The sequence below is a fragment of the Alkalimonas delamerensis genome, assembly GCF_030717955.1.
In the GTDB taxonomy this organism is placed as follows: domain Bacteria; phylum Pseudomonadota; class Gammaproteobacteria; order Enterobacterales; family Alteromonadaceae; genus Alkalimonas; species Alkalimonas delamerensis.
In genome coordinates this window covers 57,672-115,342 of record NZ_JAUZVY010000002.1, presented here as the reverse complement: position 1 = coordinate 115,342, position 57,671 = coordinate 57,672, and the positions used below count along the sequence as shown (strand labels likewise).

The following is a 57,671-nucleotide window of genomic DNA, read 5'->3' as shown; positions in this document are numbered from 1 at the left end:
GGCTTAAAAGTCGCTGTGCAGGGTCTGGGCAGTGTGGGTTTCTATCTGTGTGAGCACCTGCACAGTGAAGGGGCCGAGCTGTTTGTCACCGACATCAATGCACAAGCTATTGAGCGTGCCGTGAATCAGTTCGGAGCCACTGCAGTAGCCTTGGATGACATCTATGCTCAGGATGTCGACATTTATGCGCCTTGCGCCTTAGGCGCAACCCTGAATGACGACACCATCCCGCAGCTGAAAGCCAAAGTGGTCGCAGGTTGTGCCAACAACCAGCTGCAGCAATCCCGCCATGGTGAGCAGCTGCGTGAGCGCGGTATTCTGTACGCCCCCGACTACGTGATCAATGCCGGTGGTATTATCAATGTCTACATGGAAATGCGGCCGGAAGGTTACAACGCCGATGACGCCACCGCCAAGGTCAATCGGATCTACGACACCTTGCTGCAGATTTTCCAGCGCGCAGAAACCGAGCAACAATCCACCCATCTGGTGGCCGATCTGATGGCTCAGGAAATTATTGCCACAGGCCGTTAAGCTTTATACTGTCGCATTAAAAAAGGACCTTGCGGTCCTTTTTTAATGGCTGGATGTTACAACTCACCAGGTTTAAAACTGTCCACACTGATGGCTTCAAAACGCAGCTTGTTCATATGATGCAGTTGCTCGGCCTGCTCTGCTGTCACTATGCCTGCCGCTTCTGCTTCGGTAATAGCTTGCTCCATCGGCACCTTACGGCTGATTTTGCCTTCGCGCTGAGCCAGCATAATGGCTTTCAGTTGTGGCTGCGCCTGCACCATCTCCACAAAGGCTTGCTCCATCAACCCGGTCGGATCGTTTTCACCCTCGCCAATGTAGCACAAGTGAGTCAAGCGATCGCGGATCACCCCTGGCTTCGATAAAGCCTCACAGATATCGATACAGATGTCATCGGCTGGCATCTTGTAACCAATGCCGAAAGGAAAGATCAACCGTTTTAACAACACCGCCACCACCCGGGCCGGGAAGTTGGCAAAGAAGCCATCAAAGGCGCGCCCTATTTCAGCCAAAGAACGTTGCAGGTTGTAGTGCACGAAAGGCAGATCAGCCTGTTGACGACCGTTGTCTTCGTAAAACTTCAACACCGCAGATGCCAGATACAAATGACTTAAGACGTCTCCCAGGCGGGCAGACAACATCTCTTTGCGCTTTAAGTCCCCGCCCATCATCAACATGGAAACATCCGCCGTTAAGGCCAACGCCCGGCTCATTCGGCTTAACTGCTTGTAATAGCGTGCAGTTTCTCCAGCCATTGGGCTCTTGTTAAAACCAGCTGCCGTCAGCCCCTGCCACAAGCAACTGAAGGTATTACCAAGTGCAAAGCCAACATGACGTAACAGCAAACCATCAAATTGTTTTAAACCTTCGTCAGCATCGGGGTTGGCAGCCGCTTGCAGCTCAGCCAATACGTATGGATGACAACGGGTCGCCCCCTGACCAAAAATCATCAGATTGCGGGTCAGGATGTTGGCACCTTCCACCGTAATAGAGATGGGTACCCCCATGTAGCCATGCGCCAGGTAATTCTTTGGCCCCAATTGAATGGCTCGGCCAGCATGAATATCAAAGGCATCGTTTAAAATGGTGCGGGACATCTCTGTCATGTGGTATTTGGCAATGGCCGTAACCACACCCGGGCTTAGTTTTAAGTCGATGGCACCGGCTGTCATCACCCGCATCGCTTCAAGACCATAGGTCAAACCGCCAATCCGGGCAAAAGACTCCTGCACTCCTTCAAACTTGCCAATCGACAAGCCAAACTGCTGTCGTACATAACTGTAAGCCCCGGTCATCCGGCTGGCCAGGTGCCCTGTCGCTGTAGCCAGGGCTGGCAGCGAAATGCCACGGCCAGCAGATAAACACTCAACCAGCATGCGCCAGCCTCGGCCAGCATAGTCTGGACCACCGATGATCCACTCCAGCGGAATAAACACATCCTTGCCATAGGTGGTGCCATTCATAAAGGCCATCCCCATCGGGAAGTGACGATCACCGATTTCAACGCCCGGGTGCGAGGTTGGGATCAAAGCACAGGTGATGCCAATGTCTTTTTTATCCCCCAGAATGGCATCCGGATCCGTCAGCTTGAATGCCAAGCCCAGCACGGAAGCAACGGGAGCAAGGGTGATGTAACGCTTGTCCCAGTTAAGACGAATACCCACCACTTCCTTGCCTTCATGCTCTGCGCGGCAGATCACACCTGTATCTGGAATACCGCCGGCATCGGAGCCAGCCTCAGGCCCGGTCAGGGCAAAACAAGGCACATCGCGGCCATCGGCCAGCCTTGGCAACCAGTAATCTTTTTGTTCGTCGGTCCCATAGTGCATCAACAGCTCACCTGGCCCCAAAGAGTTTGGTACCATCACGGTGACTGCAGCCGTCAGGCTTCGGCTGGCAATCCGCGATACAATCGTTGAGTTGGCAATCGCCGAAAAACCACGACCACCGTAACTTTTCGGGATAATCATGGCAAAAAAGCCTTCTTGCTTCAGATAGTCCCATACCTGCTGCGGCAAATCACGCTTGTGCTGCACAATGTCGTAATCGTCCAGCATCGTAAGCAGCGTTTCGACCTGTTCATCCAAAAACGCCTGCTCTTCCTGGTTCAGCTGTGGCTTTGGAAACTGATGCAATTGCTGCCAGTCCGGTTTGCCTTTAAACAACTCACCGTCCCACCAGACATCCCCCGCCTCCATTGCTTGCTGCTCGGTTTCCGATAAGGGCGGCAAAATACGTTTAAATACTTTAAAAACCGGGGCAGAAATCAGCGCCCGTCGAATGGGCGTCACCCCAAGCAACAGAGCTAGGGTGACAACAAGGATGAGTAACAAGGTCATGGTGGTATCCTTAAAATGTGGCCTGGGCCATTAAGTCGAGTTGTTTAGAGTCGATGGTGGGTGCGGCAATGCCCGCAGCCAAATAAGGCAGCAGCCGGCGGATCACACTGGCGATATCCGCTTGCTCCTGGTAGTCGGCAGCCGCGATATCAAACAATGCCTCGCTGGATGCCATGGTAAAAACCACCGTACCCAACGAAAAATGCAAACGCCAGAAAATCTCTGCATTGCTCAAAGATGGGCAAGACTGCTGCACCAACAGCACAAACTTATTTAACACTGAGCCATAATGGTGGCTGATAAACTTGCGCAAGTGTCCCTGCACATCAGTATAGCCCCGTCCCAGCAGTTGCAAAAATAAGGTGGTGCCCTGCGGCTTTACCTGCTTTAATTCCAGCAAAGGCTGTACGAACACAGCCAGCACCTCAGACAAAGTCGATGGCTGCTGTCGTGCTAACAAGGCATCAAACTGCTGCTCCAGCCGCGGCATCACAATTTGCAAATAGCGCTGCAACACCGCCTGGATCAAGGCTTTTTTCGAACCAAAGTGATAGTTAACCGCGGCCAGGTTAACTTCGGCTTGGCTGGTGATTTGCCGCAAAGAGGTATCGTTAAAACCGGACTCGGCAAACAAGCCCTCGGCAGCATCCAGAATTTTTTGTTGTGTTTGTATTCGGCTCATGCTCACCCCATTTCAAACAACTGTTTGAAATGTACGTTTGAACCTGAAAACTGTCAAGTACTAATCCGATGAGTCAGGGTCTTGGATTTTAGTGTCAACAAAGGGGTTGACACTGCATGACTTTTCAGCGAGTTTATGGGGCCTGATTAGTTATCAACCAAAAGGAGATGCCCAATGCCTGCTTCGCCATCGCAAAGTCGCTGCTACTGCAACTCTCCTTTTGTATCCCCCTACTACTTATCCGAGTGGTTCAATAATTAGCCCAACCGCTGTGCCATACAGCGGTGCCGCATGTAGTTTTAATCAAGTCTTACTTAAGTAACGACGATTTCATTCGCCACCTCTCGTTTGCATCCGTTGCTGCATTTCAGCATCCGTTCATGCTTTGGCACAGCCATGGTTTCACCTAATTCACAATCAGATTGCCGCCTACGGCAACCCCTAAGCAAAGTGAGGAAGAAGCATGAAAACAATAAACAAAGGTGTTAGTAAAGTAGCTCTGGCAACCCTAACTGCCCTTTTCGGGGTCCAGGGCGCTTATGCCAGTGAAGACGAAACCGCCGCTAAGGATGTTGAGCGCATCGCCATTACCGGCTCCCGCCTGCGCGGTGTCGATATGGAAGGTGCCAACCCGGTACAGATCATCAGCAGGGATGAGTTAACCAACCGCGGTTATGACAGTGTCAGCGCTTTTCTGCGGGACTTACCTCAGGCAGCCAGCGCTGGTACTTTTAGCGAAAACGGGGCTACTGCAACAGCCGCAGGTGCGCCGGCAGGCTCATCTGGTGTTAGCTTACGCGGGTTAGGCAGCAGCTCTACCCTGGTGTTGGTCAATGGCCGTCGGGTTGCGGTCGACTCCTTTGCCAACGGCGCAGATTCTTTTGTCAACGTCAATACCATCCCGATGTCTGCGATTGAGCGCATTGAAGTGCTGACCGATGGCGCCTCTTCCGTCTATGGCTCTGACGCCATCGCCGGTGTCATTAACTTTATTTTGCGGGACGATGTCCAAGGCCATGAAATCTCGCTGATGTATGGCAACGATACCAAAAGCAGCGATTTCAGTCGCTACAACCTGACCTATGTCGGTGGTTTTAACACAGCCAACAGCAACACCACCCTGGTGGTCGATTACTTTGACCGCAATGCATTGTTTAATGCCGATCGTCCTATTGATGTGACTTTCGCCCTTCGCACCTCCCTTGGCATCGATGGGCAAAATTTCCCGGAAGCCTGGTGTGGGGATGATACGGTCCGCAGTGGTACCGAATGCCGTTACGACTACGTGATGGAGCGTGCGATCCAACCGGAGTCAGAGCGCCTGGGGGTCACCCTGAGTCACCTACAGCAGCTGGATAACAACATGGAGCTGTTTGCTGAAGGGATGTACCAGCGCAACAAAGGCTCAGCCTACGATTCAGCCACGGCTTACACCGTGACTATTGCACCAGACTCCAGCCTGGTGCCTGACGATGTTCGCGAGCTGAACCCCAATGACAGCAACATCATCGTCCGCACCCGTTTTCCCGAGCGCCGGCAACAAGCCTATGATACCGAGTCATTTCGCATTCTGACCGGTTTACGCGGGGAAGCCGGTGACTGGTTCTGGGAAGCAGCCGCAACTTATGGCGTCACTGAAAATGAAGTACGCCATATCCGTGGCTACTTTAATCGCGATGCCGTACTAAACGCCATCGCCGACGAGCGTTTTAATCCATTCAACCTGGGCCGCGATAACAGTGAAGCAACGCTGGCGAATCTTCGTAGTCTGGCACCGCGCAGAGGCCGTTCAGAAACCTACAGCCTGGACTTTAACATCTCTGGTGACTTGTTTGAGCTGCCAGCGGGCTTTGTCAGCTCAGTCTTTGGTGGCGAGTTCCGTTCCGAGGACATTAAAGATACGCCAGCCGCCATTGCTGCTGCCGATGGCGTTTACGGTTTAGGTGCCCGTGATGCACAGGCCGATCGAACACAGTATGCGCTTTACGGCGAGTTTAACCTGCCACTGACCGATGACATTGATGCGGTGGCCGCCATTCGTTACGATCACTACAGCGACTTTGGGGGCGATGTCAATCCGAAGCTTTCGCTGCGCTGGCGGGCCACCGATGCTCTCATCCTGCGCGCCTCCTGGAGCACCGGCTTCAGAGCCCCATCGCTGTCTCAATTGGGTGCGGGCCGGGCACTGGCAACAGGCTACATCAACTGCGGACCAGGCGAAGAGTTTGATGCGCTGTGTGGCAGCTTCGATGATGAAGTCAGCTTTGATCAAGAGACTCGTGGTAATCCAGAGCTGGGGGCCGAAAGCTCCGAAGCAATTAACATTGGTTTTTCCTGGAACCTGACGGACAACCTGCAATTCACAGCAGATTACTGGCGCTATGACCATAAAGACATTGTGGATGTCGACGCCAATACCACCTTGCGTAACTGCTTAAGTGGCAGCGCCCCAACCGTTACCAATGAAGCCGACTTGCCAGGCTTTGGCTGTGTCGTCAGTGGCGAGGGTGATCTGGTGTTCTTGCGTAACGGTTTCTTTAACGTTGGCCAACAAAAAACCGACGGCCTGGATGTCAAACTGAATTACCGGCTGGCAACTCAACAACATGGCCAGTTTAATTTCTTTGCCAATGCCACCAAAACCTTTAGCTATGAGCGTCAAATTACACCGGACACTCCACCACAAGACTTACTGGGGCGTTTAAGCGGTGCCAATGAAATTGCCCGCCCTAATCTGGTGGCTGATTTTGGTACCGATTGGCGCCATGGCAACTGGAATCTTGGCTTAACAGCCAATTACATCGCCAGTATGGGCGATGGCGATTTCCGCTGGGGTGGCAATGAAACCGTCTCCTCCTGGTTGGTGTTTAACGCCAGTGCAGGCTATGACTTTGGTGATTATGGCCGGGTGCAACTGGCCGTCCGTAATCTGACCGATAAGAACCCACCTTATGCGTCATCACCAACGGATGGTTATGCCAGCGCGGTGCATGACTGGCTGGGCGCTACCTACACCCTAAGATACACCTTCAACTTCTAAACGAAGACAACACTTCCTGGTAACTTTGGGGCCCTTGTGGCCCCTTTTTTTTAATCCATCGGCAGCATGGCCTGCGCCAAAACCGGCGCCAACCGTTCTTTGTACTGCCCGACCACCTGCAGTTCTTCATCGCGGAGCTGATTTTTCTCCAGCAAGGAAATCGTCCGAAGCGCCAACTCTTTTTGTCCGGCCGACAGGCCTCCCTCTTCAAAAATCAGCGTCAAGACCTTCAGCACGCTGATGGGCACTTTGTTATTTTTCGGCGTGAGCTCCATTGCCTGTTCCAGCGCTGACAAAGCGGCACCGTACTTTTTCTTCTTAAAAAACTCAATCGCCATACTTTGCAGTTGCTTCGGTGTAAAATGCACCCGATCTTGCTCGTCACACTCCTGCTCGACGTACTTTTTAACCACCAGGCCGGCCAGATTATCGGACGAAATTTGCTTTTTCACGGCATCCATGATCAACGCAGCCTCTTCCCGCCGCCCCAGTTCATGAAAGATTTTGGCCTTATCCAAATTATCGTCCAGCGACACTATAGGTCGAACCGACACATGCAAATCAACCAGGCTCTCGGCTTTCTTTCGTTCATCGGTAGCCAGGAATAACCGAGCTTTAGCAATGGTGATCTGCTCTTTGAATAAGGCCGCTTCTTTGTAGTCTTTCTCCAGCGCCTGAATCTGCTTGTCGGTTTGTTGCAGTATTTTTTTAGAGCGCTCATTGTTAAGCGTTTGAGCCAAGTCCAGGCCGGCGCGAATCACATTCAAAGCCAATACAGGCGAATCGTGCAAGGAGTTTTTCGCGTGTTTCGCCATGGCTTGTGTTGCCAGGTACTGGCCTTCAAAATCATGCGTCAGTCGGGCTAAGTCCCAGACCTTTTTATTGCGCTCAATGTTGCGTGGAGAAAGCGCGACCGCTTTTTTGATTTCTTCGTAGGCTTTATCAAAGTCTTGCTGCTCAATGTAATACTGCGCCAATAAATCATAGGTCGCGAAACGGGTGTCGACTCTGTCGGTCATCTCCGCCAATAGCTGTTCAATCTGCTGCATTTTGTCTTGTTTTAGCAGCGCAGTGACATAACCGAGGTACATCCAGGACATCTGATGTTTTTGCATCAGTTGCTGGTAAAAGCGCTCCGCCTCCTCAAACTCAAGCAACTTCAGCAAAGCTTCCCCTTTGATGCGCATAAGCTGCAAGTGAAAACGAGCAAGCTGAGGGTTCAGCAGATGCCGGTCGGCTAAGTAGATGGCTTTGCTGTAATTTTTTAAATCAATGGCTTCAAACACATCAAACAAAGTGCGCTTAATGTTGAGAACCTGAGGTAGGCGTTGTTTGACCCTTGCACTATCGAGAGGCTTGACCCAAAAATCATCGGGTTGCAATTCGACAATGCTATTCACCAGGCTTTCATCGGTCTCGGCGCTTAAAAAAATCAGCACCGTTCGTTTATTAACATGACCTTTAAACTTGAGCTCCTCCAGCAAATGAAAGCCGTCTTTGTCGCTTTTGACGTTAAAAGCGCAAATAACGATGTGAAAACGCTGCTGTTCACAAAGCCGCAGTGCGTAATACGCATTTTCAGCGTACTTGATATGACGAATCCCCAACTCGTCAAAAGAGGACTTCAGTAAGTTATGTACCAGGTATTGATCATCCACAATCAGAACTTTTAGAGACTCCAGATTGCTTAAATCGGCTTTTTCCATAGCTGGTCAATTCCTGAGGACGGTCTGACACACAAACAGGGGCCAGTCAAAGATAGTTATGAAGTGATTATAGTCCTCCGAGCCATGAAAGCCATGCAAAACATGAACAAAGTGAGCAAAATCAATCCATGACTCTGACTGGCGGTTCCGTCAGCTTTCAAGTAAAATACGCCCCCTTTTGTTTTGATGGTGTAAGTTCATGTCACAGCCCAAAGTCGGATTTGTCAGTTTAGGCTGCCCGAAAAACCTGGTGGATTCAGAGCGGATCCTGACGCAATTGAAAAGCGATGGTTATCAGATAGTCCCAACCTATCAGGATGCGGAGCTGGTGATTGTGAACACCTGTGGCTTTATCGACAGTGCGGTGCAGGAGTCGCTGGATACCATTGGCGAAGCTTTGGCTGAGAACGGCAAGGTCATAGTTACCGGCTGCTTAGGCGCGCGTGAAGATGAAATCCGCCAGGTTCACCCCAATGTGTTGGGGATCACCGGCCCTCATGCCTATGAAAACGTGCTGCAGCAGGTGCACAGCTTTATTCCTAAACCCAAATACGATCCCTTTACCATGCTGGTACCGGATCAGGGCGTAAAACTGACACCACGTCATTATGCCTACTTAAAAATTTCCGAAGGCTGCAATCATCGTTGCACCTTCTGCATCATTCCCTCAATGCGTGGCGATTTGGTTAGCCGCCCCATTGGCGAAGTGCTGGATGAAGCGCAGCGCTTAAAAAATGCCGGCGTGAAAGAGCTGCTGGTGATTTCACAAGATACCAGCGCCTATGGCGTTGACACCAAACACCGTACTGGCTTTTGGAATGGTCAGCCGGTTAAAACCGATATGCTGGCACTGTGTCAGGCTCTGACCGAGCTGGGGATCTGGGTCCGGTTGCATTACGTTTACCCTTACCCGCATGTGGACAAGGTGATCCCACTGATGGCTGAAGGCAAGTTGTTGCCTTATCTGGACATTCCTTTTCAACACGCCAGCCCGCGTATTTTGAAATTGATGAAACGACCTGGCCAGGCCGAGCGAACCCTGGAGCGGATCAAAGCATGGCGGGAAATCTGTCCGGATTTAACCATTCGCTCCACCTTTATTGTCGGTTTCCCTGGCGAAACTGAAGAAGACTTCCAGCTGCTGCTCGACTGGCTGCAAGAAGCACAGCTTGATCGAGTTGGTTGCTTCAAGTACAGCCCGGTAGAAGGTGCCAAGGCCAATGAGCTGCCCGATCCGGTTCCTGAAGATGTGAAAGAAGAACGTTTTCATCGTTTTATGCAAACGCAGCAGGCAATAAGTGCCGCGCGTTTAGAACGCAAGGTCGGCCAACAACTGACCATCCTGATTGATGAAGTGAGCGATCAGGGGGCAGTCGGTCGCAGCGCTGCTGATGCACCGGAAATCGATGGCGTGGTTTACCTGGATGATGCCAGCGATCTGCAACCGGGCATGCTGGTAGCAGTCGAAGTTACCCGCACCGATGCCTATGATCTCTGGGCAAAACGTCTGTAAGCTTCAAACTTATTGATGCGCCTGTTGCGGCAAGTGCTGCTGCAACAGGTCGGCTAACCGCTGATAGGCATCCGCCGATGCATCTTGCTGACGCCAGGCCAAATACATGGGCCGCCAGAGCCCGGCCTCACCCAGCGGCAAAGAAACCAATAAGCCTTGGCCGGCATAAGGCTCTGCCATCCAGGATGGCAAAACAGCAATTCCTTGCCCAGCAGCCACCTGTTGTACCATCTGACTGCCTTGCGCCACCGTTTTAAGTCGCCCTTGAAACGGCCGCTCAGCCAAGAAAAAGCGAAACACATCTTGCCGTTGAGCTGGCACCGGATAACTAAATAGCGTTTCTCCTACCAGGTCTTCCGGCTTTGCAAAGGCGGCACTGGCCAGTGGATGATCCGGGCTAACCAACAAGCGCAACTCCATCGGATACAAATAATGGTAGTGGACCTGAGGCAGCAAACGCTGATCGCTGGTCACCACCAGATCCAGCTCATTGCGAACCATGCCTTCGACAGCCTGGTGCTCAATGCTGGCAGTTAAGTCCAGTTCATAGCCATCTTCCAGAGCCTGAAATGCTTTCAGCGCAGGCAGCAACCAATGATAGCAGGCATGGCATTCCACGCAAAAGCGGATCGGTCGTTTGGTCACTGCGTTACCGTGCTTAAGGCCTTGCTCTACCAGCCGTACAGCCGGCAATACCTGTTCGGCTAGCTCCAGCAGCAACACACCCGCCGGTAAGAATTTTAAAGGCTCCGTTTTACGCTCAAACAAGCTGTCCCCAATCCGGTGCTCCAGCTCTTTGAGTTGATGCGATAAAGCCGATTGGGTAATACAGAGCAGCTTAGCAGCGCCCATCACCGAGCCGGAGTCTCTAAGCGCTTGCACCGCTTTTAAATGCTTTAACTCGATCATGATGGGCTGTTTGCACCTGTTTTCGTTATTTTTTACCATTGCCATCATAACCGGCAACGGAAGACGCATCAACGTCTAGACATCTAAGAAAACAAAAAGCAGACTTAACGACTGGGGAGATCGAAGGCGGCAAACATGGCGTCAACCTCCTCTTGATTGCGCAACTGATTGGCTTTCTCCACCACATCTTTGGTCAGGTGAGGCGCAAAGCGCTGGATAAAGTCGTACATGTAGCTGCGTAAAAAAGCACCTTTGCGAAAACCGATTTTGGTGGTGGAAGCATCAAACAGATGACTGGCATCCAGCGCCACCAGATCGTGGTCAAGCGTGGGATCCACCGCCATGGTTGCCAACACACCGACACCCAGCCCCAACCGAACATAAGTTTTCAACACATCGGCATCGGTGGCAGTAAAAACAATTTTCGGCTCAAGCCCACAGGCATTAAAGGCACGGTCCAACTCAGAGCGGCCGGTAAAACCAAACACATAAGTCACAATGGAAAACTGGGCAATGTCTTCGACAGTGAGCTTGCGCTTTAGCTGAGCCAATGGGTGGTCTTGGGTGACAATGACACTGCGGTTCCAGTGATAGCAGGGCAACATCACCAGATCGCCATACAAATGCATGGCCTCGGTGGCAATAGCAAAATCTGCATCGCCACGTGAAGCGGCTTCAGAAATTTGTTGTGGTGAGCCCTGATGCATATGCAGCGTTACTTTAGGGTACTTTTCAATAAAGCCCGAAATCACCGGAGGCAGCGCATAACGCGCCTGAGTATGGGTTGTGGCAATATTTAACTTACCCTGATCCGGCAAGGTATGCTCTTTAGCCACGGCTTTGATGCTTTCCACCTTGGCCAGGATTTGCTGCGCAATTTCAATCACTTCTTTCCCAGCAGGCGTGACATGCGTTAAGTGCTTACCGCTGCGACCAAACACCTGGATCCCCAGCTCGTCTTCCAGCATCCGCACTTGCTTGCTGATCCCAGGTTGGGAGGTATAGAGGCTTTCCGCCGTAGCCGACACATTCAAGTTATGGTTAAGCACCTCGACAATGTAACGCAACTGCTGAAGCTTCATGGGTCGGATCCCTGTCACAAGACTGAAAGGCAAGCGGCTGGATATTCCAGTTCACTTAGGATACTGTAGAGTTCTATAACCAATAGTAGCTAAAAAAAATGCGAAAGAGTAGGCATTGGCTATACGAAATGACTTTTTTCGATTACTTTAGTCACACTTGGTTGCCGGAACTGGAACCTTATGAGTAAAACACCCTTACCTATCGACTTTGCATCCGTATTGGCTTCGTCCGTGCATGATATGAAAAACTCATTGTGCATGTTGTTGCAGTCCATTGAACTGATGCATGATGATCTGGCCGAGCAGGCCCCCCAGTCGCAGCAAGAACTGGCTAAAATTCATTACGAAGCCAACCGGCTCAACACCAATCTGTTGCAATTACTTTCGTTGTACCGTCTGGAGCGCGATCAACTGCCGCTGCAGATCGATGACTATTACCTGATGGATCTGCTGGAAGAAATTCAGCTGAAAAATGAGCTTTACATAGCGCAAAAACAGATTGACTTGCGCATCGAGTGCCCGGATGAATTGCACTGGTTTTTAGATCGCGATCTAATCCTGAATTTGGTGAATGACATTGTGGTCAATGCCATACGCTATACTCAACAGAAGTTATTGATCCGAAGCTATCAACACGATGCAATGCTGGTGATCGAAGTGCATGATGATGGCGCCGGCTTTCCAGACTTTATGCTGGCCGATAGCAAGCAATTGCTGAATAAAGCTGAGCTGAGCCGCGGCCATACAGGTCTTGGCCTGTTTTTTGCTAATCTCATTGCACAAGCGCACCAGCATCATGGGCACCATGGTCAAATTGAGCTAAGCAATGGTGGTCAGTTTGGTGGTGGCATGTTCCGACTGCAGTTACCCTGATGGCAAGGTATCGGCTGAACAGACTTTGAGGTATCGATGTTACTAACTCTGATTGTTATTTTGGTCATCGCACTGGTGATCATTGCCGTGATCGTCAATGCGATACAGCAACATCGTAATCGGATGGCTGCTTTGAAACGTGCAGAATTCAGTAAGCTACGGACTATTTTGGAAGATACCGAAGATATCCTGATGAATTCGGCCAATGTGCCGCTAACGCCGGCGATTAGCCAGGTGTTACTGCGCCGCATCGCCTTTACCCTAAAAGCCATGGTAGAGCTAGAACCGGGCTCCAAAGACATCAAGAACCGGCTGAACGAAACGCAAAACCGGCTCAAAGAATTTGGAGCAAGCTCGGATGAACAACAGGTTTCCGAAGGCATTACTTTGCCCGATGATGACAAGGTATTGATCGCTCTGATTCAGGGTATTAAGAAATTACGGATTATTTTGCGCTCAGAGCACGCCAGGGGCAATGTAGATACTGAGGTAGTGATTCAGGAAGACCGCCGTCTGGAGGCTTTGCAATTGCGTATTAATGTTGAAAGCCAAATCAAACGGGGGATGAAAGCTCGCTCAACCCAAATGCTGGGCTCTGCGCGTCAATATTTTGAGAAAGCACTGGCCGCGCTTGATGGCTCGCCGCATCAGACGGAGTATGTCATTACCCGTAAATCGGAAGTGATGCAGTCACTGCAAGAAATCTCTGATGAGCTGAAAAACTCCAATCAGCGTGACAGGGATAAAAAAGCAGAGCAGGAAAATAAGGATTTGGACGAGCTGTTTGCCCCCAAACGCAAGTGGTAACAAAAAACCAGCCGAAGCTGGTTTTTTTCTGCAATGACTGCAAAGCTGCTATTTTTCTGTCACCTTCCAACGACCATTTTCGTACCAGGCAGACCAGCCAGTCGCTTTGCCATTTTGCTCGGTCATCACGTACTGCTGTTTGGTTTTCCGGCTCCAACGGACAATGGTTGGATTACCGGCATCGTCTTTGACCGGAGCTTCGGTTAAATACAGGAACTTCGGCGACAAGCGATCGCGAAAACGAACCAGCTCTTCAACCAAAGGCGCCCGGGTTTCCCGTGATTTCGGAAAAGTAGATGCCGCCAGGAAAATTCCTGCCGCGCCATCGCGAAGCACAAAGTAAGCATCGGACTTCTCGCAAGGCAGCTCAGGCAAATGCACCGGATCTTCTTTCGGTGGTGCTGCTTCGCCATTGCGCAACAATTTCCGGGTATTTTTGCAGTCGCTGTTGGTGCAGCCAAAGTACTTGCCAAAACGGCCGGATTTCAACTGCATGTCCGAACCACACTTGTCGCACTCAATCACAGGGCCATCGTAGCCTTTAATTTTAAAGCTGCCCTGCTCCACCTCAAAGCCATCGCAGCTAGGGTTGTTGCCACAGACATGCAATTTCCGGCTTTCGTCAATCAAGTAAGAATCCATCGCTGTCCCACACTTGGCACAACGGCGCTTCTGCCGCAAGGCTTCGGTTTCCTGCTCCTCGTCATCGACATCCGCCACAGCCTCATCACCGGACACCAGATTCAAGGTGGTAGTACAACGCTCTTTTGGTGGCAACTGATAGCCGGAGCAGCCCAGAAACACCCCGGTGGAAGCGGTACGGATGCCCATTTTACGGCCACAAGTCGGGCAATCAATGTCGGTTAAAACAAACTGGTTGACCTTCATGCCGCCTTCGTTTTCGTCGGCTTCGGCTTGTTTTAACTGCTCTGAAAAACCCAGGTAAAAGCTATCCAACACTTCACGCCAAGACAACTCACCGTGAGCTATGTCATCCAGCTTTAATTCCATGTTGGCGGTAAAATCAAAGCTCATCAGCTCATTGAAATTATCCAGCAAACGATCGGTGACGATTTCACCCATTTTCTCGGCATAAAAACGCTTGTTTTCAATGCGGACATAGCCACGGTCCTGGATGGTGGAGATGATGGAAGCGTAGGTCGATGGCCGTCCAATGCCCCGCTTCTCCAACTCTTTCACCAGGCTCGCTTCGCTAAAACGCGCCGGCGGCTTGGTAAAGTGCTGCTGTGGCAACAATTGCTGCAATGCCAGGACCTCACCCGCTTTGACATCAGGCAGCACTGAGTCTTCATCGCCTTTGCGTTTCACCGCAGGCTGTACTCTGGTCCAACCATCAAAGCGCAGCACACGCCCTTTGGCTTTCAGTTCAAAGTCAGCTGACTCGACGGTTATGGTGGTGACATCGTATTGCGCTGCAGGCATCTGGCAAGCAACAAACTGACGCCAAATCAGCTCGTACAGTTTACGGGCATCGGCTTCCATATCGCCCAAGGTGGCCGCCTGAACCTGCACATCCGAGGGACGAATGGCTTCGTGCGCTTCTTGCGCATTGCCTTTGCTGCCATAACGCAGTGGCTCCGGCGGCAAGTACTTGCTGCCAAAGTTTTGTTCAATGTAATCGCGACAGGCCTGAACCGCATCCTGACTCAGGTTGGTCGAGTCGGTTCGCATGTAAGTAATATGACCGGCCTCGTACAACCGCTGGGCCAGCATCATGGTCTTTTTCACACCATAGCCCAGACGCGTACTGGCAGCCTGCTGCAAAGTGGAGGTAATAAAAGGTGCCTGAGCCTTGCTGCTGCTCGGCTTGTCTTCACGCTTTGCTACCCGGTAATCCGCCTGCTGCAGTGCAGCCAGCGCTTGTTCTGTTTGCGCTTTGTTGACCGGTCGAAACGCCTGCCCCTGGTGCTTGCTGACATCCAGCTGCAAAGCCTGTGCGGCAGCAGTGGTAGTCTCAGCCTGGACCGTCCAGTATTCTTCGGGGTTGAAGGCTTTGATTTCACGCTCGCGCTCAACAACCAGTCGAACAGCCACCGATTGCACCCGACCCGCCGATAAGCCACGGGCAATTTTTTTCCACAACAGCGGCGAGACCATAAAGCCCACCACCCGGTCCAGAAAACGCCGGGCCTGCTGCGCATAAACGCGATCCACATTGACATCACCAGGCTCTTCAAAAGCCTGCTGTATGGCGTTTTTGGTGATTTCGTTAAAGACCACACGCTTAAATTTTTGTGGCTCGCCACCAATGATTTGTTGCAAATGCCAGGCGATGGCTTCTCCTTCGCGGTCCAAATCCGTGGCCAGATAGACGGTATCCGCTTTGTCCGCCAGCGTCTTTAACTCTTTGACGACTTTTTCTTTGCCCGGCAAAATCTCATAGCGGGCCTGCCAGCCATTTGCCGGATCAATCCCCATGCGGTCAACCAATGCCTGATAGGCTTTTTGCTCTTTACTCAAAGCGCTGGTTGCTTTTTTGGTTTTGTCCTTATCCTTGCTCGAGCTGGTCGGTAAATCCCGAATATGCCCTACGCTGGACTTCACAACAAAATTGTTGCCCAGATACTTATTAATCGTCTTCGCTTTTGCCGGTGACTCGACTATAACCAGTGATTTCGCCATCTCAACCCTAAGAATCTTTGAAAAAATGCGCTGATGGAACCTTCTTTTTTAACGTATATCTGCAAACGGAAGTTGTGACAAGCCCATAAACTCATTATTATGCTGTCAAGCTCGGTTTTTTGAGCTCCTTGATGATTAATTCATCAAACCAATAAAGCAAATCCCTCTGGCCAAATAAAAACAACAGAGCCAGCCAAACGGAAGGATACAAGTAAAAATGAAGTACTTTGAAGCTAATTTTGACGGGCTGGTTGGCCCTACGCACAACTATGCCGGTTTATCCGTTGGCAATGTTGCCTCGCTGAATAACGCCCGCAATAATTCCAGCCCACGCCAGGCAGCAAAGCAAGGCCTGCAAAAAATGAAAGCATTGCGGGACTTGGGCCTGGTGCAAGGCGTGTTGGCACCGCAAGAGCGGCCAGACGTCTATACCTTGCGCCGTCTCGGTTTTACCGGTAGCGATCACGATATCATCAGCAAGGCAGCGAAACAAGCACCCGCCGTGCTTCGTGCCGTTTGCTCTGCCTCGAGTATGTGGACAGCGAATGCGGCCACCATCTCGCCAAGCGCGGATACCGCCGATGGTAAAATTCACTTTACCCCGGCCAACCTGACCAATAAATTCCACCGCTCTTTAGAGCCAGATACCACAGGTCGTATTTTGCAGGCCATGTTTGCCGATCCAAACCACTTCGCTCATCACCGGCACTTACCGGACAACGATCACTTCGGTGACGAAGGTGCAGCCAACCATACCCGTTTATGCAGCGAGTATGGCGCCAGGGGCGTCGAACTCTTTGTGTTTGGACGCTATGCCTTTGATGCCAGTAAACCGGCGCCTAAGCGCTTCCCAGCGCGTCATACGCTGGAGGCATGTGAAGCCGTTGCCCGCTTGCATGGATTATCCGACGAGCATGTGGTCTACATGCAACAGAACCCGGATGTGATCGACCAAGGGGTTTTTCACAACGATGTGATCGCCGTAGGCAACCAGAATGTGTTGTTCTTCCACGAAGAAGCCTTTGTCGAGAAAGAGCAGAAACTGGCAGAGCTGCAGCGTAAATTTGGCAATGCCAGCGAACTGCACCTGATCGAAGTCAAAAGCTCAGAAGTCGCTGTGGATGATGCCATCAAAACCTACCTGTTCAATACCCAGGTGATCACCCTGCCAAATGGTGAGATGGCCATTATTGCACCCACCGAATGCCGCGATAACGATCGTGTTGCTGGTTACCTGGAGCAGCTGACTGGTCGTGGCACCCCCATTCGTCAGGTCCACTACTACGATGTGAAGCAGAGCATGCGCAATGGCGGTGGCCCGGCTTGTTTACGTTTGCGCGTTGCCATGAGCGAGCAGGAGCGCCAGGCGGTGAACCCGAATGTGTTGTTGGATGACACTTTGTTCGACACCCTGAACCAATGGGTCGACAAACACTACCGTGATGAGATCAGCGAAGCCGACCTGGCCGATCCTCAGTTGCTGCAGGAATCACGTGCAGCCTTGGATGAATTGACGCAGATTTTACACCTTGGCTCTGTCTATCCTTTCCAACGTGGCTGACATAGAAGTGCAGTGAAGCCCGTAAGGCTATAAAAAAACCCGCGAATCAATCGCGGGTTTTTTAGTGCTCATTTTTTATGAGTGTAGTTTACAGCGTATCAAAACAACTGCCTGAAGATCCGAACGGATTCGCTGGTGGTGGTGAGTTTTCCTGCGAAACATCGGCAGCAGCAACTGGTAATCCAAACTCACGGTAGCTGATATTTTCTGTGCCAGCAGCAAAGCCAGACACTTGTAAGCGTACATCCAACCAAGGTGCTACATCTCTTGGATAAGTGACATTGAACACCGCAATGCCATCGCTGTTTGAGGTAATGGTGGATGGTACTGTTGCCAAATTGCCAGGAGTGAGCTGACCATCGCCATTCAAGTCTTCACCATTATCCAAAATACCATTGAAGTTGACGTCTTCACTTTCACAGTGCGCGGTCACTGAAGGCACCCAGATTTTGAAGCTTTCTGGTGGTGGAGGATCTTTAATCCATACCCCTTTACGATACCGTAACGAGACTGCTGCAACGTTTAGAGGTTGATTGGCAACGGGGTTACCGGATGAATCCGTTACAATAACTGAGAACTCTTTGCGATACAGACTTGGCGAAGGGCTTTCAACAATATTACCGGTACCGAAGCGGAAGAATAACGTCCGTCCACCCACCGCAATATCGGTGGCATCAGAGACACTGGCATCACTGACCAAAGAAGCGGTAATGATCAAATTCTCACCTTCGACACCTGCACCGGTGGATAAATCAGCGGTGAACGATGTGGTAGCAACCCCCTGAGAATTGGTGGTCGCTGTACCTGAGCTGATGGAGCCACCTGCGCTGTTATCCAATGAGAAGGCCACCAACTGATTTTTAACCGGATTGTTATTCACATCACGGACAATGGCCCGAACTGAACTGCTGTCACCTGAAACCAACTGAGCAGGAAAAGCCTGAACCTCCATTTTGGTCGGGTTGGTAGCAACAAATTCCACAACTTTCTGAGTGCTGACTTCATTGTCACCGCCCCGGGCTGAAATAGTAGCAAGGCCGGCAAAAGAGGATTGAATAAAGACTTCAGCCTGGCCATCACTATCGGTTGTTGATTCAGCCACTACACTTTCGTTTGATAAACCAGCTTCAGTGCTGGCAATTTGTCCGCGGGTGGTAGAAAACAACACATCGCGGCTGGCATTAGGAACACCGTCGGTCAACCATTCAAGTATCATTGATGAAGGTGTATTTAAATCGACTTCAGGAATGGCTGCATCGTCAGAGGATAAAAAGACAAAACTATCCGCCTTAACACTAATGGCAATGGTTTGAGTTATACCCAAAGCCGAGACCAGAATGGTATCATCACCACTGGTCACAGCATCGTAACTAATACTGACCTGTCCATTGGTGCCTGTAACAGGTGAAGTTTCACTAAGTGGGTTGCCCAGTTCGGAAGACACTGAAAGCACTTCATTGGGTATCCCCTGGCCAGCAGCATCTTGCAATGAAAAGTTCAATGAGACGCTGTCACCCAACACCACAGCCGAAGGTGCAACGGCCTCCAATGTAGTGCCGACTACACGAATCACCAGCTCATCCAAAACATTATTCACTCGTGCACGAATGGTGATATCACGAATCGTCTTATCGATTTGGCTACTCAATGTTGCTTTTGCAACACCATCTTGCTCTGTTAAGGGTGAGCTGACGATTAGCTCACCTGAATCGGATGAGAAGGTGACAGGGATCCCTTCCAATAAGACGTTATTGCTATCGCGAACCAGGGCTGAGAGCTGCACCACATCAGAGGCACCAGAGCCCAACTGGGTGCGGTCCGCTAACAAACGTACACTTGAAATGGCAACTCCGGTATCACCACCGCCGTCACCGGCTGACTGAAAACCTGCTCTTGCCGTCGCCAAAATGGTTTCATCATCGATCAGTTCCGCTTTAAGCTCACCCGCCCCACTGCTGGCTCCCACCGACAGGTTGATCTGCGCAACGCCATTCGCATCGGTCAACACAGAACCTGTTGATGTGGACAGCTCTGCCAGCCCGGTCTGATCGATTGAAAATTGAATCACCTTTCCAGCAACCGAAGCCCCCTGGGTCGCAGACAAGGTTGCACGCGCTGTCAGCGGCTGCTGCTCAGAAAGTTCAGTTGTCTGCTCATCCTCAGCATTCAGCAAGACCAACGCCAATGAGTACTGAGGAGGAGTTCCTCCGGTACCGCCGGTCCCACCACCACTGTCGAGTGTACCACCACCACGACAAGCAACCAGAAAAACAGACAATAGTATTGAGGTGCAAATAAGCTGGATTGAACGCATCAACAAACTCCCAACCTTTATAATTTTAATTGTTTGATATCTATTCTGTATCTTATCCCACGATTTATCCAGCCGTCACAGCTTTTTTTAAAAAAAAATTAAATGGAGTTGGTTGCACAAAAGCAACCTGATACCCTTAAGTACCTTCAAAACTCGTCTCAAATTCACTATGCAAACCCATAAAAAACTAAGCCTGACCAGTAAAATTGTGATAGGGATGGTGGCTGGCATACTGCTCGGAGCCTTCTTTCAGTGGATCTTGGCAGGCCAGGATGAGCGGCTTATCCCGCTATTTTTATTTCAGTTGCCCATCCGCGCATTTTTTATTGATGGCCTCTTTCACATTGGCGGCCAGATATTTATAGCCAGCTTGCAAATGTTGGTGGTACCTCTGGTATTTATTTCTCTGGTTTGCGGCACCACATCCCTGTCTGACGCCAGTACCTTAGGCAGACTGGGCGCCAAGTCGGTGGGTCTTTACCTGATCACCACGGCCATCGCCATTACCCTGGCGATATCGGCAGCCTTGCTGATCGGGCCAGGTCAAGGCGTTGAGATGCAAACAGACGCCAGCTTCAGCACCGCCGAAGCTCCGGGACTGGCGCAAGTGATTATCAATATGTTCCCGCGCAACCCTATCAATGCGATGGCTGAAGGCAACATGCTGCAAATCATTATCTTTGCCGTGCTTTTTGGCATTGCCACAGCCATGAGCGGCAAAACCGGTGAACGCATCGCCGACTTGTTTCAGGATCTGAACACCATTGTGATGAAGCTGGTCACCATTTTGATGAATCTGGCACCTTATGGCGTGTTCTGTTTAATGGTCCGTGTGTTCAGCACCATGGGGCTGGATATGTTCAGCAGTCTGGCAGCCTATTTCTTTGTGGTACTTGGCGTGCTTTTATTGCATGGCTTTGTTTCCTATCCTGCGCTCCTCAAAGTGCTGACCGGGCTCAACCCGGTAATTTTCTTGCGCAAGATGCGCGATGCTGCCCTTTTTGCCTTTAGTACCTCCAGCAGCAATGCCACCATACCGGTGACACTGGAAACGGTCACGAAAAAACTGGGCGTAAAAAATAGCATTGGCTCTTTCACAGTTCCCCTTGGCGCCACCATCAACATGGATGGCACCGCCATTATGCAGGGGGTAGCCACTGTCTTTATTGCCCAGGTCTTTATGGTGGACCTGACGCTAACCGATTACCTGATGGTGGTGTTAACAGCAACTTTGGCTTCAGTTGGCACGGCAGGCGTTCCTGGCGTGGGTCTGATCATGCTGGCCATGGTATTGCAACAAGTGGGTCTGCCGGTAGAGGGCATTGCGCTGATTATCGGGGTGGACCGTTTGCTGGACATGACCCGAACCGCCGTCAATATCACCGGCGACTCCATGGTATCCTGCGTGATTGCAAAAAGTGAGCAGCAGCTGGATGAAAAAGTCTTCAATGATCCAGATGCAGGTCGAAAAGAGGAAGAGTCAGTCGACTTTACCCATCTGCACAACGGCTAACTCAGAAGAGCAAGTAACACCCCAGAGCGGCATATGGATGCTCTGGGAGCTCCTCAGAATTGAATGCACCAGGCTTTTTCAATCAGGTAACTGGTGGCGAAGCTTCGGCGAGCAAAGCCCTGACCGGTTAAGTTTCGAATGGCCAGCAGGGCAATGTCTGCAGCTGAAAACAACCGACGTATCTCCAACTCAGTGATAGCAAAAGGCGGCCCCTGCTTTTCAGTTGGTGGGTATTCCAAACTAATGAGTAGCAGGCTGCTGCCTGCCGGCAACAGCTGGCGCAAGTGTTCTGCATACTGCTGACGCATCTGCGGGGGCAAGGCAATCAGTGCTGCTCGGTCATAAACCACAACAGGTCCATTCAACCAGTTTGCCGTGAGCTGGAAAAAGTCCCCTTGCAAAATCGCAATGCCATCGCCCTGATGCACCCTGAAAGGGGATTGCCGCCGCTGCTCGACCACAAGCCCATGCTCGCGAAAAAACTCCCGGCACGGCCGCTCAACCAGCTCCACCCCAAGCACAGGCCATTGCTGTGTTAGCCATAGCAGATCCGGGCTTTTACCACACAAAGGCACCAAAACCTGCTGGTGTTGCGGCTGACAAACCCTGGACCAACAAGCTGGCAATAACGGATGCACGGCATCCAGCTGAAATCCAGGAGTGGGGTGCTGCCAGGACTGCTGCCAAAAATCCGCTTCCACCTTCAGCGGCCCCAGAGCCCAAAGGGCATTTTCTGCCACAATTGTTGCAGGGCCACACTGGCGCCAGCGCCTACCCGCTCGGCCAGTTTTTTCTTCGGTTGAAACTTTACCTGTAGCAAGCGGCGCTGCTCTACCCGCTGCAACAAGAAATCATCGCTGGTTTGCAAGGCATCCACCAGCTTTAATTCCAGTGCCTGACTGGCCAACCAGTACTCGCCGGTTGCAACCTGCTCAACATCGACCACATCGCGATGCTGCACCACATGGTCTTTGAACAGCTGGTGCGTTTGCTCAAGGTCTTGCTGAAACTTTTCGCGCCCTTTATCGGTATTTTCGCCAAAGAGCGTTACGGTTCTTTTGTACTCACCTGCTGTGAATTGCTCAAAATCAATGTCGTTTTTTTGCAGCAAACGATGAAAGTTTGGTAGCTGTGCCAGAACACCTATGGAGCCAATGATGGCGAAGGGGGCCGCAATAATGCGGTTGGCTATGCAGGCCATCATGTAGCCACCACTGGCTGCGACTTTGTCCACCGCCACGGTGAGCGTGATCTTGCGCTGGCGCAAGCGATCCAGCTGCGAAGCGCCAAGACCATAGCCGTGCACCACACCACCACCGCTTTCCAGTCGCACCAGTACGTCGTCATCAGGCTCGGCAACCGCCAGGATGGCCGTCACCTCTTCGCGCAGAGCATCCACCTCTGATGCCCCCATACTGCCATGAAAATCAATCACAAAGGTGGTATTTTTGGCGTCGCTTTGCAGCTTTTTGTACTCTTTTTGCCAGCGTTTGAAGGCTTTTTTATCCAACAGTTCCGCCTTGAGGTTCTGCTTGAGCTGAGCAAAATCATCCGATAAGTCGATAAACTGAAACTCGCCTTTTTTCGGTTTGTGGCGGATGGCGCTATTGGCAATAATGCCTGCTACCAAGGCGATGGCAAAAACGGTGGTAGCCGCTTTCGCTAAAAACAGGCCATAGTCGTATAGAAATTCCAAGTGTCTCTCCTTTTGACTTTTTTGCATTGTACCTAAAAATAAAGCCCGGAAAACCGGGCTTTTGCAGATACAGCATCAAAGATTAGTCATGCAGCACCGATGGGTCAGTCACGTTGACCACAGCACCACCACTGCCAAAGAAGCTGGCCATTTGCCGCTGCATCTCCAGAGTTACGGCTGGACTGGCTGCAGGGCTCAAAATCGAACCGTGATCACCGGCATTAAAGCGGCTGATGGTGGCTCCCTCAACAAAATTGAGGCCAGCTTCCACAACAGCATCCGCTTGCAGTAAACGGGCCATTGGCTCGGTTCCGGCCAGAGGCATGGAGCCGGCTTGCAGTGCAGCCGTCGGTGAGAAGAAGCCGTTCGGAATCACCTGATCGGGTAGGTTATCGCCACCATCACCTGCCACCATCAGCATATGCACTGGTGTCTCGGTGGCCATTAACTGATGCAGGTAGTTGTTCGGATCGCCGGCATCGGTAATGGTTTGAGCGGCAAAGGCAAACTGCGTTAAATTCCCTTGAATGGATGCCAGCAGCGCAGCTTCACCATCCAGGGTTAACTCCGTCAGGAATGCATCAACGTACTGAGCCGCACAAGTGGCAAAGGCATTTTGCTCGGCTGCAGTAGGTTCTTCTGATGTTGGCGCGGTACAGCTACCGGCATCAGCAAAAGCACCAAAACGTGCCGAGCTGGCATCGCCTGCTCCTAAAATGACGTTGGCTTTAATCAGACCGCCAAATTGCGGCGAGTCCAACAAGAAGTTGGCTACTGCACCACCAGGCATTGCCAAGCCAACAGAGCGCACCTGATAAAGCGCATCCAGTTGCGGATTACCGGTCGGCGTATTGGCCAAAGCCACCATGCCGGAACCAGCAATGGCCCCTAAGGAGTGCCCCAGTACATGCACCTGACTGGTATCTAAATTCGCCCCTTGGGTGAAGTTAAGCGCTAAGCGCAGCCCCAGCATATCGGCCATACTCTGCCGCAGGTTGTCACGCGTCACTGGCAAATTGCCAAGGTTCATGTACACCGTCGCACTGCCTTGCTGTCCGCAAGAGGCGCCAGAGGTGTTCAATGCACCAAAGCCACGACTGCCATGCAGAGGGTGGTCAATGGCCACAGTCGCAAAACCAGCCTGAGTTAAGGCACTGGTGACCGCCAGCATATTTTCTTTGCAGGAAGTAATGCCATGCTGCAGCATCACCACCGGCCAACCATTGGCCGGCATATCGAAGGCATTGTCATCCGGCAGCGTCATCTGCACATCCAGAGTGGCTTGCATCCGTGGCATTGGAATGGTGTTGAACTTGGTTAGGTGACGGCGCGCATCCAGACCGAAGTCGCGCAGAGCACCACCAGAGGCAGCGTTGCAGAATGCGTCGTTCATCATTTGCTGGCCTTCAAGCTGTGACTCCAACGCAAGGATTTGCTCTGGGCCCAAACTGGCAATAATGGCGCCACTGTCACAACGGGCTTTCCAACTGTCATTGAGTGGTCCGGTAGGGTTGTCCGCAGTGGGAATGCCGGAATAGTATGGCAAGGTCACGCTGCCTTGAAACAGCCGCACCAGGCCAAAGCCTTGCTCAGCAGGGAACTGCGGACTCAGGTCGGACACACGCAATCCGGTATCCTGTACTTGAACTACCGGCTGAGCACCCTGCTGAATACTTGCGGCCAGGAGTTGCTTGGTGGTCGCCAACACATCCGCTGTCGACTGGGTGGTGATGGCGGCAGTGTAAATAATGCTGGAGCGGTTCAGGTCGCCCGACGACACCGCAGCTTCAAAGCTATTGATCACACCCTGCAATTGACGTTGCTGCGGAGAACCAAGTGGTAAGGTTGCTAAATCCTGCTGCAACAGCTCGTATGTGGTGGATGGCTTGATGGAGCGTCCCTCGGAGTCGCGCAGGCTATCAGTCAGGGCTACGATGTAGGTAGTTTTGCCTTTGAGTGGACGCAATGGAATCACAGCAACATTGTTGCCACTGGGCACAGTAATAAAGTCCTGGCCAAATGCCAGCTCACCGACCATTTGGCAAGCCACGCCTTGTGGCAGCTCACGACAAGCATCAATGCTGGATGTTGGGCCACCCATCACCACTTCAAAAATGCGGACGGCTTGGGGGTCACTGGCACTTTGTGCGTTCAGGCTAACGTCCGCCGGAAAACGCAATTCAATGCTAAACGGGTTTTGGGTCGACCAGCCATCCAGCACGCCCAAGGCTGTTTGCGGATTGCTGTAGTCCTGACTATCAGCGTCCAGCGTCAAGGTGCCATCGGTCGTGCCCAGAAACAACAAATCATTGGGCACAGATACTTGACCCGCACCTGGATCAAACACCACGCGTGCGGCGGGAATCACCTGGGATCCCTGCTGCTCTACCTCCTGCTTAATGTCATCCAGTGAATCACCACAACCGGCCAGACCCAATGCAGCAGCCACAGCCAGACTAATCGCAAGCTTTTTCATAGATTCTCCCCTGTCCTCACTTTTTTGTTTTTTGCAACAACGCGTGTTGACTGATCTTTTTCAAGTTTGAGCTGCCTAGAGCAACAGCTTAGACCAGTTAAACTTAACTCAATCGCACAGAAATCGCTAGCTGAAAACAAGGCTTCTATCGCAAAAGATGAAAAAAAAGTGCAAAAAGCGTATGCTGTCTGCCTTTCAAACGAGGACCCAGACTGCAATGAAGAGTTATCAGGCTCCGCCTAATGCCCTGGCGGATAAAGTCATTTTAGTGACCGGTGCCGGTGATGGCATTGGTAAAGAAGCAGCGTTGACATTCGCCCGACATGGCGCAACGGTTATCTTGCTGGGAAAAACCACGGCAAAACTGACCGCAGTCTACGATGCCATTTGTGCACAAGGCTGGCCCGAGCCTGCCATCGTGCCGTTGGATTTAAAAGGCGCCAGCCAAAAAAACTACCAGGATATGGCCGCCACCATCGCCAGTGAATTTGGTCGACTGGATGGCCTGCTGCACAATGCCGGCATTTTAGGCGGTTTAGCTCCCTTTGAGCACATCAAAGCCGATATCTGGCAGGATGTGCTGCAAGTCAACCTGACAGGACCCATGCTAATGACCCAGGCCTTGATGCCGGTACTGCGCAAAGCGCCACATGCCTCGGTGGTCTTTACTTCATCCGGCGTTGGACGTCAGGGCCGGGCCTACTGGGGCAGTTATGCGGTTTCCAAGTTTGCCACCGAAGGCCTGATGCAAACACTGGCCGACGAGTACGCTGGCAGCAATATTCGGGTCAATTGCATTAACCCGGGCGCAACCCGCACCAGCATGCGGGCCAGAGCCTACCCAGCAGAAAATGCCCAACAACTTAAAACACCCGCCGACCTGATGTGGTTGTATCTGTATCTGATGGCCGATGACAGCCTGGATGTCAATGGGCAGTCGCTGGACGCCCAGCCTAAATAGTGCCCGTCCTGAAAGGCGGGCACTAGCGCAGTGCAGGGATGCGCTGCCATTTTCACTGCGTGGTAACGCATTGAAAATGCGAGACAAATGGAAATCGAAATTTTCATTTGTCGTTCCAGAATAAGGGCAGGAGCCCGTTTCTGGATGAAAACTAAATAAAGTTGCACCGACTGATTAAAAAAGCCCTGCAGCCAATTGACTGCAGGGCTTTTGTTGATGAAGTCAACTTAGTAAGCCGTTACTTCGGCTCTAAAATCTCACCACCGTGTTGCTGAGCCCATTGATTCCAGACTTGAACTTTGGCATTGAAGTTTTTAATGGCTTGCTGCTCAGCATCTGCCAACAAAGCCTGGACTTCTTTTTGATGTTTTTTACTGACATCGGCAAATGATAGAATTGAAATGCCACGATCACGCAGTCCCTGCTTCATGGTGTGGGTTTTTAAAAGCTGCAACTTACCGCCATCCACATAAAAGTATTGTTTTTCTTTATTGATGGACTTTAGCTTAGGTTTCACCGGACGTTTTTCCGTCACAACATCAGTGCTTGCTGGCGCCAGCTCATGCTGTACGGATATGCCTAACTGCTGAAGAGTAAAGCCCTTTTGGCGAACCAGCTCTTCGACCTCGGCCAAAGCTTCGGCTTCACGTTGCCGGCTTTCCAGTACATCATTCAATTGCCGGATTACTTCTTGTAACTTAACAACGGTTAGTTCTTCCGCTGCTTTTTTTAAAGCTTTTTTATCGCTTAATACAGACATAAACTCTCCTGAACAATTCACTTTAGACATACAATAAAATACACACTATCCTAGCACAGCCAGCTTATTGTACTCCAGTCATGTGTTTAAAGCAGAACTGTTTTATTGCCGTGGACAAAGACCCTATCTTCCTGAATAAGTTTCAGTGCTTTGGTTAAAGCCGCTTTTTCAACATCACGACCGGCCTTTGCCATATCCTGCGCACTGTAATTGTGATCGACCCGGCTGACCATTTGCTCAATGATAGGCCCTTCATCCAGCGCATTATTGACAAAATGGGCCGTTGCACCAATGATTTTTACACCGCGTTCAAAGGCTTGCTGATAAGGCTTGGCGCCAATAAAAGCCGGTAAAAAACTGTGATGAATATTGATAATACGCTCGGGGTAACGTTCGACAAAGTCCGGTGTTAATATCCGCATAAATTTAGCCAGCACCAAATAATCCGGTTGATACGACTCAATCACTTCCAGCAGGGCTTGCTCATGGGCCTGGCGGCTCTTATCCAGATGGCAGACATGATGAAAAGGAATGCCAAAGCGTTCTGCTAAATCCGCCAGCTCCGGGTAATTGCCCACCACAGCAGCAATATCCAGTTGCAAGCTACCATCGAATACCTTCATTAAAATATCGCCCAGGCAGTGCGATTCACGTGTGACCAATATCACCATGCGCTTGCGACGACTGACCGGCAATAAACTGCGTTCACTGCCTGCGGGCAGCATTTGGTCCAGTTGCTGCAGCAGAGCAGCGTCATTAAATTGGCCTTCCAGTTCGGTCCGCATGTAAAACTGGCCCGATACCGGATCAACGTACTCGGTATTGCGAATAATATTAAGCTGGTGCTCAAAGCAGATACCGGTTATACCAGCAATCAATCCTTTCGAGTCCGGGCATTCTGTTCTTAAAATTTTACGTTCCATAGCTGCTCACTGCTTTTATTCATGCCAAACCTTTTATTGGGGGGGCAAACTTTTATTGTCCAGATGAACATAGTACGACGCAACCATCCAGAAATAAAGACGTCTAAATCAGCAGCGTTCAATGAAATGGTAGTTTAAGACGTTAACTGGCATACTAAGTCATTGTTTAGTGCAGACCTTCGACAGCATGCAGCAGTGTACCTTTGATGTTATCGCGACAATCCAGTCCCCTTACAAACAGAAATTCGCCATCCCCAGGCAGCCGGGCCTGGTTCCTGAAGCCAAGGCTCAGTTGATATTTGCTCCGGAGTTCAACGCAGAGCCCTTTATTCGTGGCATCGAAGAGTTCAGCCATCTGTGGCTGGTATTTGTATTTCACGAAACAGCAGGCAAAGGCTGGTCGCCCATGGTACGCCCACCACGGCTGGGAGGGAATCAGCGTAAAGGTGTGTTTGCCACCCGAGCGACCTTTCGGCCTAATCCAATTGGCCTGTCGGTCGTACAATTGGAAGGCGTACGCTGTGTCAACAAACAGTGGCAGTTGGATTTAGCAGGAATTGACTTACTGGATGGTACCCCCATCCTGGATATCAAGCCCTACTTGCCTTATTCGGATGCCATCCCGGATGCTCAGGCAAGTTTTGCCGACAGCGCCCCGGAAACCGGCATGACCGTTAGCTTTTCTGCCGAGGCAGAGCGCTATTGCCAGAGTCAAAACCACCAGCCTGAATTAAAGTTATTGATTGAAAAGGTGTTAAAACAAGATCCGAGACCACCTTATAAAAAGAAACAGACTGGCGAACAGAGCTATGGTATGACACTCTATAATCTAAATATTCAATGGAAAGTGACAGGAGATCATCACTATGTCTATGCGATCACTCCCCTTGGTGACTCTACTGATTAGTGGCAGTGCACTGGCTTTGCCCCCTCTGCCCGAACCGGTCAGCAACAACGCCGTCGCCAGCGCAACGGTGCGCGGTAAAACCTACGTGATCAGCATGATGGGCATAGGCCCCGGTAAAACTAGCCAGGATTTGCACAACAAAGTCTGGGTGCATACGGTCGGGGAGTTTGGCTGGAGCAGCATGCCGGATGTGCCCAGCCAGTCGCGCTTGGCCGGACGTGTCGCAGCCAATGCAGTGGCGTTGAACAACAACTTTTTTGTTTTTGGCGGTTACAGCATTGACCGTCAGGGCAACCGCACGACCTCGGCTGAGAGTTACCGTTTTAACCCGGTGACCCAGCGCTACAACAGAGTCAATCCAATTCCAGTGCCGGTGGACGATAGCCTGGCCCTGACCTATCAGGACCGTTACATTTATCTGATTGGAGGCTGGAGTGATGATGGCGCCGTCAATCTGGTGCAGGTGTTTGATAACTTTACCCAGCAGTGGAGCCAGGCCAGTCCGATGCCTGGGCGAGCCACCTGGGGCCTGGCTGGCGCTCTGGTCGAGGACACCATTGTTTTTTGCGATGGCGTCGGCTTGAACTACCAAAGTGGCGAGCGTGTTAAAGCGACCGAGCCAGCCTGCTACCAGGGCAAAATTAACCCCCGCAATGCACTGCGCATTCAATGGCAACCCATACCCCACCCTACAGGGCAGGCACGCTTTCGGATGGCAGCCATTGATACCCAGGTCGATGGTGAACCTGTTGCCGCCTTTATCGGTGGCAGCCAGACCTTTTACCACTTTGATGGCAGCAATGAGCAAGGCAAAAAAGCAGAGCCTGAAGCCAATGTCTGGCTGTATGCGCCGAAAAAGCAGCAATGGCTGGAAGCCAAACCGACCACTGCGGTGATGGACCTGCAGGGTCTGGTCAAGGTAAACGACCAAATTTATTCCATTGGCGGCATGTTGGCCGATCAAGTAGTGACACCTCAGGTCATTCCCCATGCAATCGAGCGGGCAAAATAGCTGCAGAAAGGGCATGGCGTTGCTGCCATGCCCTTGCTAGAATACGGCAATTTTTCGAACCGCAGACAGGGTCACCCATGCGCAGCAGTCAGTACTTACTCGCCACTATGAAAGAAAACCCGGCCGATGCTGAAGTCATCAGCCACAAGCTGATGCTCCGTGCCGGCCTGGTCCGTCGGCTGGCTTCCGGTCTTTATACCTATTTGCCTACTGGCGTTCGCACCTTGCGTAAAGTCGAGCGTATTGTTCGCGAAGAGCTGAACAAGGCCGGCGCCATCGAAGTCTTGATGCCGATGGTGCAAAATGCTGAGCTCTGGCAGGAGAGTGGTCGCTGGGAACAAATGGATGCCGAATTGTTGCGCTTTCAGGACAGACACCAGCGTGACTTTGTGCTGGGTCCAACTCACGAGGAAGTCATCACCGACTTGATCCGGCGGGAAGTGACCAGCTACAAGCAGTTGCCACTGAACCTGTACCAAATCCAAACCAAATTCCGCGATGAGCGCCGCCCACGCTTTGGCGTGATGCGTGCCCGCGAGTTTCTGATGAAAGATGCCTACTCTTTTCATCTGTCGCAGGAAAGTTTGCAACAAACGTACAATGCTATGTACCAGGCCTACAGCAATATTTTCACCCGGCTGGGACTGGATTTTCGAGCAGTACTTGCCGATAGCGGTGCCATTGGTGGCAGTGTCTCGCACGAGTTCCATGTGTTGGCCAGCTCGGGCGAAGACGCCATCGCTTTTTCAGACAGCAGCGATTACGCCGCCAATGTCGAAATGGCCGCAGCCTTACCCCCCCAAGGTGAGCGCCCGGCGCCATCGCAGTCACTGACCAAAATCAGCACTCCGAATGCTGGCAGTGTCGAGGACGTTGCAGCCTCGCTGAAAGTAACCCCTGCTCAAATTGCCAAAACCCTGATTGTGCGTGGCAGCACCGAAGATGGTGAAGACTCAGGCTTTGTTGCTCTGGTGTTGCGTGGTGATCATCAGCTCAATGCCCTCAAAGCGGAAAAACACCCTCGAGTGGCCCAACCGCTGACCTTTGCCACCGATGCCGAAATTGAAGCCTTAACCGGCGCTCAACCTGGCTCAATTGGCCCTGTTGGCCTTGAGATCCCGCTGGTGGTCGATCACAGCGCTGCGCATTTAAGCGACTTTGTTTGTGGTGCCAACCAGAATGAGCATCACTTGACAGGCGTCAACTGGCTTCGTGATATCGCTGACTTTGAAACCAGCGATTTGCGCAATGTGGTCAGTGGTGACGCCAGCCCTTGCGGCCAGGGCGTGCTCGAAATCCGCCGCGGCATCGAAGTTGGCCATATTTTTCAGTTGGGCGACAAATACTCTCAAGCGATGAAAGCGGGTGTGCTGAACGAAGAAGGCAAGAATCAGATCCTGACCATGGGCTGTTATGGCATCGGTGTCTCCCGTATTATGGCCGCTGCCATTGAGCAGAACCATGATGAGCATGGCATCATCTGGCCGGATGCCATTGCGCCATTCCAAATCGCCATTATTCCGATGAACATGCACAAGTCCGTGCGGATCCAGCAAGCGGCCGAGCAGCTGTATCAGCAATTAACCGAGGCCGGTTTTGAGGTACTGTTTGATGATCGCAAAGAGCGGCCCGGTGTGATGTTTGCTGATATGGAGCTGATGGGCATTCCGCATCAAATCGTGATTGGTGAGCGCAACCTCGACCAACAGCAGGTGGAATACAAACATCGACGGAGTGGCGACAAATCGCTGTTGCCGCTGGATCAGGTGCTCACTGAAATGCAGAGCAAACTGCAAAGCGCTTAAGCGCAGCAATCAACGCAAAAGGGCAGCCAAAGCTGCCCTTTTCTGTTGTCTGAGGTACCGGACCTTTAATCGGCTTGCTCCGCCTGCAAAGCCTCTTCCAGCTCAACCGGGCTCACGACGACACCGGGACCCTCGGTATCCGGGAAAACAGCAATCGCCAGCTCATCGCTTTCCAGTCCGCTGGTCCACTTTTCCAACCAGGTTGCCAACGGAATGGACTGCGCCTGACACTCACTCCACTCACCATCAATCCAGCGCTCTGCCAGTTCGGCATGTGGCCAGACGGGAATGCAGCGCTCATCTTCGGCACTCACCAGTACAAAGCCTTCATCATCAACCAGGATCCAAATGGCATCCAGATCCACCACAGCATGAACAAAATAATCGTAGCGCTGTTCCGGAGTCAGTTGCTCCAGACTATTCAACTCGTCACGACTTAATGCGTATTCCATAAGATTCCTCTCTCTGGCAGCAAGCCAGTCTCAATCATTTATCCGAAAAACAGCAGCCACAACAACCGCAACCAAATTACCCAAAGTACGGCGCAGCTGTATATAAAGGTACGAAAACGCCAACGCAAACGGTTGCTGCCGGTGTGGATCACCGCATGAATGACCCGCAGCAGCAGATAGAAAGCCCCCATCAACACAAAAGCAGAGTCCGCCAGCCCCTGCTGCACAATAAAGACCACCGCGAACAGATACAGCATCGGCATTTGAAATTGATTGTCAAAATTCCGTCCGGTTGCGATCACCTGGGCGCTGGCTTTCTCCAGCTGCATCAGCTGAAACGCATCCATCGATAACTCACCTCGCCGCGCGGCAGCAAAGCGTCGCCGCCCCATCAAAATCAGCACCACACTGGTCAGCAGCACCTGCCCAAACACCGTTAACAACAACCACTTTTCCATTTAGCAATCACTCATTCGGCCATTATCTGGCACAGCTTATAGCATCCGCATAGCGGATGCCAGCACTGCACCGCTTATGCCAGCAATCGCCTGCAATTCCTGTGGTATACTGGCCAAAATCTATTCTTTGTTGTGTAGCGGAATCGCCATGGCTCAACTGTATTTTTACTACTCGGCAATGAATGCCGGCAAATCCACCTCTCTGTTGCAAAGTGCCTACAATTATCAGGAGCGTGGCATGCAGGTCGCCTTGTTTACTGCCGCCATCGACAACCGCTTTGGCAAAGGGCTGATCAGCTCCCGCATTGGCTTGTCGATGCCAGCCACCTGCTTTGATCCTCAGTTTAATTTCCACCAACATCTGAGGCAACAAGCTGCCGATTGCGTGCTGATTGATGAAGCGCAGTTTTTAACCCGGAAGCAAGTCCGCCAGCTGACCGATGTGGTGGACGAACTGGGGGTCCCGGTGTTGGCTTATGGCCTTCGTACGGATTTCACCGGCAACACTTTTGCCGGCAGTGAAGCCCTGCTGGCCTGGGCCGATAAACTTGTCGAGCTCAAGACCGTCTGCCACTGCGGCCGCAAAGCCAACTTTGTGGTGCGATTGGATGCGGATGGCAACCCCAGCCGGCAGGGAGAGCAAGTACAGATTGGTGGCAATGAACGCTATGTATCCATGTGCCGGGCTCACTTCAAAGCTCTGGTCTGGGCCAGTGACCAACAGGAGAGATTTTGTCAGCCGGAGAACTCTGAGTTATGCTGATGTTGGATTCTGAGGTTGATGAGACCATGCATGCCCGCTGAGCAAAAAGAGACACCCCATTTTTGGGCCATTATCGACGCCCTGCCCGTTGCCGTCTTGTACAAAGATACGGCCAAACCGCAGATCTTTGCCAACAAGCAAGCCTTATTGCTGATGGGGTTGCCCAGTACAGAGAGTGTGCTGACACTGACCGATATCCGTCGAATTGAGCTGCTTGACCCGGACAGTCAGGAAGCGCTTAGTCTGGTACAAAACCCCTTGTTATTGGCGCTCAGTGGCTCGGTCCTGCAGCAAAGTGTGCTACTGGCCCCCAGTCAAATCAAGTTGCAGCTGGATGCCAGGCTGATTCAACTGAGCTTTACCTTAAGCAACTCTGTCTTGATTACCCTGACCCGCGAACAGCATAAACCGGGTGAACAGCTAAAAAAAACCTCAGTCCAGCACACTGAGGAGATGGAAGAAGCACTGGCGTTTGACAAGCTGATATCGCTGATCTCCGCAGAGTTGATCAATGTCCAGCCTGAGAAACTGGACAATCACATTGAAGATGCTCTGAGCGCTTTAGGCGAATTCTGCCATGCTGATCGCAGCTATGTGTTTTTGTTTCATGACGACACATCAATGATGAGCAATACTCATGAATGGGTTAGATCCGGGGTATCATCCCATCAAGACCAACTGCAAAATGTTCCAGAATCCGCTTTACCCTATTTTTGGCGTGTACTGCAAGAGGAGTATATTTTTGCTGTCTCCGATGTTCAGCAGTTGCCACTGCAAGCTGTATTGGAAAAACAGGAATTTGAAAGCGAGGACATTCAATCCGTCCTTTGTGCCGCCATGGTCAGTGACGATCAGTTGCTTGGCTTTGTTGGCTGCGACATGGTAGCGCGCAAGCGTGCCTGGACCGCCTCCGACATCCGGCGCCTAAAGTTGGTAGGCAATATGATTGGCAACACCATTCAGAACATCAACTACCGATTATCGCTGCAACAAGTCCAGCAGGAGCTGGTGCAAGCCAATGCAGAGCTGCAGGAATTAGCCAGCAGGGATGGGCTGACTGGCATTGCCAATCGCCGTAAATTCGATACCTTGTTGCAGCAGGAGCTCCATCGCAGTGCCCGACAGCAACAACCCCTTGGCCTGATCATGATCGACATCGATTACTTCAAGCGCTACAACGACTACTATGGCCACCTGGCCGGTGATGATGTGTTAAAGCAGGTCGCTCAGCAATTGCAGCAGGTGTTAAAACGTGAGGGAGAGGTGGTGGCCCGCTATGGAGGAGAAGAGTTTGCGATTGTGGTGCCAGCCTGCACAGCCGAGAGTCTGCATCAATTGCTGGATGCATTGCAAGACCGAGTGAAGCAACTGGGCATTGCCCACCAACAGGCGCCCAACCAACAACTGACCATCAGTCTGGGAGCCAGCCTGATCGAGCCCGATAAAACCACCACGGCCCATCAACTGATCCAATTGGCGGATAAAGCGTTGTACCAGGCCAAAGCGGCAGGTCGAAACCAGGCGAAAACTTTCCCGCCAGTAGCTGACGGGAAAGCGCAGTCCTAAGCCCTAAACGTTAGAAACGATAACTGGCACCTAAAGTGTACACATCTTCACCGGTTTCAAAGCTATCAAAGCTTGCCTCAGCCCGAAGTGCCAGATTCGGCATTGGGAACCACTGGCCACGCACCGTGAATGAGTCACGGTCCTGACTGATGATGTTCTTGGAGCGCCAATCGTACATCAAGCCCAGTGACAAGGTTTTACCAAAATAATAATCACCACCGAAGCTGTAAGCATTGCGGCTGGTGCTCCGCAAATCACGGTAACTGGCCTCAACATTCAAATGATCACCAGTTGGCAACCGCATCAAGCGTTTGGTACTAAAACCGAACTCGGTGCGGGTACCCATACCATCCGGGCGGCTATGATTGATGTCCAGCGTAAGCAGCCAATCGGACTCCATAAAATAACCCAACCGGGTTAATGCCGAGCGCTCGCTGGAGCGATTGATGCTTTCAAAATCAAAGCCAACATAAAAGTCATGGTTGCCATCCATGTACTCACCACCAATCCGCCAGGAAGAAAAGCTCTGCTTAATGCCCTCTTCTTTTAACGTTCCCCGCAGATAATTGCCGTAGACACTGCTGTTACGACCCAGAAAAGCGGCTTCTGCTAAAGGCGCTGCCACATTGATTTGAACCGGGGTCAGGTAGTAACGGTGGGACATGTCGTAGCGCTGTAAATCCGCTTGCTCAACATCGCCCCATTGAAAGTCCAGACCAGACTCATGCTGATAATTCGAAGCCATGGCACTTAGAGACAGTACTGAACACAGGCTAGCGACCAAAGTAAGTTTCATCGTTGTTATCCTTAATCAGGGTAAAAAACATGGCGGCATGCTATCGTCTTGAAACTTAATCAAAACTGAATAGCAACAGCCAGCAAAGTGTTATCAAACGCACAGCGCTGCAATTGACCAAAGGGTGAGCTAACTGTCCAGCAAACGCTGCAATTGCTGCAGTTGGTCACGGCAGGCTGCAGCCTGCTCAAATTCCAATTGCTCAGCATGCAGTCGCATTTGGCTTTCCAACCGCTTAACCTGCTGTTGCAGTGACGCTTTATCTTGCTGGTAGCTCGCTGCAGTTTCTGCAACGGCTGCCAAAGGCTCTGGCTCCTGAGCCAAATCCATCACATCGGTGACCTTTTTATTCAGTCCTTTTGGGGTTATGCCATGCTCAGCATTGTGGGCCATTTGCTTTTGACGGCGTCGCTCGGTTTCATCCATTGCCCGTTGCATCGAGCCGGTAATGCTATCGGCGTACAAAATGGCTCTGCCATGCAAATTACGCGCGGCCCGACCAATGGTTTGTATTAATGAGCGATCAGAACGTAAAAAGCCTTCCTTATCGGCATCCAGAATCGCAACCAGCGACACCTCAGGAATATCCAGCCCTTCACGCAACAAGTTAATACCGACCAGCACATCAAAAACCCCGAGTCGCAAATCCCGAATGATTTCAACCCGCTCAACCGCATCGATGTCGGAGTGCAAATAACGCACTTTGACCTGATGCTCCTGCAGGTAGTCGGTCAAATCTTCTGCCATTTTCTTGGTTAAGGTGGTCACCAGCACCCGTTCATTGCGTTTGGCCCTGAGCATGGCTTCAGACAGTAAGTCATCAACCTGGGTTGCTACCGGGCGAATCTCAATCTCCGGATCCACCAGGCCGGTTGGCCGCACGACCTGCTCCACCACTTCACCCTCCGACTGCTCCAGTTCATAACGCGCTGGCGTCGCTGAAACATAAATGCGTTGGGGCGCAATGCACTCAAACTCTTCAAAGCGCAGCGGTCGATTGTCCAGCGCCGATGGCAGTCGAAAGCCATAATTCACCAGGTTTTCTTTACGGGAACGATCCCCTTTGTACATGGCACCAATCTGTGAAATGGTAACATGAGACTCATCAATGAACATCAGACCATCGGCCGGAAAGTAATCCAACAAGGTTGGCGGTGGCTCGCCGGGCTCCCGGCCAGACAAGTAGCGCGAGTAATTCTCAATGCCGGAGCAATACCCCAACTCCACCATCATCTCAATATCGAACTGAGTACGCTGAGACAAACGCTGCTCTTCCACCAGTTTGTTTTCTTCCAGCAGCTGCTGCCGGCGCTGCTGCAGCTCCACTTTAATGGCTTCAACCGCCGCCAGAATTTTCTCCCGGGGTGTCACGTAGTGTGTTTTCGGGTAAATGGTGTAGCGTGATACAACTTTATCCACAGCACCGGTCAAAGGGTCAAACAGACTGATGCGCTCTACTTCATCGTCAAACAGCTCGACCCGTACCGCCAGACTGTCCGACTCCGCCGGGTAGATATCAATCACATCGCCGCGCACCCGGTAACTGGCCCGCTCAAAGGCCATGTCGTTGCGCTGATACTGCAACTCTGCCAGCCGCCGCAGTATAAAGCGCTGATCCAGGGTATCCCCCTGACGCAGATGCAGCAGCATTTTCATGTAGGACTCAGGATCGCCTAGACCATAGATGGCTGAAACCGAAGCAATAATCACCACATCGCGTCGCTCCATCAAGGCTTTGGTGGCCGACAAACGCATTTGCTCAATGTGTTCATTGATGGAGGCATCTTTTTCAATAAAGGTGTCGGTGGAAGGAACATAAGCTTCTGGTTGGTAATAGTCGTAATACGATACAAAGTACTCAACCGCGTTATCCGGAAAGAAAGCTTTCATTTCACCATACAGTTGCGCCGCCAGCGTTTTATTGTGCGCCATAATCAGGGTTGGCCGGCTTACCTGTTGGATAATGTTGGCCATAGTAAAAGTTTTACCAGAGCCGGTCACACCTAATAGGGTTTGATGCGCCAGCCCGGCTTCCAACCCCTCCACCAACTTTGCAATCGCTGTGGGCTGATCACCAGCAGGCTGGTAGTCCGACACCAATCGAAAGGCTTTCATCCTGTTACCTCCTGCTGCGGCTGTGCCTGGTTCAGCTGCTGCAAAGCGCGATGAAACCAGCAGTAGCTAAGCGCCGACATGCAAAGATTGGCCAAGACACAGCCAATAAACAAGCCAACCAAACCAGCAAACTGGCTCCCCAACCAGGCGAAGGGCAGATAAAAAACAAACAAACGACAGATGCTGAGCACCAGTGCTTGCAAGGGCAGGTGCAGCGCATTCAGCGACGAATTGGTTAAAATAATCAAACCCTGCAGGCCATAGCCTAGTGGCAGGATCCATAAAAACCATTGGATCCACTGCTGCACAACAGGATCCGCCGAAAACAACCGACTGAGCGGAATGGCCAATAAAGCCAAAACAACATAGACAAGCAGTTGCCAGCGTACAATAAAGCCAAGACTAAGCTGGTAGGCCTGCCTTACCCGGCCAAGCAAGCCGGCACCATAATTTTGACTGACCAAAGGTGGCAAGGTGGTGGACAAGGCCAAAATCACCAGGCACGCCATGCTTTCCAACCGGATCCCAACGCCAAAAGCTGCTACCGCCTCAGGCCCGTAACCCGCCACCATGGCCGTCAACACCGCCATAGCGATTGGTGTCAGCATATTGGCTCCAGCCGCCGGAAAGCCAATGCGCAAAATTTTGCGGTAAATCGGCAGCGCCTGACGCAGCTGAAGCCAACACCGTTCAACCAACTGGCGCTGTCGCAACACAAAGAGCACAGCCAGACTGCCACACAGCCAGGACACCACACTGGCCAAAGCAGCACCTTGCATGCCCAACTCCGGGAAAGGCCCCAGGCCAAAAATCAGCACAGGATCCAGCACCGCGTTCACCAAACCGCCGGTAGCCATAATCCAGGCTGGCAAGCGGGTATCACCGGCGGCACGCAAAATACTGTTACCAATCATTGGGGTCATCAAAAACACAGCACCTGCCAGCCAAATCAGCATATACTGACGGATCAGTGGCAAAATATCGTCACTGGCCCCCAACAAACGAAACAAAGCATCGTGAAACCACCACACCAAAAGCGACAGCAGCAGCATCAAAAAAGCAGCCAACCACAGCGCTGCTAAAGCATCGGCTCTTGCCGTGTCATACTGCTCACGTCCCAAAGCCTTGGCAATGATCGCAGAGGTGCCAATGCCAAGGCCAATGGCGAGACTAATCATGGTAAAGGTAATCGGGAAGGTGAAACTGATGGCAGCAAGCTCATGCGTACCCAACAGACTAATAAAAAAGGTATCCACCAGATTGAAGCTCATCAGCGTCAACATGCCAAACAGCATCGGTACCGTCATCCGGTACAGTGTTGAGCCAATATCATTCTGTAACAACGCGCCTTTGTTTGGAACGGCCATGCCTGCAACCGGTTGCACCTGGGAGGCGCTATTGTAATGAAAAGCAGCCGCTGATACCACGGCAGTGCTTAGAAAGCTGACACAGATATCACAATTCGTAATTTAGTCCACACCTCTGCAGACAAGTTAAATCTTTTGCCTTACCTCAGCCCGCTCTTCAGTCCACCACCCAAAAACCACCAAGCGACTGATAAATAACAAGAAATTATTTTACACTTAGCCTCTTGACCAAGCTGTACGCCTTGTATTTCCTACCTTTAACGATACCATAACCAGATAACTCACAGACTTACCCACAACTTCTGTGGGTAAGTCTGGTTGGTGGCATTTTTATTGGTAATTGGTACCGATTTTTCCACCCAGCCGAACGGCAGTTGCACAATCTGTATTCAAGCAGTTGGAAAAAGCAAAAATGAGCAGGCTTTCCTGTTGACAGGGTTCTGCACTGGCATTAGTATTGCCGCCGTTGTTTGCTGTTCCTCAGTAGCTCAGTTGGTTAGAGCGGCGGACTGTTAATCCGTAGGTCGTTGGTTCGAGCCCAACCTGGGGAGCCAACAGCAACACAACCATAGTGCAATTCCTCAGTAGCTCAGTTGGTTAGAGCGGCGGACTGTTAATCCGTAGGTCGTTGGTTCGAGCCCAACCTGGGGAGCCACCCCCCTTGCACAAAGCATCAAAATTCCTCAGTAGCTCAGCTGGTTAGAGCGGCGGACTGTTAATCCGTAGGTCGTTGGTTCGAGCCCAACCTGGGGAGCCATACAAAAGACTCTACATCCTGCCCCCCAATATTAGGCTTTCATCTTTAAATTCTTCGATAAAGATTTATTTTTGCACAATTTTTTGCTTTAATTCAGGGCAAAGGACTATAACTATACTAAGTGAACTCTAAAAAGGGTGTCCTAACGATGAGGCTTTCACTTGGATATCTATACGTCATTCTTCCACACGGACGCATCCGACAACGCTATTAAATTGATGCAGGTGGTTAGCCGATGAAAACAATGTTACAGCTTCTTTTTATCCAGTTGCTTTTTGCTGCGCTGCTAAGTGCTCTGATAGCCATGTTTCACTTAAATGCTTTCAGCAATCAGGTGGAACAGACAGAGCGACAAACCAGCAGGCTGCTGCAGCAACTGCTGGTCGGCACCTCGGACGAGGATGCAGAAGAACTGGGCTCAAGCTTACGACAAACTCAAGCACTGCAGCAGCTGGTTATCAGTGATGCCAATGGCACCTCCTTATTTCAGTTCAACAACCCAAGCCGGGATAGCGGACTGACCGCTGCCCTGCTAAACTGGCAAGACTGGCAGCCGCAAAGCTTGCGCATTCAAGATCCGGCTACCGGCTTACAACTTCGTTTTACATACAACCACAGTGATCTGCTGGCAGCCACGAACCGGCAATTGCAACATAGCCTGGCTCTAATTCTCCTCATAAGCTTGCTGCTGGCGCCTGTGCTATTCTGGCTGCAACGCTTTAGTTTTCAACGCAGCAGCCATCAACTGAACACGCTGATCGAGCAGCTTACTCAGGCGCCATCGGAATCCATCCCTATTGAGCTTCGTCCAGAAGGCTTTGCAGGTACCGTTGAAAAACTGGAGCAGTTGGCTCAAAGCACCGTCAAGAAATTCAGTGAGCTGTCAGCCAATGCCCGCCAGGTCACAGAGGATGCCTACAAAGATACCGTCACCGGCTTACCCAACCGCAACCGCTTTGTTCAGCACTATGAAGAACAGCTGACTCAGGATGGCAAAGTCGACTTCGGCATCTTTGCCATCACCCGATGTACTGAGCTGCAAAGCTTAAACCAAACCCGTGGCTATCAGGAAGGCGACAAATACATTCAGGAAGTCTGTGCCATTCTCGATAAGTTGGTGCGCTCCTACAGTGGCGCACAGTTGTACCGTTTGAACAGCTCAGACTTTGGCATCTTGTTGCCAAGAGTCACCGCCAAAGAGGCAGAAAACTTTGCCGTCCAGTTGCAGAGCCGACTGAATCAGTATCAGCAAACTGCGGAGCTGGAGTCCGTCGCTTACACCGGGCTGGTGAGCTACGAAAATGGCCGCGCTTTGGGCGAGCTGCTGGCCATTGCTGATACCTCCATCAGCCTGGCTCAAACCAAACAAGCCAATGCCTGGCATTTACAAAAAGAGTCGGCAGGCCTGGAAACCGCAAGCTATGGCTATGGCAATCAAAACTGGCGCAATGTGATTGATGATGTGCTTGCGAACAATCGCATCAGCTTGCTGGCGCAAAGCATTCAACCCGCCAAGCGAACAGGCAATGCTTACTCAGAAATTTTAGTCCGCTTTAAAACCCAGGAAAATCAGGTGCTGCCAACAGCTTCCTTTCTGGCGATGGCTGAAAAACTGGACCGGATTATTGCCGTGGATCGTTTGATCATCGAAACGGCCCTGACCACCATTAAAAACAAAAACCTGCAGGATCAGTATTTCGGTCTCAATTTATCCAACCGCTCTGTGCACGATGACCAGTTTGTCATTTGGCTGGAGCGCCGTTTGCTGAAAGATGCCACCATTGCATCCCGACTTATTTTTGAAGTCACCGAGTTTGGTATGCAACAAAACCTGAAAACCAGCAAGCGTTTTATTGATATGGCGCACCGTGCTGGTGCCAGAGTCACGGTAGAAAAGTTTGGCGTTGGCATTACGTCCTTCAAGTTCTTCCGCGAACTGAAACCAGACCATATTAAAATGGATGGCAGCTACACCCGCCATATCGACGACGACAAGAACAACCAATACTTCTTGCGGCTAATGATCGATCTGGCACATCGCATCGGCGTCAGTGTTTTTGCCGAGTCGGTTGAAACCCAGGAAGAAAAGCACATGCTCGACTCCTTGTTTATGGATGGCTGTCAGGGCTATTACATCGGTAAACCCAACCCACTTTAAAGCCGGCTTTTCACCGACAGCCAACGGATAACCCTACTGGCTGTCGGTTGTTATCCGGCTGGCTTCAGCGCATAATAGCGCCCTTACGTCAGCAACCTGAACACTATGACCGAATTTTTACTTCTGCTTATCAGTACCGTGCTGGTCAATAACTTTGTGCTGGTGAAATTTTTGGGGCTTTGCCCTTTCATGGGGGTTTCCGGCAAGCTGGAAACCGCCATCGGCATGTCGCTGGCAACCACCTTTGTACTGACCCTGGCTTCGGTTTGCAGCTACCTGGTGGATCACTACCTGCTGGCCCCATTCGATTTGCTCTACCTTCGGACCTTAAGCTTTATTTTGGTCATCGCGGTGGTGGTGCAATTTACCGAGATGGTGGTGCACAAAACCAGCCCAACACTTTACCGTTTGCTGGGGATCTTTCTGCCGCTGATTACTACCAACTGCGCAGTACTTGGTGTCGCCTTGCTCAACGTCAATGCCGGCTACAACTTTGTCCAATCACTGGTGTTTGGCTTTGGCGCTGCTGCCGGCTTTTCACTGGTGCTGATCCTCTTTGCCGCCATGCGTGAACGTCTGGCAGCGGCCGATGTGCCGGTGGCCTTTCGCGGCGCCGCCATCGCCATGGTAACGGCAGGCTTGATGTCGCTGGCCTTTATGGGCTTTACCGGTTTGGTGACACGCTGATGATCACCACTGCTTTACTGATTTTAGGTGCGCTGGCGCTGGTTTTCGGCGCAATTCTGGGCTATGCCGCCATTCGTTTCCGGGTGGAAAGTGATCCACTGGTCGAACAAATAGACGACTTGTTGCCGCAAACGCAGTGCGGTCAATGTGGCTATCCCGGGTGCCGGCCTTATGCCGAGGCCATTGCCAACGGCGACGACATCAACAAGTGCCCACCCGGTGGTGAAGCCACCGTCCGCAAGCTGGCTGATTTGATGGGGGTTGAAGCCAAGCCTTTGCACGAAGAAGCACAAAATGCGGTGAAGAAAGTCGCCTTTATTCGGGAAGACGAGTGCATTGGTTGCACCAAATGCATCCAGGCCTGCCCGGTCGATGCCATTGTCGGGGCAACCCGCCAAATGCATACGGTGATTGCCGATGAGTGCACTGGCTGCGATCTTTGTGTCGAGCCCTGTCCGGTGGATTGCATCGACATGATCCCGCTGCCTGAGACCCCGGAGCGCTGGAAATGGGATTTTAACAGCATCCCAGTACGAATGATTGAGGCCGATTAATGCAGTCGTTATTGGATAAAATTGCTGCAGGACAGCTGTGGAGTTTTCCCGGCGGGATCCATCCACCTACCCGCAAGGCCGTACTCAGCAAAAAAGGCATCGACAGCCTGCCGTTACCAGACCGGCTCTACCTTCCATTGCGCCAACACATTGGCGTGGCCGGCAGTTGCCTGGTGCAAAAAGGCGACCATGTGATGAAAGGTCAGCCTTTAACGCAGATAGACAGCTCGATGTCGGTGCCGGTGCATGCACCAACTTCAGGCCTGATCCTCGCGGTACAAGAACACACCAGCCCTCACCCATCGGCCTTGCCAGAGCTTAGCATCGTGCTGGAGCCAGATGGCCTGGACGAGTGGCGGGAGCGCAGCCCGCTCCCCTCCGCTCAGTGGACCCCAGCCAGCCTGCTTGAACGGATCCAGCAAGCAGGCATTGCCGGTATGGGCGGTGCAGGCTTTCCAACCAGTTTAAAATCCGCCGTGCAACAACCGGTGGAGTTTTTAATCATCAATGGCGTGGAGTGCGAGCCGTACATCAGTGCCGACGATGCCTTGATGCAGGAGCAGGCCGAAACCATCGTTCAGGGCATTGAGATCCTGCAGCACATTTTGGCGCCCAAGGCTGTTTTGATTGCGATTGAAGATGACAAGCCTCAGGCGATTCAAGCGATGCAGCACGCCATCGGCGGCCGGGATAACTGGTTTTTGCGCGTGGTACCCACCAAGTACCCTTCTGGTGGTGAAAAGCAACTGATTCAATTGCTGACCGGACAGGAAGTGCCCAATGGCCGTCGCCCTATTGATATTGGCTGCATGATGTTCAATGTCGGCACTTGTTTTGCCATTGCCCAGGCAGTGCTGGACGACATTCCTTTGATTGCCCGTGTGGTCACCTGCGCCGGTGATACCTTGCAACAACCGCGCAACCTCTGGGTGCCACTGGGCACGCCGGTGAGCGATCTGCTGCATTTTTGCGGCTTTCAGCCCGAGCGCAAACAAAGGGTGATTATGGGCGGTCCAATGATGGGCTTTGCCCTACCCGACTTGTCGGCGCCGGTGATTAAAACCAGCAACTGCATTCTGGCCCCCAGTCGCAACGAACTGCCTGCCGCAGGCGAGGAAATGGCCTGCATTCGCTGCACGGCTTGTGCCGAAGCCTGTCCGGCCAGCCTGCTGCCGCAGCAACTGCTTTGGTTTAGCAAAGCCAAAGACAGCGAGAAACTGGACGAGTACAACCTGGCCGACTGCATTGAGTGTGGCGCCTGTGCCTATGTCTGCCCCAGCGAAATACCGCTGGTGCAGTATTACCGGGTGGCCAAAGCCGAGATCCGCGAGCAACAACGTGAAGCGTTAAAAGCCGAACAGGCCAAAGCCCGCTTTGAAGCAAGAAAAATCCGGCTAGAAACCGAAAAGCTGGAGCGGCAGCGTCGCAACGAGCAGCTGGCCGCTGAACGTGCCGCCAAACAAGGTCAGGCCAACGATCAGGCCGTCACCGCTGCGCTGGCCCGTGCCAAAGGGCAGCAAGCAAGCCCGGAGCCTCAAGCTGAGCCTGCGACTACCGCAGCGCCTGCAAAGACCACTCAGGCAACAAGCCAAGACCCACGTAAAGCCGCCATCGCCGCGGCTCTGGCCCGAGCCAAAGCGAAAAAGCAAACCGATGCAACGGCTGAAACAGTTGCCAGCAGCGACAGCAACGAAACAGCCACGCCAGTACAAGACCCGCGAAAAGCCGCCATTGCCGCTGCGGTAGCTCGAGCCAAAGCAAAAAAGCAAGCCGATACGGCAGCCGACACCGCTGCCAGCGACAGCAATGAACAGGTCGAAACGCCGGCGGCAGTAGAGGATCCGCGTAAAGCCGCCATTGCGGCGGCGGTAGCTCGTGCCAAGGCAAAAAAGCAAGCCGAAGCGGCAGCCGACACCGCTGCCAGCGACAGCCCTGAACAGATCGAAACACCGGCGGCAGTAGAGGATCCGCGCAAAGCCGCCATTGCGGCGGCGGTAGCTCGTGCCAAGGCAAAAAAGCAAGCCGAAGCGGCTGCCGACACCGCTGCCAGCGACAGCAATGGACATGTCGAAACACCGGCTGCAGCAGAGGATCCGCGTAAAGCAGCCATTGCGGCTGCGATAGCCCGCGCCAAAGCAAAAAAACGCAAGGAAACTGACCCGCAATGAGTTTACGCATCGCCAGCTCACCGCATCAGCACAATCAAAAAACCACCCGCCAGTTGATGCTCTGGGTGGTTGTGGCCGCTGTGCCCGCCATTGCTGTTCAAAGCTACCTGTTCGGCTATGGGGTGCTGGTGCAGCTGGTGCTGGCCATTAGTACTGCCTGGGCCAGTGAAGCCCTGGTGCTGATGCTGCGTGATAAAACCATTTTGCCTCGTTTAAAAGATCACAGTGCCCTGGTGACAGCAGTGCTGCTGGCCGTATCCATCCCGGCCTATGCTCCCTGGTGGCTGGTGGTGCTGGGCACGGCCTTTGCCATCATTATGGTGAAGCAATTGTACGGTGGCCTTGGCTTTAACCTCTTTAACCCGGCAATGGCAGCCTATGTGTTGTTGCTGATTGCCTTCCCGGTACAGATGACGCAGTGGCTGCCGCCGACATCCTTGCAGCAGCATGCACTGGGGCCGATGGATGCCGTCTGCACGGTCTTTAACCAGGCCAGCTGTCAGGGCGTACCGCTGGAGCAGTTGCGGCTGGATGCCGATGGCATGACCATGGCCACCCCACTCGATACCGCCCGCACCGATCTCACCATGGGCCTGACCCTGCCCGAGAGCTTTGACAAGCCCATTTTCCAAAATGATTTGGGCGTCGGTTGGTTCTGGCTGAACCTGGCCTGGCTGGCCGGCGGCTTGCTGCTGCTGCAACAGCGGGTGATCCAGTGGCGCATTCCGGTCAGTGTGCTGGGTTCGCTGGCCCTGTGCAGCCTGATTGCCTGGTCCATCAACCCCGATACCCAGTTGTCGCCGGTTTTCCAGCTCTTCTCCGGTGCCACCATGCTGGCAGCGTTTTTTATTGCCACCGATCCGGTCAGCGCCTCCACCACCGCCCGAGGGCGCATCTACTATGGCGTGCTGATTGGCGTGCTGGTGTTCGTGATCCGAGGCTGGGGCGGCTACCCCGATGCCTTTGCCTTTGCCGTCTTGCTGGCCAATATGACGGTACCCTTGATTGACTATTACACCAGGCCCCGGACCTACGGCCATAAAATTCCACAGGAGCGGCCATGAACCCAATTGGTAAAAACGCGCTTTTGCTGGCGTTGATCGCGGTTATTTGCGTGCTGTTGCTGAGCGTGCTCAATCAATTAACAGCGCCCCGCATTGCCGAGCAACGGCTGGCCAACCGGCTGGCTCTGTTGCACGACGTCCTGCCGGCCGCTCAGGAGCAGCAATTGCTGCATGACTGTGTGCTGATCAGTGCCCCTGAATGGCTGGGCAGCACCCAGCCACAAGCGGTGTTTCGCTGGCGTGAACAGGGCGAGGTGAGTGCCTATGTGGTGGAAACTACCGCACCAGATGGCTACAGTGGCGCCATCGATCTGATGGTGGCCATTGCCCCCGATGGCACTGTGCTGGCAGCCCGCACTTTAGCTCACCAGGAAACACCGGGATTGGGCGATAAAATTGAATTGCGTAAATCGAACTGGATGCTCGGATTTAACGACAAGCGTGTGCAGCCAGACGACCTGCGCCCCTGGGCGGTGCGTAAAGATGGTGGCGATTTTGATCAGTTTACCGGCGCCACCATCACGCCACGAGCCGTAGTGGGTGCCGTCAAGCGGGCAGCGCTTTTTATTCAACAGCATCCTGAGCTGGCCGATGCCGCAGCCAATTGCGAGGGGGTCTGACATGCACACCAACTACAAAGAACTGGCCACCCAAGGACTGTGGAGCAACAACCCCGGTCTGGTGCAACTGCTGGGACTGTGCCCTTTGCTGGCTGTCACCAATACCGTGACCAATGCCCTTGGGCTTGGCCTGGCAACTCTGCTGGTGCTGCTCGGCTCCAATCTGGTGGTCTCGTCCATCCGCAACTGGGTGCCACGGGAGATCCGCATCCCGGTCTTTGTACTGGTGATTGCCTCTTTTGTAACCGCCGTTCAGCTGCTGATGAATGCTTTTACCTATCAGCTGTACCTGGCGCTGGGGATCTTCATTCCACTGATCGTCACCAACTGTGCCATTATCGGCCGGGCCGAGGCCTTTGCTTCCAAAAACCCGCTCTTACCCTCGGCCTTTGACGCCCTGATGATGGGGCTGGGTTTTGCCGCCGTGCTGGTGGTGCTGGGTGGCATGCGGGAGCTATTGGGTCAGGGCACTCTGTTTGACGGCGCGGATGCCCTGCTCGGCCCTTGGGCCACGGTGCTGCGGATTGAGGTGCTGGCGCTGGATCATTACTTTCTGCTGGCCTTGCTACCGCCGGGTGCCTTTATTGGCATGGGCTTGCTGATCGCTGCCAAGAACGCCATCGATGGCCGCAAACAGCGCAAACAGCAGGTGAAAACCGAAATCACCCGCGCCAGAGTAACCGGAACCATAGTGTAAACACCCAGCCATGAATAAACAAAAACGCATTGAAATACTGTCGCGGCTGCGGGCTGCCAATCCCGAGCCAACTACCGAGCTGGAATACAGCTCCCCTTTTGAGCTGTTAATAGCCGTACTGCTCTCGGCTCAAGCGACCGATGTCGGTGTCAATAAAGCCACCCGGCATCTGTTTCCGGTTGCCCGCACGCCGCAGGCGATGCTGGATTTAGGGGTGGATGGCGTCAAGCACTACATCAAAACCATTGGCCTCTTTAACACCAAGGCTGAAAACGTCATTAAAACCTGCCGCATTTTGGTCGAGCAACACGGTGGCGAAGTACCAGAGAATCGCGAGGCCTTAGAAGCTCTGCCCGGTGTCGGCCGAAAAACCGCCAATGTGGTGCTGAATACCGCCTTTCGCTGGCCGACCATCGCGGTCGATACCCACATTTTCCGAGTCAGCAACCGTACCAAATTAGCGCCCGGTAAGAATGTCGATGCCGTTGAGCAAAAGCTGCTGAAAGTGGTGCCGGCCGAATTTAAGCTGGATGTGCACCACTGGCTGATTTTGCACGGCCGCTACACCTGTGTGGCCAGAAAGCCTAAATGTGGCTCCTGCATCATCGAGGACCTGTGCGAGTTTAAGGAAAAAACCGACTAGCCGCTTTGCGGCCCCTCTTCAATCAATTCCCGATGCACACAGACCGCCATGCTCTTGGGGCGGATAGGCAGCCCTCGGCCCTCCAGATGCGCCCGGGTAAAGGAAGCGCCAAACAGCAGGATCATCGAGGTGTAGTTGACCCAGAGCAGCAGCAGCGCCAAAGAGCCAGCTGCGCCGTAGGCCGATGCCGTGGCCGTGTGCGCCAGATAGATAGCGATCAGTGAGCGGCCCAGAGTGAATAGAATCGCAGTGATCAAGGCGCCCAGCAGCACATCGCGCCAGGACAATAGCACATCCGGCAAAATCTTGAACATAGCGGCAAACAGCAAGGTAATGACCAGCAGGGACAGGCCCACCTCCATCCCCACCATGGCCCAGCCGGGCACCGGCATCCACTCTTCCGCGAACACCATAATGCTGCGCAGTGCCACCGACAACAGCAAGGACACCATCAAAATAAAGCCAATGGCGAGGATAATGGTCATGGAGAGCAAACGGCTTTTGATGTACCCCCAGAGGTTGTTGCGATTCGGACGAGGCGCCACATCCCAGATTTGGTTCAGTGACTGCTGCATCTGCGCAAACACCGTAGTAGCCCCAATAATGGTGGCCACAATACCAATCAACGCTGGCCAGATGCCGCTTTGGTCAATCTGCGAATTGGTCACCGCCGTTTGCACCACCCCCGCCGCTTCCGGGCCAAGGGTTCCTTCCAACTGCTCAAACAGCTGGCCTTCTACCACGCTCTGGCCCAAAAAGAATCCAACCACGGCCACCACCACCACCAAAATGGGCGCAATGGAAAAAACAGTGAAAAAGGCCAGCGCCGCCGCATAAATAAAAGCCTGGCTATCCAGCCAGTTGCGGGTTGCTGCGCCAAAAATACCAAACCAATGCCGCACGACAGCCGGAAGCATGCCGTATATGCTGGAAACCATCGTTGCAATACCTCCGTATTCGAGACACAGCCATGCTGTGTGTTCTAGACACCGTAAAACCTGTAACCAAATGCAGTTTAGGGGAACTTATAAACTGCAGTTAGACCCTGATAAAATTAAGAATACAATGCAAGCAATAACCAAAAAACGTTTAAGTAAAAAGCTGTACTGCTGATGATAGTGGTATTGCAACAGTTACCTTATTCATCAAGCTTGCAATTATTGTTTCTGATAACTTTGGTGTTTGCTACCAGATCTCCCAAACGTTGCCGCTTCTTAAACAGAACAAGAAAGGCGTCAATGCCACCGAGAAACAGAAGAAGAAGGTTTCGTACCAATGATTGCCGTGAAGTGCAGTACTCGCCAGATGTTCTATCTATCACGGACATACCCAACACGAGCTTTCCCAGACTTCGACCAGCAGGAAGTGAGTCAGCAAAGAGAAAGTAGCCTGCTGCAACTACCACAGCCAAAATATCAGGTTGCAGACCGGACGCTCCCGTTTTATTGAATACAGCCAACAGTACCAAAAATAGAGCCCAAGTGATGAATACATCGATACCCTGCCCTAAGTAACGCCTTCCGGGGCTCGCTAAAGGTTGACTTAATCGCTCACTTTCAGGGCTTTTAATCTGGATGGAAGCATATGACTGATGCGTGTGTTGCGCTTCATCAAAATCGACTTCAGTTAACTTTGGCTCTATCTGCATTCCAAGAACTCCATTCTTTTTATCATTTGATACATGCATTGCCCTGTACGAGCAACCGGATACTTAACACCATCGTACATCGGCACTTCCCGTATCTTCAGCAAATGCGTGCACTCCAAGCCGACAACATTAAAGCAAGCCATTAACCTGAAGTAATGTTTAGAAAAGTGCAAGCGTTGATACCTCACTTAAACAGTGTCACTTTTTACACCAAACCATCATAGCATCAGATGATGCCTTACTCGTAGTGGCTCCATAGGCGCAGCACTTTGATCAGCCGCTCTTCTGCCAGCACCTGATACACCAAGCGATGCTGAATGTTGATACGGCGTGAGTAGGCCCCGGCAAGATCACCGATAAGCTTTTCAAATGGAGGCGGCTTGCAAAACGGATCTTCGGCAATGAGCGCTAGCAACTCCTGAGCTTTGGGTTTAAGGCCGCTGGAAGCCAGTTTTTTTGCGTCCTTTTGGGCTTGCCTGGTGTAAACCAACTTCCAGCTCACCAGTCCAGTTCCTCATCACATTGCTCTACAGGGGTTTCCATGCCCTCACGAACCGACTCACGCATACCAGGGACAGAGAGCAGGAAAAGCGTTTCCTGAATCGCAGACCAATCTTCCTCGGAGATTAAAACGGCTTTGTTCCGCTTGCCGGTGATGACGATGGGCTGATGCGACTCGGCAGTTTCATCAATCAACCGATACAGCTTACTGCGCGCTTCTGTTGCGGTAATTCCGGTCATAATGCACCTCTAAATCTCTAACCTTGAAATCGATTGTACGCTTTTATGTACGTACGTCAATACGAACGCATTTGATTGAATTGGCTCCCAAGAAAAACTGACGAACTGGCGCTGCACTTGATATCAGCCGGTCTATGGTATTATCCACGAACACCAACTGAAAACACAGTCAAGGAGCTCTGTATGCGTTTACTACACACCATGCTGCGGGTTGGCAACCTGGAGCGTTCCATCGAGTTTTACACCCAGGTGCTGGGCATGCAGCTGCTGCGCCAGTCCGAAAATACCGACTACAAATACACCCTGGCTTTTGTCGGCTATGGCCCGGAATCCGAGCAGGCGGTGCTGGAGCTGACTTACAACTGGGGCGTGGACAGCTACGACTTGGGCAATGCTTATGGCCATATCGCATTGGAGGTGGACGATGTCTACCAGGCCTGTGACGCCATTCGCAGCCGCGGCGGTGTAATCAGTCGCGAGCCCGGGCCGGTCAAGGGCGGCAAAACCGAAATTGCCTTTGTCAAAGATCCGGATGGCTATGCTATTGAGCTTATCCAAAAGAAAAGTTAGGACGTGAACATACACTAATCCAGCCTGCCAGCCGGCACGTATAGTGTTCCATGGTTGAATGAATTGCTGTGGGATGACGATGTCGGAGCAACTTGCCCTGTTTCCACTAAATTGCTTGCTGCTGCCGGAAGGCAAAACCCGGCTGCGGGTGTTTGAGCCACGCTACGTGCGTCTGGTAAAAGAAGCCACAGCCGGAAAGCGCGCCTTTGCCATGGCCTTGCTGAACCCCCTGGTCAATCAGCAGCACCCGGATCGGATTTTTCCGCTGGCCACCCGGGTTGAGGTGACCGATTTTGATGTGCTAAAAGACGGCTTGCTGGGCATTGAAGTGCGCGGCCTGAGCCGTGTCCGTCTGCGCAAACGCTGGCAGGAAGCGGATCAGCTGCATGTGGCCGAAACTGAGCCGGTTGATTTTTGGCAGCAGCAACCACTGGATGAGCCGCGCCAGCCACTGCAACAAAGCTTTCAGCAGTTGCTGGCACGTGAGCCTGAGCTGGCCCGTTTGTACCCTGCCACCCGGCTGGATGATGCCAGCTGGCTGGCGGCACGATGGCTGGAGTTACTACCCCTACCGCCGCTTTTGAAAGAGCACCTGGCCGAGCAAAGTACGCCCGAAGCCTGTCTGCATTATTTAGAGCGTTGCCTTAAAGCTGAATCGATTTAAGCGCAAAGCGTTCATCGTCAATCATCACCGCGACCAAGCGCCAATCATCACCGCTGCGCTGCAGCGTATAGGAGGTGTGGCAGTTTTGCAGCACCTTGCCATTGGCGTTGCAAAAATACCAATACAGGCTGACAAACACCATCGACTCGGACAAGCGCACCAAATGCTGCACCCGGTTTTTGACCTGAGCCACGCCCAGACTGCGATAGAGATCGAACTGATGACGGATGGTTTTTTCCAGGCTGGACAATTCAGCCATCATCAACTTGCTGTCGTCGGTTAAAAACAAGCAGGGCAAGGAAAACAGTTCGGTGACCTTATCCACATCAAAGCTGGAGTAGGCATCGGCATACTCCTGAAAAAATTGTTCAACAGCCTGTCGCATCAGTTTATCCCTAAGTATTTATGCACCTGCACACTGAGGCGCCAGTTGTGCTGCTTGCACTGCTCTATCGCCAGCCGGGTTGCTTTGGCTTTTTGGCTGATGGGTTGCAGATAAACCAGCCTACCCGAAGCGGGTACCCGCTGCAACAACTGCTGCAGCTCCTCAATATCCCGCTCACGCGCCACCGGATGTTTGATTTCATTGGCCCGCAGCAGTGCTGAATCCAGCACTTCGTAGCCGCCTTTCATATTGACCTTGGGCGATACTGTGACCCAGGTCTCGCTAGGCGCCAAAATCTCGAAGGTACCGCTGGTTTCAATTTGCGTGCTGTAGCCCTGCTGATGCAGCAGGGTGCACAATGGATTCAAATCGAATAAGCAGGGTTCACCACCGGTGATCACCACATGGCGGGCCCGGTAGCCCTGGCGCTGAAACTCGGCCAGCACTTCGGCTGCACTCAGATTGCACCAGCCTTCGGTATCGGTGGTTTTGGCCAGCACATCCTGTACCGGGATTTGCTGCGCCGGGTCCACCGTCCAGGTATGCTTGGTGTCACACCAGCTGCAGCCAACCGGGCAACCTTGCAACCGAATAAAAATGGCCGGGCAGCCGGTGAAGCTGCCCTCGCCCTGGATGGTTTCAAAAAGTTCATTCACTTTGTACACAACAACGCCTTACGCTTTAGCCGCCAGCCGATTTATAGTATACCTAAGTAACTTCAAGATGCAGACTTCAGCGGGAGATAAAAGCACTTTAGGCAAGGCGGCTGTTGGAAGCTTTGGTGGTTCCAAAGCAAGAACAGCGAACGCGGCATAAAGTGCTTTTAGCCCCGCCCTGCGGGAGCCGCTGGGCGCTTCCACTGCGGTGTTACCCTGGCTAGCAAGGTGGTCGACATTGCGTCGCCAGGGTGCCTTGCATTGAAAGCGCCCAGCGACTCTGAAACTCGCATCTTGAAGTTACTTAGGTATATAATGCCCGGCTTTTCAGTTGGTCATTATAACGGGAGCGCCCTCATCATGCCGCAAAAAGTTGTTGTCATTTATTCCGGTGGGATGGATTCGTACACCGTGCTGCACAAAGCCATCGCCGATGGCCACGAGGTGTATGCGCTGTCGTTCAATTATGGTCAGCGTCATGTGAAAGAGCTGGAATGCGCTGCTCAGGTCTGCCGTGAGCTGGGCATCGACCACAAGGTGGTGGATATTTCTGCCATCAATCAGTTGCTGGCCGGCTCATCGCTCACCGACAACATTGAGGTACCGGAAGGCCACTACGAAGCCGAGAACATGAAATCGACCATAGTCCCGAACCGTAACATGATCTTGATTTCATTGGCGGTGGGCTATGCCGACTCCATCAAAGCCAAAGCGGTCTACTACGGCGCCCACTCTGGCGATCACTTTATCTACCCGGACTGCCGACCTGAGTTCGTCGAAAAGATGAACGCGGTCTGCCAAATCGCCAACTACGATCCCATTGATATCGTCAGCCCTTACCTGCACGAGTCCAAAATTGAGATCCTGCGCGATGGCCTGGCGATGGGGCTGGATTACAGCAAAACCTGGACCTGCTACAACGGCCGCGAACTGGCCTGCGGCAAATGCGGCGCCTGCCGGGAGCGGTTGGAAGCTTTTGCTTTGAATAAAGCGAAAGACCCCCTGCCTTATGAATAAAGCGGCCCCGATTTCAGGGCCGGGAATACGCTAAGGCAACCAGACCATTTCCACCAAATGGCCTTGCTGCACGATCTCAACTAAAAGCTGCTGCAGACTCTCTGCGGTCGCGGTTTGCTCCAACGGAGCGATCCGCTCCCAGGGCAGCTCTTCCATCACGGCACTGTAGCCGATGCGATTAGCCAACCAGTTCGGACGTTGCCGTGCCTGCATCCGCTCATCAGCCAGGCTTTGATGCCAAATTTCAACTTGTCGCTCACTCGGTGCCTGCTTGCTGGCTGCAGCCAGCAGTTGCTGCACGGCTGCAATGGCGGTATCAACCTTGTCGGGATCGGTTTGCAGTGAAATGTGCAGTACCACTTGCTGATGCACCGGACTATAGCCTCCCAACTGTGCGCGGATGCTGTAGGTCAGCCCTGAGTCAGTGCGAATACGATCAAACAACTGCTCATCCAGCCAACGGGTCAACAGGGCTGCAGAAGCCTGCGACGAAGATGAAGGCAACTGTGCTTTATCCAGATAATAACGCAAGGAGATACGGGCATGTTGGTCACCACTGCCGCTGATCCGGTGTTGACTGGCTTGTTGGGGCTGCGGGGAGAAGCGCCCCTCGCCTTGTAGGCTTGCCTTAGGAAGGCTGGCAAAGTAGCGCTCGACCAGTGCATAAGCTTGCTCGGCCGTCAGATCACCGACCAGAGCCAGCTGATACCCCTGATTACCCTGAACCCACTGCTGATAAAAAGCTTGCAGCTGTTCCATCGTGGTCGCTTCAATTTCAGCGGCTGTCAGGTTACGGTAGCGAATGTCATTTTGCCACAGGGCTTTACTTTGCGACTCATGCCAAGGCAGATGCGGATGCTGTCTAAATTGTTGCCATAGCTGCAGCTCACGCCCCTGGCTAAAGCGCCACAGCTCTTCATCAATGCTGTGGTGCAGCAAGCGATGGTGCAGGTCCATCAAGCCTTGTTCGATGTTGCTGACCGGCGCAGCCAGAAAAAAACTCCGATCTTCAAAGTCTATAGAAAAGTCATGCGCAATATCCAGGCTTTGTCGCCACTGACGAAGCTCGGCACTGTTCAAACCAGCCTGACCACCATCGCGAATCAAGTCAGCGGCCAGTCGCGCAGCCGCTACCTGAGCATCAGGAACCTGATTGGTGCCATGGCGGGCAACAAGACGGGCAAAAGCACGGTTGGGTACCGCATCACTGAAGCGGTAATAAGCCGTCATTCCATTCGTCAACTGCCACTCAATAATGCCATCGGGGTGATGATGCTCGGACACTATCCCACCGGAAGGTGCAATAGGTTGCCATTGTGGCTCGGCTCGTTGATGCAGAGGCGCAAAAGGCAGCTGCTGTGCCAATTGCTGTGCGCTGCTCAGCTGTTCGGCACTGGGCGCCTCGGTGCCATCTGGGTACAGGGCAACCGTCACATCCCGATCCGAAGTCACCTGCGCCAGTATTTGAATCGCTTCTTCCGGAGTAATGGTCTCCAGCAGTGCCAAGCGGCGTTGCTGGTGGCTGCGCTGATTGAGTATTGGATCCTGATAGAGCCAAAAATCTTTGGCCATTCCAGCCAGGCGGGACGGGCTGTCCTGAAAATCCTGTAACCAGCTCTGCCAATTGCTCAGCTCTGTTTGCCACTCGCTTTCGGTAATCCCCAGTGCCAGCAAACGTTGCAATTCATGCTCCAGCATTTCGTAAGCCAGAGCGTAATTTGGCTCGGTCATAATCACGGCCATATTGAGCGCTCGTACATTAGCACTTTGACGGCTTCGCTGAACATTAAAGGCCAGCACAACCCCATCACTGTCCAGCTGACGGCTTTCCAATCGCTTACGCAGCACCCCTAAGGCAAACTCCAGCGCAAATCCCTGACGCTCGGTGGACGGAGTAAAAGGCGTGATTGGATAAAACCAAAAGCGGCTAAGCACCGCAATGGGCGTATAGGCATCACTAAGACTGATCACATCGGGAATGGCTTGCGGCTGAATATCGAACTGCTCCGGCAGCAAAGGCTCTGATGCCAGCTCCGGCCTGGTGAAGTTTTGTTTGATAAAAGCTAACGTCTCGTCTGCATCCACATCACCACTGACCACAACCGCCATATTGGCCGGGTGGTACCACTGCTGGTAAAAGGTTTTTAATTTTTCAGGCGTTGTTGCTTCAATGCTGGCGCGGTCGCCCAGAATCGATAAGCGCTCCAGCTGACGAGAGCCACGAAACAGCGCCTCCATCAAGCGCGGCTCAATCCGATCTTGCTCTTGCTGGCGGAGCCGCCACTCTTCAACAATCACTGCAATTTCTTCCTGCACCGCCGCGGGTGCAAATTCAATGTGATAGGCCCACTGCGCCAATATGGTCAACGCTGACCCCAACTGACCCCGGCTTAGATCCTGCAAATCAAGCCAGTAAGCGGTGTGATCAAAGGTGGTGTAGGCATTGCTATGACGGCCAAGCTGGATCCCCAGCTCACGCATGTGCTCTTGCATCCGCTTTTCGGGAAACTTCTCAGTGCCACGAAAGGCCATGTGCTCAACAAAGTGGGCCAGCCCCAATTGGTCATCATCTTCTTGCAAAGCGCCAGCTCCCACCAACAGCATCACCCGGGCTTGATTGCTGTACTGGCTGTTGCGCTCAGGCAAAATGATAATTTCTGGCCGATGTTGTGTTGCCGGCAATCGCACAACGGTATTGGCATCGTAAAGTGGGTGGGCTGCATCATCGGTAGTGATGGCGCAGGCGGTGAGCAACAAAGCCGCCAGCACCAGCCCAAATCCAACCTTAGCCGCTAACAGCCAACGCCGTGGATGAAAAAAAACAACACTTCTTTTTGCTAGCATCTTGTGTATGTCCTTATTGAAAGCTGGATAAATTTTACAGGCTAACTGGCTGCCTTACCAAACTGTGCTTTGTACGCCTCGGTTACATCCTGCAACTGGCCGCCGGCCAGCTGGTAAATCTGCTCTGCGCTTAGGATGGTTTCCGGCCGGTGGGCAATCACAACCCGGGTCATGCTAAGCTGCTGAATGGCCTGGTTGACGTAATGCTCCAGCGCCACATCCAAA

At 52.4% G+C, this 57,671-nt stretch carries 49 protein-coding genes and 3 tRNA genes (2 of these 52 cut by a window edge); 27 read left to right on the top strand and 25 right to left on the bottom strand.

From position 1 onward, the window contains the following. Positions 1-534: the 3' portion of a Leu/Phe/Val dehydrogenase gene (locus tag Q3O59_RS05050; protein WP_305944539.1), read on the top strand. 507 nt of this gene lie to the left of the window's left edge; only the last 534 of its 1,041 coding nucleotides appear in the window; its start codon lies off the left edge, out of view; the stop codon is at positions 532-534. A gap of 56 nt (positions 535-590) precedes the next feature. On the opposite strand, the gene Q3O59_RS05045 is transcribed toward Q3O59_RS05050, so the two are convergent. Next, complete coding sequence (locus tag Q3O59_RS05045) at positions 591-2,873, bottom strand: acyl-CoA dehydrogenase (RefSeq protein ID WP_305944538.1); 2,283 nt, start codon at positions 2,871-2,873, stop codon at positions 591-593. A 10-nt stretch (positions 2,874-2,883) separates the two neighbouring features. Beyond that, positions 2,884-3,555 (bottom strand): TetR family transcriptional repressor PsrA, encoded by a 672-nt coding sequence (gene psrA, locus Q3O59_RS05040; protein ID WP_305944537.1) that lies wholly within the window; start codon positions 3,553-3,555, stop codon positions 2,884-2,886. Positions 3,556-4,018: 463 nt separating this feature from the next. Between psrA and Q3O59_RS05035 the strand changes: the two genes are divergently transcribed. Continuing rightward, positions 4,019-6,595: a TonB-dependent receptor gene (locus Q3O59_RS05035; protein ID WP_305944536.1), complete on the top strand. Its 2,577-nt coding sequence runs from the start codon at positions 4,019-4,021 to the stop codon at positions 6,593-6,595. A 50-nt stretch (positions 6,596-6,645) separates the two neighbouring features. Here the strand turns inward: Q3O59_RS05035 and Q3O59_RS05030 are convergent, their stop codons facing one another. Further along, entirely contained in the window at positions 6,646-8,301 is a 1,656-nt protein-coding gene (locus Q3O59_RS05030) for a response regulator (protein WP_305944535.1), read from the bottom strand. Positions 8,302-8,500: 199 nt separating this feature from the next. Between Q3O59_RS05030 and rimO the strand changes: the two genes are divergently transcribed. Beyond that, positions 8,501-9,814 (top strand): 30S ribosomal protein S12 methylthiotransferase RimO, encoded by a 1,314-nt coding sequence (gene rimO / locus Q3O59_RS05025; protein ID WP_305944534.1) that lies wholly within the window; start codon positions 8,501-8,503, stop codon positions 9,812-9,814. A gap of 9 nt (positions 9,815-9,823) precedes the next feature. On the opposite strand, the gene Q3O59_RS05020 is transcribed toward rimO, so the two are convergent. Both Q3O59_RS05020 and cysB read right to left on the bottom strand, forming a co-directional pair. Then, on the bottom strand, positions 9,824-10,723 hold the full coding sequence (locus tag Q3O59_RS05020) for a LysR substrate-binding domain-containing protein (RefSeq protein WP_305944533.1): 900 nt from the start codon (positions 10,721-10,723) through the stop codon (positions 9,824-9,826). Positions 10,724-10,827: 104 nt separating this feature from the next. Then, positions 10,828-11,805 carry an HTH-type transcriptional regulator CysB gene (gene cysB, locus Q3O59_RS05015; RefSeq protein ID WP_305944532.1) on the bottom strand — a complete coding sequence of 326 codons (978 nt, stop codon included), beginning with the start codon at positions 11,803-11,805 and terminating at the stop codon, positions 10,828-10,830. 180 nt (positions 11,806-11,985) lie between these two features. Between cysB and Q3O59_RS05010 the strand changes: the two genes are divergently transcribed. Next, positions 11,986-12,678: a sensor histidine kinase gene (locus Q3O59_RS05010; protein WP_305944531.1), complete on the top strand. Its 693-nt coding sequence runs from the start codon at positions 11,986-11,988 to the stop codon at positions 12,676-12,678. A gap of 36 nt (positions 12,679-12,714) precedes the next feature. After that, complete coding sequence (locus Q3O59_RS05005) at positions 12,715-13,485, top strand: hypothetical protein (RefSeq protein WP_305944530.1); 771 nt, start codon at positions 12,715-12,717, stop codon at positions 13,483-13,485. 48 nt (positions 13,486-13,533) lie between these two features. Here the strand turns inward: Q3O59_RS05005 and topA are convergent, their stop codons facing one another. Further along, positions 13,534-16,128, bottom strand: a complete 2,595-nt coding sequence (topA, locus tag Q3O59_RS05000; protein WP_305944529.1) for a type I DNA topoisomerase — start codon at positions 16,126-16,128, stop codon at positions 13,534-13,536. Positions 16,129-16,345: 217 nt separating this feature from the next. Between topA and astB the strand changes: the two genes are divergently transcribed. Continuing rightward, a complete protein-coding gene (gene astB, locus Q3O59_RS04995; protein ID WP_305944528.1) occupies positions 16,346-17,689 on the top strand; it encodes an N-succinylarginine dihydrolase in 1,344 nt (447 codons plus the stop codon). 88 nt (positions 17,690-17,777) lie between these two features. Here the strand turns inward: astB and Q3O59_RS04990 are convergent, their stop codons facing one another. Next, positions 17,778-20,003, bottom strand: coding sequence for an Ig-like domain-containing protein (locus tag Q3O59_RS04990; RefSeq protein WP_305945106.1), 2,226 nt, complete (start codon positions 20,001-20,003; stop codon positions 17,778-17,780). A 169-nt stretch (positions 20,004-20,172) separates the two neighbouring features. Here Q3O59_RS04990 and Q3O59_RS04985 point away from each other — a divergent pair, with 169 nt between their 5' ends. Next, on the top strand, positions 20,173-21,516 hold the full coding sequence (locus Q3O59_RS04985; protein WP_305944527.1) for a dicarboxylate/amino acid:cation symporter: 1,344 nt from the start codon (positions 20,173-20,175) through the stop codon (positions 21,514-21,516). A gap of 53 nt (positions 21,517-21,569) precedes the next feature. Here the strand turns inward: Q3O59_RS04985 and Q3O59_RS04980 are convergent, their stop codons facing one another. The 3 genes from Q3O59_RS04980 to Q3O59_RS04970 form a co-directional block, all read right to left on the bottom strand. Then, complete coding sequence (locus Q3O59_RS04980; RefSeq protein ID WP_305944526.1) at positions 21,570-22,256, bottom strand: class I SAM-dependent methyltransferase; 687 nt, start codon at positions 22,254-22,256, stop codon at positions 21,570-21,572. Further along, positions 22,220-23,212 carry a protease SohB gene (sohB, locus tag Q3O59_RS04975; RefSeq protein WP_305944525.1) on the bottom strand — a complete coding sequence of 331 codons (993 nt, stop codon included), beginning with the start codon at positions 23,210-23,212 and terminating at the stop codon, positions 22,220-22,222. The genes Q3O59_RS04980 and sohB overlap by 37 nt, the downstream gene beginning before the upstream one ends. 82 nt (positions 23,213-23,294) lie before the next feature. After that, entirely contained in the window at positions 23,295-25,688 is a 2,394-nt protein-coding gene (locus Q3O59_RS04970) for a VolA/Pla-1 family phospholipase (protein ID WP_305944524.1), read from the bottom strand. Positions 25,689-25,905: 217 nt separating this feature from the next. Here Q3O59_RS04970 and Q3O59_RS04965 point away from each other — a divergent pair, with 217 nt between their 5' ends. Further along, positions 25,906-26,649, top strand: coding sequence for a YciK family oxidoreductase (locus Q3O59_RS04965; protein WP_305944523.1), 744 nt, complete (start codon positions 25,906-25,908; stop codon positions 26,647-26,649). 238 nt (positions 26,650-26,887) lie between these two features. On the opposite strand, the gene Q3O59_RS04960 is transcribed toward Q3O59_RS04965, so the two are convergent. Both Q3O59_RS04960 and purU read right to left on the bottom strand, forming a co-directional pair. After that, positions 26,888-27,439 (bottom strand): H-NS family histone-like protein, encoded by a 552-nt coding sequence (locus Q3O59_RS04960; protein WP_305944522.1) that lies wholly within the window; start codon positions 27,437-27,439, stop codon positions 26,888-26,890. A gap of 56 nt (positions 27,440-27,495) precedes the next feature. Next, positions 27,496-28,332 (bottom strand): formyltetrahydrofolate deformylase, encoded by an 837-nt coding sequence (gene purU / locus Q3O59_RS04955; protein WP_305944521.1) that lies wholly within the window; start codon positions 28,330-28,332, stop codon positions 27,496-27,498. 187 nt (positions 28,333-28,519) lie between these two features. On the opposite strand from purU, the gene tsaA reads away from it, so the two are divergent. The 3 genes from tsaA to Q3O59_RS04940 all read left to right on the top strand — a co-directional run bounded on the left by tsaA (position 28,520) and on the right by Q3O59_RS04940 (position 32,056). Further along, complete coding sequence (tsaA, locus tag Q3O59_RS04950) at positions 28,520-29,239, top strand: tRNA (N6-threonylcarbamoyladenosine(37)-N6)-methyltransferase TrmO (RefSeq protein WP_305944520.1); 720 nt, start codon at positions 28,520-28,522, stop codon at positions 29,237-29,239. After that, positions 29,199-30,251: a Kelch repeat-containing protein gene (locus Q3O59_RS04945; protein ID WP_305944519.1), complete on the top strand. Its 1,053-nt coding sequence runs from the start codon at positions 29,199-29,201 to the stop codon at positions 30,249-30,251. Before tsaA ends, Q3O59_RS04945 begins: the two co-directional genes overlap by 41 nt. 77 nt (positions 30,252-30,328) lie before the next feature. After that, positions 30,329-32,056, top strand: coding sequence for a proline--tRNA ligase (locus Q3O59_RS04940; protein ID WP_305944518.1), 1,728 nt, complete (start codon positions 30,329-30,331; stop codon positions 32,054-32,056). Positions 32,057-32,121: 65 nt separating this feature from the next. On the opposite strand, the gene Q3O59_RS04935 is transcribed toward Q3O59_RS04940, so the two are convergent. Both Q3O59_RS04935 and Q3O59_RS04930 read right to left on the bottom strand, forming a co-directional pair. Then, positions 32,122-32,508 carry a DUF2750 domain-containing protein gene (locus Q3O59_RS04935; RefSeq protein WP_305944517.1) on the bottom strand — a complete coding sequence of 129 codons (387 nt, stop codon included), beginning with the start codon at positions 32,506-32,508 and terminating at the stop codon, positions 32,122-32,124. A gap of 38 nt (positions 32,509-32,546) precedes the next feature. Continuing rightward, the gene (locus Q3O59_RS04930; RefSeq protein WP_305944516.1) at positions 32,547-32,966 is read right to left on the bottom strand and encodes an MAPEG family protein; all 420 of its coding nucleotides are present in this window, start codon (positions 32,964-32,966) and stop codon (positions 32,547-32,549) included. Positions 32,967-33,114: 148 nt separating this feature from the next. Here Q3O59_RS04930 and Q3O59_RS04925 point away from each other — a divergent pair, with 148 nt between their 5' ends. After that, positions 33,115-33,729 carry a thymidine kinase gene (locus Q3O59_RS04925; RefSeq protein WP_305944515.1) on the top strand — a complete coding sequence of 205 codons (615 nt, stop codon included), beginning with the start codon at positions 33,115-33,117 and terminating at the stop codon, positions 33,727-33,729. Positions 33,730-33,759: 30 nt separating this feature from the next. Beyond that, positions 33,760-35,295, top strand: coding sequence for a sensor domain-containing diguanylate cyclase (locus tag Q3O59_RS04920; RefSeq protein WP_305944514.1), 1,536 nt, complete (start codon positions 33,760-33,762; stop codon positions 35,293-35,295). 10 nt (positions 35,296-35,305) lie between these two features. Here the strand turns inward: Q3O59_RS04920 and Q3O59_RS04915 are convergent, their stop codons facing one another. The 3 genes from Q3O59_RS04915 to Q3O59_RS04905 all read right to left on the bottom strand — a co-directional run bounded on the left by Q3O59_RS04915 (position 35,306) and on the right by Q3O59_RS04905 (position 39,573). Further along, positions 35,306-36,091 carry a putative porin gene (locus tag Q3O59_RS04915; RefSeq protein WP_228592360.1) on the bottom strand — a complete coding sequence of 262 codons (786 nt, stop codon included), beginning with the start codon at positions 36,089-36,091 and terminating at the stop codon, positions 35,306-35,308. Positions 36,092-36,220: 129 nt separating this feature from the next. Next, on the bottom strand, positions 36,221-38,206 hold the full coding sequence (gene uvrB / locus Q3O59_RS04910; RefSeq protein WP_305944513.1) for an excinuclease ABC subunit UvrB: 1,986 nt from the start codon (positions 38,204-38,206) through the stop codon (positions 36,221-36,223). Beyond that, a complete protein-coding gene (locus Q3O59_RS04905; RefSeq protein ID WP_305944512.1) occupies positions 38,203-39,573 on the bottom strand; it encodes an MATE family efflux transporter in 1,371 nt (456 codons plus the stop codon). Before Q3O59_RS04905 ends, uvrB begins: the two co-directional genes overlap by 4 nt. Positions 39,574-40,050: 477 nt before the next feature. Here Q3O59_RS04905 and Q3O59_RS04900 point away from each other — a divergent pair. The 11 genes from Q3O59_RS04900 (at position 40,051) to nth (ending at position 48,921) form a co-directional block, all read left to right on the top strand. Then, positions 40,051-40,127: transfer RNA gene (locus tag Q3O59_RS04900), tRNA-Asn, on the top strand. A 24-nt stretch (positions 40,128-40,151) separates the two neighbouring features. Beyond that, positions 40,152-40,228: transfer RNA gene (locus Q3O59_RS04895), tRNA-Asn, on the top strand. A 25-nt stretch (positions 40,229-40,253) separates the two neighbouring features. Then, positions 40,254-40,330: transfer RNA gene (locus Q3O59_RS04890), tRNA-Asn, on the top strand. A 235-nt stretch (positions 40,331-40,565) separates the two neighbouring features. Then, the gene (locus Q3O59_RS04885) at positions 40,566-42,488 is read left to right on the top strand and encodes an EAL domain-containing protein (RefSeq protein ID WP_305944511.1); all 1,923 of its coding nucleotides are present in this window, start codon (positions 40,566-40,568) and stop codon (positions 42,486-42,488) included. Between the two features lie 105 nt (positions 42,489-42,593). Beyond that, positions 42,594-43,175 carry an electron transport complex subunit RsxA gene (gene rsxA, locus Q3O59_RS04880; RefSeq protein WP_305944510.1) on the top strand — a complete coding sequence of 194 codons (582 nt, stop codon included), beginning with the start codon at positions 42,594-42,596 and terminating at the stop codon, positions 43,173-43,175. Further along, complete coding sequence (gene rsxB, locus Q3O59_RS04875; protein WP_369812353.1) at positions 43,175-43,729, top strand: electron transport complex subunit RsxB; 555 nt, start codon at positions 43,175-43,177, stop codon at positions 43,727-43,729. Before rsxA ends, rsxB begins: the two co-directional genes overlap by 1 nt. Continuing rightward, positions 43,729-45,897, top strand: a complete 2,169-nt coding sequence (rsxC, locus tag Q3O59_RS04870; RefSeq protein WP_305944509.1) for an electron transport complex subunit RsxC — start codon at positions 43,729-43,731, stop codon at positions 45,895-45,897. The genes rsxB and rsxC overlap by 1 nt, the downstream gene beginning before the upstream one ends. Next, complete coding sequence (gene rsxD, locus Q3O59_RS04865; RefSeq protein ID WP_305944508.1) at positions 45,894-46,961, top strand: electron transport complex subunit RsxD; 1,068 nt, start codon at positions 45,894-45,896, stop codon at positions 46,959-46,961. The genes rsxC and rsxD overlap by 4 nt, the downstream gene beginning before the upstream one ends. Beyond that, complete coding sequence (rsxG, locus tag Q3O59_RS04860; protein WP_305944507.1) at positions 46,958-47,581, top strand: electron transport complex subunit RsxG; 624 nt, start codon at positions 46,958-46,960, stop codon at positions 47,579-47,581. The genes rsxD and rsxG overlap by 4 nt, the downstream gene beginning before the upstream one ends. A gap of 1 nt (position 47,582) precedes the next feature. Next, positions 47,583-48,278: an electron transport complex subunit E gene (locus Q3O59_RS04855; RefSeq protein ID WP_305944506.1), complete on the top strand. Its 696-nt coding sequence runs from the start codon at positions 47,583-47,585 to the stop codon at positions 48,276-48,278. A 10-nt stretch (positions 48,279-48,288) separates the two neighbouring features. Beyond that, entirely contained in the window at positions 48,289-48,921 is a 633-nt protein-coding gene (nth, locus tag Q3O59_RS04850; protein WP_305944505.1) for an endonuclease III, read from the top strand. Here nth and Q3O59_RS04845 read toward each other — a convergent pair. The 4 genes from Q3O59_RS04845 to Q3O59_RS04830 all read right to left on the bottom strand — a co-directional run bounded on the left by Q3O59_RS04845 (position 48,918) and on the right by Q3O59_RS04830 (position 51,310). Beyond that, complete coding sequence (locus Q3O59_RS04845) at positions 48,918-49,838, bottom strand: YihY/virulence factor BrkB family protein (protein WP_369812352.1); 921 nt, start codon at positions 49,836-49,838, stop codon at positions 48,918-48,920. The genes nth and Q3O59_RS04845 overlap by 4 nt on opposite strands. A 221-nt stretch (positions 49,839-50,059) precedes the next feature. Further along, positions 50,060-50,569 (bottom strand): RDD family protein, encoded by a 510-nt coding sequence (locus Q3O59_RS04840; RefSeq protein WP_305944503.1) that lies wholly within the window; start codon positions 50,567-50,569, stop codon positions 50,060-50,062. A 238-nt stretch (positions 50,570-50,807) separates the two neighbouring features. Continuing rightward, positions 50,808-51,071, bottom strand: coding sequence for a Txe/YoeB family addiction module toxin (locus Q3O59_RS04835; protein ID WP_305944502.1), 264 nt, complete (start codon positions 51,069-51,071; stop codon positions 50,808-50,810). Beyond that, positions 51,068-51,310: a type II toxin-antitoxin system Phd/YefM family antitoxin gene (locus tag Q3O59_RS04830; protein WP_091341419.1), complete on the bottom strand. Its 243-nt coding sequence runs from the start codon at positions 51,308-51,310 to the stop codon at positions 51,068-51,070. Before Q3O59_RS04830 ends, Q3O59_RS04835 begins: the two co-directional genes overlap by 4 nt. A 183-nt stretch (positions 51,311-51,493) precedes the next feature. Here Q3O59_RS04830 and gloA point away from each other — a divergent pair, with 183 nt between their 5' ends. Together gloA and Q3O59_RS04820 are read left to right on the top strand one after the other, a co-directional pair. Continuing rightward, the gene (gene gloA / locus Q3O59_RS04825) at positions 51,494-51,880 is read left to right on the top strand and encodes a lactoylglutathione lyase (RefSeq protein WP_305944501.1); all 387 of its coding nucleotides are present in this window, start codon (positions 51,494-51,496) and stop codon (positions 51,878-51,880) included. 79 nt (positions 51,881-51,959) lie between these two features. Beyond that, the gene (locus Q3O59_RS04820) at positions 51,960-52,544 is read left to right on the top strand and encodes an LON peptidase substrate-binding domain-containing protein (RefSeq protein ID WP_305944500.1); all 585 of its coding nucleotides are present in this window, start codon (positions 51,960-51,962) and stop codon (positions 52,542-52,544) included. Here the strand turns inward: Q3O59_RS04820 and Q3O59_RS04815 are convergent. Beyond that, positions 52,525-52,929: a DUF6841 family protein gene (locus tag Q3O59_RS04815; protein WP_305944499.1), complete on the bottom strand. Its 405-nt coding sequence runs from the start codon at positions 52,927-52,929 to the stop codon at positions 52,525-52,527. The genes Q3O59_RS04820 and Q3O59_RS04815 overlap by 20 nt on opposite strands. After that, the gene (gene queE, locus Q3O59_RS04810; protein WP_305944498.1) at positions 52,929-53,594 is read right to left on the bottom strand and encodes a 7-carboxy-7-deazaguanine synthase QueE; all 666 of its coding nucleotides are present in this window, start codon (positions 53,592-53,594) and stop codon (positions 52,929-52,931) included. Before queE ends, Q3O59_RS04815 begins: the two co-directional genes overlap by 1 nt. Before the next feature lie 351 nt (positions 53,595-53,945). Here queE and queC point away from each other — a divergent pair, with 351 nt between their 5' ends. Continuing rightward, positions 53,946-54,602: a 7-cyano-7-deazaguanine synthase QueC gene (gene queC / locus Q3O59_RS04805; RefSeq protein WP_305944497.1), complete on the top strand. Its 657-nt coding sequence runs from the start codon at positions 53,946-53,948 to the stop codon at positions 54,600-54,602. Positions 54,603-54,632: 30 nt separating this feature from the next. Here the strand turns inward: queC and Q3O59_RS04800 are convergent, their stop codons facing one another. Together Q3O59_RS04800 and Q3O59_RS04795 are read right to left on the bottom strand one after the other, a co-directional pair. Then, on the bottom strand, positions 54,633-57,446 hold the full coding sequence (locus tag Q3O59_RS04800) for a M16 family metallopeptidase (RefSeq protein WP_305944496.1): 2,814 nt from the start codon (positions 57,444-57,446) through the stop codon (positions 54,633-54,635). 41 nt (positions 57,447-57,487) lie between these two features. Then, positions 57,488-57,671, bottom strand: the 3' end of a protein-coding gene (locus Q3O59_RS04795) for a peptidase domain-containing ABC transporter (RefSeq protein WP_305944495.1). The gene runs 1,913 nt beyond the window's last position; only the last 184 of its 2,097 coding nucleotides appear in the window; the start codon falls outside the window, past its right edge — the gene reads right to left on this strand; its stop codon occupies positions 57,488-57,490.

Bases quoted from the DNA above. Each gene is read 5' to 3' on its own strand.
- Q3O59_RS04945 (WP_305944519.1), top strand. From the start codon at position 29,199: ATGTCTATGCGATCACTCCCCTTGGTGACTCTACTGATTAGTGGCAGT.
- Q3O59_RS04935 (WP_305944517.1), bottom strand. From the start codon at position 32,508: ATGGAATACGCATTAAGTCGTGACGAGTTGAATAGTCTGGAGCAACTG.
- Q3O59_RS04940 (WP_305944518.1), top strand. From the start codon at position 30,329: ATGCGCAGCAGTCAGTACTTACTCGCCACTATGAAAGAAAACCCGGCC.
- Q3O59_RS04930 (WP_305944516.1), bottom strand. From the start codon at position 32,966: ATGGAAAAGTGGTTGTTGTTAACGGTGTTTGGGCAGGTGCTGCTGACC.
- Q3O59_RS04925 (WP_305944515.1), top strand. From the start codon at position 33,115: ATGGCTCAACTGTATTTTTACTACTCGGCAATGAATGCCGGCAAATCC.
- rsxG (WP_305944507.1), top strand. From the start codon at position 46,958: ATGAACCCAATTGGTAAAAACGCGCTTTTGCTGGCGTTGATCGCGGTT.
- rsxB (WP_369812353.1), top strand. From the start codon at position 43,175: ATGATCACCACTGCTTTACTGATTTTAGGTGCGCTGGCGCTGGTTTTC.
- Q3O59_RS04845 (WP_369812352.1), bottom strand. From the start codon at position 49,838: ATGCTTCCGGCTGTCGTGCGGCATTGGTTTGGTATTTTTGGCGCAGCA.
- Q3O59_RS04960 (WP_305944522.1), bottom strand. From the start codon at position 27,439: ATGTCTAAAGTGAATTGTTCAGGAGAGTTTATGTCTGTATTAAGCGAT.
- nth (WP_305944505.1), top strand. From the start codon at position 48,289: ATGAATAAACAAAAACGCATTGAAATACTGTCGCGGCTGCGGGCTGCC.
- Q3O59_RS04855 (WP_305944506.1), top strand. From the start codon at position 47,583: ATGCACACCAACTACAAAGAACTGGCCACCCAAGGACTGTGGAGCAAC.
- Q3O59_RS04920 (WP_305944514.1), top strand. From the start codon at position 33,760: ATGCCCGCTGAGCAAAAAGAGACACCCCATTTTTGGGCCATTATCGAC.
- rsxA (WP_305944510.1), top strand. From the start codon at position 42,594: ATGACCGAATTTTTACTTCTGCTTATCAGTACCGTGCTGGTCAATAAC.
- Q3O59_RS04830 (WP_091341419.1), bottom strand. From the start codon at position 51,310: ATGACCGGAATTACCGCAACAGAAGCGCGCAGTAAGCTGTATCGGTTG.
- Q3O59_RS05010 (WP_305944531.1), top strand. From the start codon at position 11,986: ATGAGTAAAACACCCTTACCTATCGACTTTGCATCCGTATTGGCTTCG.
- uvrB (WP_305944513.1), bottom strand. From the start codon at position 38,206: ATGAAAGCCTTTCGATTGGTGTCGGACTACCAGCCTGCTGGTGATCAG.
- Q3O59_RS04840 (WP_305944503.1), bottom strand. From the start codon at position 50,569: ATGCAGATAGAGCCAAAGTTAACTGAAGTCGATTTTGATGAAGCGCAA.
- Q3O59_RS04990 (WP_305945106.1), bottom strand. From the start codon at position 20,003: ATGCGTTCAATCCAGCTTATTTGCACCTCAATACTATTGTCTGTTTTT.
- Q3O59_RS04800 (WP_305944496.1), bottom strand. From the start codon at position 57,446: ATGCTAGCAAAAAGAAGTGTTGTTTTTTTTCATCCACGGCGTTGGCTG.
- Q3O59_RS04985 (WP_305944527.1), top strand. From the start codon at position 20,173: ATGCAAACCCATAAAAAACTAAGCCTGACCAGTAAAATTGTGATAGGG.
- Q3O59_RS04915 (WP_228592360.1), bottom strand. From the start codon at position 36,091: ATGAAACTTACTTTGGTCGCTAGCCTGTGTTCAGTACTGTCTCTAAGT.
- rsxC (WP_305944509.1), top strand. From the start codon at position 43,729: ATGCAGTCGTTATTGGATAAAATTGCTGCAGGACAGCTGTGGAGTTTT.
- purU (WP_305944521.1), bottom strand. From the start codon at position 28,332: ATGGAACGTAAAATTTTAAGAACAGAATGCCCGGACTCGAAAGGATTG.
- Q3O59_RS05030 (WP_305944535.1), bottom strand. From the start codon at position 8,301: ATGGAAAAAGCCGATTTAAGCAATCTGGAGTCTCTAAAAGTTCTGATT.
- psrA (WP_305944537.1), bottom strand. From the start codon at position 3,555: ATGAGCCGAATACAAACACAACAAAAAATTCTGGATGCTGCCGAGGGC.
- Q3O59_RS04970 (WP_305944524.1), bottom strand. From the start codon at position 25,688: ATGAAAAAGCTTGCGATTAGTCTGGCTGTGGCTGCTGCATTGGGTCTG.
- Q3O59_RS04820 (WP_305944500.1), top strand. From the start codon at position 51,960: ATGTCGGAGCAACTTGCCCTGTTTCCACTAAATTGCTTGCTGCTGCCG.
- Q3O59_RS04885 (WP_305944511.1), top strand. From the start codon at position 40,566: ATGAAAACAATGTTACAGCTTCTTTTTATCCAGTTGCTTTTTGCTGCG.
- Q3O59_RS05045 (WP_305944538.1), bottom strand. From the start codon at position 2,873: ATGACCTTGTTACTCATCCTTGTTGTCACCCTAGCTCTGTTGCTTGGG.
- queC (WP_305944497.1), top strand. From the start codon at position 53,946: ATGCCGCAAAAAGTTGTTGTCATTTATTCCGGTGGGATGGATTCGTAC.
- Q3O59_RS04815 (WP_305944499.1), bottom strand. From the start codon at position 52,929: ATGCGACAGGCTGTTGAACAATTTTTTCAGGAGTATGCCGATGCCTAC.
- tsaA (WP_305944520.1), top strand. From the start codon at position 28,520: ATGCAGCAGTGTACCTTTGATGTTATCGCGACAATCCAGTCCCCTTAC.
- cysB (WP_305944532.1), bottom strand. From the start codon at position 11,805: ATGAAGCTTCAGCAGTTGCGTTACATTGTCGAGGTGCTTAACCATAAC.
- rimO (WP_305944534.1), top strand. From the start codon at position 8,501: ATGTCACAGCCCAAAGTCGGATTTGTCAGTTTAGGCTGCCCGAAAAAC.
- topA (WP_305944529.1), bottom strand. From the start codon at position 16,128: ATGGCGAAATCACTGGTTATAGTCGAGTCACCGGCAAAAGCGAAGACG.
- Q3O59_RS04905 (WP_305944512.1), bottom strand. From the start codon at position 39,573: ATGGCCGTTCCAAACAAAGGCGCGTTGTTACAGAATGATATTGGCTCA.
- rsxD (WP_305944508.1), top strand. From the start codon at position 45,894: ATGAGTTTACGCATCGCCAGCTCACCGCATCAGCACAATCAAAAAACC.
- Q3O59_RS05005 (WP_305944530.1), top strand. From the start codon at position 12,715: ATGTTACTAACTCTGATTGTTATTTTGGTCATCGCACTGGTGATCATT.
- astB (WP_305944528.1), top strand. From the start codon at position 16,346: ATGAAGTACTTTGAAGCTAATTTTGACGGGCTGGTTGGCCCTACGCAC.
- gloA (WP_305944501.1), top strand. From the start codon at position 51,494: ATGCGTTTACTACACACCATGCTGCGGGTTGGCAACCTGGAGCGTTCC.
- Q3O59_RS05035 (WP_305944536.1), top strand. From the start codon at position 4,019: ATGAAAACAATAAACAAAGGTGTTAGTAAAGTAGCTCTGGCAACCCTA.
- Q3O59_RS04965 (WP_305944523.1), top strand. From the start codon at position 25,906: ATGAAGAGTTATCAGGCTCCGCCTAATGCCCTGGCGGATAAAGTCATT.
- Q3O59_RS05020 (WP_305944533.1), bottom strand. From the start codon at position 10,723: ATGATCGAGTTAAAGCATTTAAAAGCGGTGCAAGCGCTTAGAGACTCC.